Here is a 43,783-nt window from a genome sequence, read left to right as displayed (position 1 = left end):
TTTTTTCATCCGTGACCAATGGCTTCGGCATCGTCGCAGGCGTGGCTGGCGCATTCCATCTCGAGGGTGACATGGCCGATGCCAAACCGCTCGCCCAGCGCGCGCTTGATGCGCGCCTTGATGCCGTCGGCCTCGGACCAGCGCCCTTCGATCACCGCCACATGCGCATCAAGCGCGGCCGCGTTCTCCTGCATCTGCCACAGATGCACATGGTGGACCGAGGCCACGCCCTCGATACCGCGCAGGTGATCGAGCACGGCCGCCGTGTCGAGATCGGGCGGCGCGCCAAGCATCAGAATGCGGATGACGCCGCCGATCTGCGCCAGCGACATCCACAGGATGTAGCCCGCGATCGCCAGCGTCACCACTGGATCGACCCATGCCCAGCCGAACACGAGCACCGCCACGCCCGCGACGATGACGGCGACCGAACCCAGCGCGTCGGCAAGGTTGTGCAAGAACGCGGCGCGGATGTTCACGCTGTCCTTCGACATGGAATAAGTGAGCGCCGCCGTGACCAGATCGACGACGAGGGCGAGGCCCGCGACCCAGATCATGATCCAGCCCGCCACCGGCTCGGGCGAGACGAACCGCGCGATCGCCTCGTAGCCGAGATAGAGCCCGATCAGGATCAGCGAGGTGTAGTTCACCAGCGCCGCCACCACCTCGGCCCGCCCGTAGCCGAAGGTCATCTCGGCATCCGCCGGACGCCGCGCGATCTTGCGCGCGGCAAAGGCGATGATCAGCGACACCGCGTCCGACAGGTTGTGCAGCGCGTCGGCGATAAGTGCGAGGCTGCCCGAGACGATGCCGCCGACGATCTGCGCCAGCGTCAGGGCGAGGTTGACCGCGATGGCCCCCGCCACGCGCCAATCACCGGCCTCGGGGTCGATGTGATGGTGATGGCCATGACCTCCGCCAGAACCGTGGCCATGATCGTGAGAATGTCCTGCCATGCAAGTCTCCTTTGCCTGCGATGAGAGGGCCGAATGGGCGAAGTTCAACCCCCTGAGACGACAACCTCGACCCGGCGATTGGCGGCGCGGCCCGCCTTCGTGGCGTTGGAGGCGCGCGGGGCCAGCCAACCGGCCCCTTGGGCGTCGATCCGGTCGCGGTTCAGCCCGTGATCGCGCAGCAACCGTTCGCGTACCGCCTCGGCGCGGCGGCGTGACAGGGCGATGTTGGCATCGAGAGCGCCTGTCATGTCGGTATGCCCCACCAGCACGACGCGTCGATCCGGGTTGGCCTCGAGCCACGCGGCCAATGCCGGAAGGGCCGGGCTGTCTCTTGGTCCGAGCGTCGCGGCGCCGGGGGCGAATTCCACACCCTCGAGCACGGCGTTGCCCTCGCGCGAGAGCGCTGTTGCAAGCTCCCCCTCGGACGGAGTGGCAACGAGGGAGGGCGCGGTAGGGGAGAGCGAGGCGGGGGCCGCGCCCTCTGGCATCACCGTGATCAGTTGCAGATGCCCGGTGCCGCCCGTGCGGCTCGCCAAGGCGCCGACCGCCTCGGGGCCCTGGGGCGTATCGCGCCGGGCCGAAAGAAACCGGAAGCTGCCGAGATCGACATGCATCGCCGGCGGCGGCAGAACCTCGGTCCCGAAGCGGAAGTCGAACCCGCCGCAGGCCCGGGCCGCGCAGTCGAGCAAAATCTCGAAACCCGCCGCTCCGAGCGCCGCGCGAATCGGCGCGATCAGTCCGGCGGCGGAGGGGGCGTCGGGGTCGATGCGCCAGGCTCGCGTTTCGACCCGGCCCATGATCGGCGCGACCGGTGGCGGGCCGCCCTGCGCCGGGCCGGTGGGCAGGGCGTAAACCTCCGCATCGCGCCGCGTCTCGGCGGTGAGCACGGCCCCCTCGGGCACCGGAAGCTCCAGCGTCGCGGCAATGCCGGGCCAGAGCGCCAGCAGCAGCGTGGCGCGGATCATGCCGGAGCCCGCCGGTAGTGGTAGGAGGTAACCTCCCCGTAACCCAGACCCGCATAGAGCGACCGGGCCGATCCGTTGGCGCGGGTCACGGCGAGGGCGAGGACACGCGCCCCTTCGGCCCGTGCCCAACCCGCTGCCATCGCCATCAATGCCCGCCCCACGCCACGGCGGCGCATCGGGACCAAGACCTCCAGCGCGTGCAGCATGGCGATCTCTCCATGGTTCGCCACGAAGGCGCAGCCGCCGGGATGGGACAGCACGGCCCGGGTGCCCGCGACCCGTGCCATCACCGCGTTCCGGGCGGGGCCGATGCCGCCATCGGCCCAGATCGCGATCTGGGCGGGGCTCGGCGGCCAGTTTGCATTGGGCGTGATCCCGTCAAGGGCGCTGAGCGGCGCCGCGAGGATCAGCGTCGGGTCCAGCACCGCGTAGCCCCGGGCCGCGAGCGCCGCGTCGAGCCGCGCCTCGCCTGCGCGGACCATGAACAGCGGCGCGCGTCCTTCGGCGCGCATGGCGGTCTCGGCGGCCTCGATCTCGGGCAGGCCGAACGGCCCCTCCAGCGTCGCCGCCGAGACCCGGCTGCCACCGCCCGCGCCGTCGCGCAGCCGCACCGGCCCAAGATCGCGCAGCGCATGGGCGGGCCACGTGGCGGCGAGAGCGGCAAAGCCCGCCTCGGGCGTCACGCCGGGAACTGCTCCGCAAGCGCGACCAGCGCCGCCTCGATCTCGGCCCCGTCGCCGCCGCGGATCACGATATTGGTGCCGGTGACGCCGTTTTCCGAGAAGGGATAGGAGCCGATGGCAAGCGTCGGATGCGCCTTGGCCAAATCCGAGAGCGGCTCGGCCACGTCGCCTTCGCCACGCTCGATGCGCAGGGATTGCGACAGCACCGGGCGACCGCCGGGGATCTTCGGCAAGAGCCCCGCCAGCATCGCCTCGAAGATGCGCGGCACGCCCGCCATGACATGCACGTTGCCGAGCGAAAACCCCGGTGCGGCGCTGACCGGGTTGTCGATGAGGGCGGCGCCCTCGGGAATGCGCGCCATGCGCAGCCGCGCGGCGTTCAGCTCCACGCCCCGCGCCTCGTAATGCGCGGCGAGGATCGCGCGGGCATCGTCGCGGATGCCGATGGGCGCGCCCATCGCGGCGGCGACGGCCTCGGCGGTGATGTCGTCATGCGTCGGGCCGATGCCGCCGGAGGTGAAGACGTGGTCATGCGCCCCCGACAGCGCGCGCACCGCCGCGACGATGATGTCGTGGTCGTCCGAGACGACGCGGCTTTCGCGCAGGTCGATGCCGCGCAGCGTCAGTTCGCGGGCGAGATGGTGCATGTTGCTGTCGCGGGTGCGGCCCGAGAGGATCTCGTCCCCGATCACGAGCATGGCGGCGGTCGGGTTGGTCATCGGCTCGGTCATCGGCTCGGTCGTCCATTCGGTCATGGGGGCGGGCTGCGCCTGTCTGCTTAAGGTATAGGCCGGGGCGGCATCCATTTCCACGCGGGCGGGTGGATTCCGCCCGCCATACGACCTATTTCAGGATGAAAGGGATAGAGGTGATGACTTTGGACGAGACCGCCGCCGACGAACGCAAGGGCCGCCTGACCCGTGATGGCATCCGCATCCACGATCTCGAGGATTTCGGGGGAATGAACCGCGCCGGTCGCCTTGCGGCCACGATCCTCGACGACATCGCCGAACATGTCGTGGTGGGTCAGCGCACTTCCGAGATCGACCGCGTGATCACCGATCTGATCGATCAGGCCAACGCCAAGAGCGCGACCATCGGTTACAAGGGCTACCAGCACGCGAGCTGCATTTCGGTCAACCATGTGGTCTGCCACGGGATTCCCGGCGACAAGAAGCTGAAGGACGGCGACATCCTCAATGTCGACGTCACCGTCATCGTCGATGGATTTTATGGCGACACCAGCCGGATGTACGTGGCCGGCAAGCTCGGCCGCAAGGCCGAGCGGCTGATCCAAGTGACGCATGACGCGCTGATGAAGGGGATCGAGGTCGCACGGCCGGGCAACACCTTCGGCGACATCGGCCATGCGATCCAGAGCTATGTCGAGGAGAATCGCATGTCGGTGGTGCGCGATTTCTGCGGCCATGGCATTGGAAGGGTATTCCATGCCCCGCCCAACGTGCTGCATTACGGCCGGCCCGGCACCGGGCCGGTGCTGGAGGAGGGGATGTTTTTCACCATCGAACCGATGGTGAATCTGGGCCGCCCCGAGACCAAGGTGCTGGGCGACGACTGGACCGCCGTGACACGTGACAAGTCGCTCTCGGCACAGTTCGAGCACACGATCGGGATCACTGCGCAGGGCAATGAGATCTTCACCATCTCGCCCGCCGAGCGATTTTATCCCACTTGGGATATCTGAGCCTTAGCCGTCGCGTTCCAGAAATGTGACATGGGTGTCGCCGTAGTGGCGCGTATCAAGGGGGGTGAACCCTTCGGGCGCGGGCTGCGGCGCGCTTTCCTCCCAGACGATCAGCGCGCCGGGCGCGATCCAGCCCCCCGCGACAGCCGAGGCGAGGGCCCGTGCACCGAGCCCCTTGCCATAGGGCGGGTCGAGAAAGACGAGGGCCGCGGGCGCCTCGCAGGCGGGCAGGCGGGTCGCGTCGCATTTGAGATGCGTCGTGCTGGCTTCGGCGCGCAACTTTACCACGTTCTCGCTGATCAGCCGTCCGGCCACCCGCCCATCATCGACGAAGATAACATGGGAGGCCCCGCGCGACAGCGCCTCCAGCCCCAGCGCGCCGGTCCCGGCAAAGAGATCGAGCACGCGCGCGCCATTGATCGGGTCGCCGTAGCGCCCGCCCGCCAGCGCGTTGAACAGGCTTTCGCGCACGCGGTCGGCGGTGGGGCGCAGATGCGCGCCCGCGTCGCCCTTTCCCACGGCGGCGAGGGCGAGGCCACGATGCGCGCCCGCGATGATCCTCATGCCAGCAGCGCCTTCAGCTCGGTGGTCGGGTCGCTGGCGCGCGCGGGATCGGGCGATTTTCCCGCTTCGATCAGCCGCTTGCCGATCATGTAGGCGCGGCTGTCGTTCATCGCGTCGACTGCGATCAGCTTGTCGCCCCGGTAGTACCAATGTGATTGCTGCTCCGGGCCAGTCCCGGGGCGGACATGCACCGCGTCCCAGCCCGCGTTGAGGCCCGCGATCTGAAGCTTGGTGTCGAACTGGTCCGACCAGAACCAAGGACGGGGGCGGTATTCGACGCCCCGCCCCAGCATGTTGAGCGCGGCATTCTCGGCCATGTCGATGGCGTTGCCGACGCTTTCGAGCCGGATGCGCATGTCGGTCCAGAGGAGCGAGGCACAGTCGCCCGCAGCCAGATGCTCTCGTCCGAGGTGCGGCAATGGATGTCGCAGCGGATGCCATTGTCGAGGGCGAGGCCCGCGGGTTCGGCAAGGCCCGTGCCTGGTGCGACGCCGACGCCGACGATGGCGAAGTCGCACGCGATCTCAGTGCCGTCCGACAGCCGCGCGCCTGTGACGCGGCTCTCGCCCAACAGCCGGTCCAACCCGACACCCTCACGGATCTCGACGCCGTGACGGCGGTGCAGGTCGCGAAAGAAAGCCGAGGTTTCGGGGGCGGCGACGCGCTGCAGGATGCGCTCGGCCTGTTCGACCACCGTGACCTGCAGTCCTCGCTTGGCGGCCACCGCCGCCGCCTCCAGCCCGATATAGCCGCCGCCGACCACCAGAAGGCGGCGCCCCTCGACCATTTCAGGGGCGAGTGTGTCGGCATCGGCGAGGTCGCGCATGGTGAACACGCCCGCAAGATCGCCACCGATCGCGGCGGGCAGGCGGCGCGGATGCGCCCCGGTGCACAGCGCGAGCCGGTCATAGGCCAGGGTCTCGCCATCCGAGAGCGTCACGGTCTTCGCCCCCTTGTCGAGCGCATCTGCCGTGACCCCGAGGCGCAGGTCGATGTCGTGCTCGCCGTACCATGCCTCGGGTCGCAGGAAGAGGCGCGCCTTCTCCATCTCGCCCAGAAGGTAGGCCTTGGACAGGGGCGGGCGCTGGTAGGGCGGGGCGGTTTCGGCCCCGATCAGGGTGATGCGCCCCTCGAACGCCTCGGCCCGCAGCTTGGCCACGAGCGACGATCCGGCCTGTCCGGCCCCGATCACGACGAAATGGGACATGTGCGTCTCCTTGGTTTCAGTGGCCCGGCTGCGCGCGGCAGACTATATCCCCTGCCATCGACCGCAATCGCGAAAGGGCCGCAAAGCATGACGATCACTGTTGGAGACAGGCTGCCGGAGGCGGATCTGCTGCGGATGGGGGCCGATGGCCCGGAAAAGGTGGCGCTGGGCGAGATGCTCAAGGGCCGCCGCGTGGTGATCTTCGGACTGCCCGGGGCCTATACGGGCACCTGTTCGACCGCGCATGTGCCGAGCTTCATCCGCGCGATGGACGACCTGAGGGCCAAAGGCGTGGACGAGGTGATCTGCCTGTCGGTCAACGACCCCTTCGTGATGAAGGCCTGGGGCGAGGCGACCGGTGCGACCGAGGCCGGGATCACCATGCTGGGCGACACCTCCAGCGTGTTCACCACGGCCATCGGCATGGAGTTCTCGAACCCCGATCGCGGCTTCATCCGGCGCTGCAAGCGCTTCGCGCTGATGGCCGAGGACGGGGTGGTGAAGGTCTGGCACCCCGAGGAAGGGACCGGGACCTGCGACATCTCGGGCGGGGCGAGCATTGTCGCAGCGCTCTGAGCGAGAGGGCGAAAGGGGGCGCATGTCCCTCTTCGCCCTGTCGACGGGCTCACTCGGCGGCGTGGCGCGTCTCGCGGTCTTCGTCCTCGCCGGCCAGCTTGTTGGCGTAGAGGGTCCGGGTCGGGAAGGGGATCTCGATCCCGGCTTCGTCCAGCGCCTCCTTGACCCGACGGGTGCAGTCGGTCTGAAAGCCCCATGCGTCCGAGTTTGCGCACCAGACGCGCACCGTGAAATCGACCGAGTAATCGCCCAGATTGCTCACCTGGATGAAGGGCTCGGGGTCCTTCATGGCGCGCGGGTCCGACATGATGGTGTCCATGATGACCTTCTCGGCCTGCGCGAGGTTCGATCCGTAGGAGACCCCGAACACCCATTGCACGCGCCGCGTCGGGTTGGCCGAGTAGCTGACGATGGTGTTGCCCCAGACCTGGCTGTTGGGGACGATGATCTGCAGGTTCTGCAGGTCGGCCAGCTCGATGTAGTTAAGCGAGATCGACTTCACCGTGCCCATCTGGCCGTTGATCACCACGAAATCGCCAAGCTTGAAGGGCCGGAACAACACGATCATCACGCCCGCCGCCACGTTCGACAGCGTGCCCTGAAGCGCGAGGCCGACGGCCAGACCGGCGGCACCGATGACCGCGACCACGGAGGTGGTCCGCACCCCGAGCGTGTTGAGCACGATCAGCACCGAGAAGGCGACGACGGCGTACCAGACGATGTTGGAGAGGAAGTCGAACAGCGTCTGGTCGAGCCGCGAGTGACGCGAGGCCAGCCCCTTGATCCGCCGCGAGAACCAGCCCGCGATGATGAAGCCCGCCGTCAGCACGAAGATCGCGCTGATCGTGCCGCCGAGGATCGCGGTCAGGAATTCGAGGGTCAGCAGGTCGCCGAGCGAGGTGCCCGACCAAAGCTCGGTATTGAGAACGTCTTGCATCAGGCCTCCGCCAGCTTGTCCATCTTCGACGCGAGCTTCGCGTCGAGTTCCGTCAGTCCGTCCGCGTCGTGGGTGGTGAGCGTGACGGTCACGGTCCGGTAGCTGTTGGACCATTCGGGGTGGTGATTCAACTTCTCGGCCCAAAACGCGCAGCGTGTCATGAAGCCGAAAGCATCAACAAAATTTGAAAATCGAAAGATTTTGGTCACTGCGTCGCGGTTGGCTTCGGTTTTCCATCCGGCGGCCTTGAGGGTCTTGCGCCCCGCCTCGTCGAGCGTCTCGGTCATTCCTGATCCTCCATGCGCGTGCGCCGGAACGGGCCATAGCCCGTCAGCACCTCGATTTCCTCGTCCACCGCCACGCGCTCGGCATCGAGATAGCGCGCCACCGCGTCGCGAAAGCCCGGCTCCGCGATCCAGTGCAACGAGTGCGTCGCCACCGGCAGGTAGCCGCGCGCCAGCTTGTGTTCACCCTGCGCGCCCGCCTCGACGCGGGGCAGCCCATGCGCTAGCGCCCAGTCGATTGCCTGATAGTAGCACAGCTCGAAATGCAGGAACGGATGATGCTCCAGCGCGCCCCAATAGCGGCCATAGAGCGTATCACGCCCGATCAGGTTCAGCGCGCCGGCCACGGGCCGATCGCCATCTGACGCGAGGATCAGCAACATGTCGTCGCGCAACGTCTCCTGCGCGATCTCGAAAAAAGCGCGGCTGAGATAGGGCGAGCCCCATTTGCGGCGTCCGGTGTCCTGATAGAAGGCCCAGACCGCGTCCCAGTGGTGCGGTTTCAGATCGTCGCCGGTCAGGTGCTCGATGCGCAGACCCGAAGCGCGCGCGCCCTCCCGCTCCTTTCGGATGGTCTTGCGCTTGCGCGAGGAGAGGGCCGCGAGAAAACCGTCGAAGTTTCCATAGCCCTCGTCGATCCAATGAAACTGCTGGCCAGTGCGGCGCATCAGCCCCATCTGCTCTCCGGCCACCGCCTCGTCCTGCGCGCAGAAGGTGGCGTGCAGCGACGACAGGCCGTTATTCGCCGCAAGCTGTACCGCGCCCTGCATCAGAGCCGCCATGCCCTCGGCCTCGTGGCCCGGCTTGGCGAGAAAGCGCCGCCCGGTGACCGGCGTGAAGGGCACGGCGATCTGCAGCTTGGGGTAATAGGCCCCGCCCGCGCGCTCATAGGCATCGGCCCAGGCGTGGTCGAAGACGTATTCGCCTTGGCTGTGGCCCTTGGCATAGAGCGGCGCGCAGGCGATCAGCGCGCCGTCACGCCGGGCGGCGAGGTAATGCGGCTGCCAGCCGGTGCCGGGTCCAACCGAGCCGCTGTCTTCCAGTGCCGAGAGGAAGCGATGCGTTGTGAAGGGGTCGCTCGGGCGGCCCTCGGCGGCCTCGGGGCAGGCGCAGCCATCCCACTCGGGGGCGGGGATGTCGCGCAGGTTGTCATGGGCGGTGATCTCGACCACCGCCGCGGGGTCCGTGTCTGTCTGGCTCATGGGCGCAGAGTTGGCCCCCCGCGGCGCGGGGTCAAGCGGGGGGCGGGCCGGGAAGGTAGCCTTCGAAGGTCACGTTGTCGGCAAGGCGCCGCGCTTCGGCCTCCTGCTCGGGGAGGTGATGGTCCAGCACATCACCTTGGCGCCGAGCGCCTTGAGATCCGCGACGCGGGTGCGGTCGAGATCGCGCGCCTCGTGGCTGATGAAGCTGGCGCCGAGATTGTCATAATCGGGGATCTCGCGCAGTCGGGCTGCGACGCGTGCGGAAAGGTCGGGCCAATCCTCGGGATCGAAGCCGCAGGTGACGAGGCCGCGCGGCAGATCGGGCGCGAGGCGGGCCATCTCGGAAACGGAATGCGGGTTGAACGACATCACCGCGACCGGCCCGTCATAGCCCTCGATCGCGCGCACCACCGCCGGCTCGACCACGCCGACATTGGGGCCGAGGGTGTAGTCGTGATCCTTGATCTCGATCAGCAACGGCGCGCGGCCCGCAACGAGATCGAGCACATCGCGCAAGGTCGGGATGGTGTCGGCGCTGCCGATCAGCGGGATCGCGCGCAGCGTCTCCGCGTCGCGGCTCGAGACGAGGCCGCGCTCCCGCGTCAGCCGCTCCAGCCCCGGATCATGGATCACCATGGCCTCGCCATCATGTGAGGCGCGCACGTCGATCTCGATGCCGAAGCCCGCCTCGACGGCGGCGCGCACCGCCGAGAGCGAGTTCTCGGGCCGACCCGCGCCGTGAAAGGCGCGGTGGGCGATGGGCCGGTCGAGGAAGGCGGCGGGCAGGGCAGGGGCGCTGCGGCTCATGCGATCGCGAAGATGGCTTCGATCTCGACCGCGACGCCCAGAGGCAGGGCCGCCACGCCCACGGCGGAACGCGCGTGCCGTCCCGCGTCGCCCAAAAGTTCGACCATCAGGTCAGAGGCGCCGTTGATGACCTTGGGCTGTTCGGTGAAGCCGGGCGTCGAGGCGACGAAACCCGTGAGCTTGACCAGCCGCGTGATGCGGCCAAGGTCGCCGTCACAGGCGGCACGGGCTTGCGCCAGCAGGCTCAGCGCGCAGGCGCGGGCGGCGTCCGCCCCGGCCTCGGTGGCCATGTCCTCGCCCAGACGGCCGGTGATGAGGCCATCCGGCCCGGCGGAGATCTGGCCCGAGACGTAGAGCAGCCCGTCATGGATCACGAAGGGCTCATAATTGGCGGCCGGCTTCGGCGCTTCGGGCAGCGACAGCCCCATGTCGGCCAGAGTGGTCTCGATGCGTGCGGCGTCGATCATGTCGTTGTTCCCCGTGAAAGTGTCCCGGCGCAAGCTAGCCCGCGCCGGGCAGGGGGACAACGCCCGGCTGACTCAACCCTCGCGGAAGGCGCGGGCGAAGTAGTCGGAGAGCGGCTTGACGAAATAGGCCAGCGGCGTGCGGTCGGTGGTGCGGATATAGGATTCGACCGGCATGCCGGGGATCAACGTCATGTCCTCCGGCAGCTTGTCGATCTCGCCCTCGCTCAGCCGGATTTCCACGCGATAGTAGGAGATCGGCTGGCGTTCGTCCTGAAAGGCGTCGGCCGAGATCTGCATCACCTCGCCGGTCAGCTCCGGCGTGCGCCGCTGATCGAAGGCGGGCAGGCGCAGGATCACTTCCTGACCCAGATGCAGCAGGTCGATATCCGTCGGCTGCACCTGCGTCGTGATCACCAGGGGCCGGTCCTGCGGCACGATGTAGAGCACCGGGTCCGCAGGGCGGATCACGGAGCGCGGGGTGAAGACCGTCAGCCCGTAGACGATGCCGCCGACCGGAGCACGGATGTCGAGCCGGTCGAGCTGGGTGAGCAGGGAGCGGCGACGGTTCGACAGCTCGATCTCGTTGAACTGCAGGTCGCGCAGCTGGCTGATTGCCTCCTGCCGCCGGGTCGAGGCGAGCTTGAGGATCTCGATCTCGATTTCGGAGATGCGGCCCCCCGCCTGCGCCTTGGAGGCCTTGAGTTCACCTTGACGACCCAGCAGATCGGCCTGCTCGCGCTGAAGGGTCAGCACCCGCGTCGCTTGGGCGAGGCCCCGGTCGAGCAGCGACTGCTGGCTTCCCAGCTCGCTCTCGATGAGTTCGAGCTGCCGGGCGGCGGCGGTCTCCTGCGATTCAATGCCGAGGATCTGATCGCTGATCTGCTCGCGCTGGCGGGTCAGCTGCTCGGCCTGCCGGTTCTCGCTTTCGATCCTGGCCTCCTGAAGGCGTCTTTGCCCCTCCATCAGTTCGGGCGCGATCGGATTTTCCGTCTCGAGCAGAAGGTCGTCGAACTCGAGGCGTTCCGAATCGTCGCGCTCGGCTTCGAGCCGGGCCCGGCGCGAGAGCACTTCGAGAAGCTGTCCTTCCACCACCGCGAGTTCGGATTGAAGCTGTTCGGCTTCAAGCCGGATCAACAGCTGGCCTGCCTCGACCTCATCGCCTTCGTCGACGAGAATCTCCGAGACGACGCCGCCGTCAGGGTGCTGGACGATCTGCCGGTTCTGGTCGACCTCGACCTGGCCCGAGGCAACAACGGCACCTGAGATCTGGCTCATCGTGGCCCAAGTACCGAAGCCGCCCAGCAGCACGGCCAGCGCCAGAAAGCCCAAGATCAAGGGCCGGGCGGCCGACCATGCGCTGGGTGCGTTTTCGGGAGAGATGGGGGCGCGCATCATGACACGCCCCCACCTTTATGGACCGAGGCGGCGATTTCGCGATGGTTCTGCACCGTTTCGCGCAAGACCTCGTCCTTGGGTCCAAAGGCACGGCGCCCACCATCCTCAATCATCAGGATATGGTCGCATTCCGCGATGGCGGCTGGGCGGTGGGCCATGATCAACACGCATTTCCCGCTGGCCTTGGCATCCCGAATCGCCTGGTTGAGGGCGGTGGAGCCGGCATTGTCGAGGTTTGAATTGGGCTCGTCGAGCACGAGGAACACCGGATCGCCATAGAGCGCGCGCGCGAGGCCGATCCGTTGGATCTGCCCACCGGAGAGCCGGCCGCCCTTGGAGGAGACCCGCGTATCGTAGCCCTCGGGCAGCTTGAGGATCATGTCATGGGCAGCGGCGGCCTGCGCGGCGCGCACCACCTCCGTATCGTCGGGAGAGAGCGACATCCGGGCGATGTTTTCCTTGATGGTGCCGTCGAACAGCGTGACCTGCTGCGGCAGGTAGCCGATATAGCTGCCCAGCACGTCGGGATCGTACTGGTCGAGGCTGGCGCCATCGAGACGGATCTTGCCCGCCGCGGGGCGCCACAACCCGGTCAGGGCGCGCGCCAGCGTCGATTTGCCGGCCCCCGAAGGGCCGATCACGCCGACCGCCTGACCTGGCTCGACCCGAAAGCTCATCATGCGCAGCGCGGCCTGATTCTCGCCCGGCGGCAGAACGGTGACCTGTTCGCACGACAGCCGCGCCTTGGGGCGGGGCAGGGTGGTGCGGGTTTCTTCTGGGCGGATTTCGCCCAGGAGTACCGCCAGCCGGCCCCAGCCCTCGCGGGCGCGCTGGAACGAAGGCCACTGGTTCACGATCATCTCGATCGGTGCCAGAGCGCGGCCCAGCAGGATCGAACCCGCGATCATCGCGCCGGGCGACATCACGCCCTGCAGCACGAGATAGGCGCCAAGACCCAGCATCGCCGATTGCAGCAACAGGCGGAACGCCTTGATGACGGCCGAGAACCCGCCGCCCGTGTCGGTGGCGCCGATCGACGCGGCCAGCGAGAGCGAACGCGCCTCGTTCCAGCGACCAAAGGCGGCGCCGCGCATGCCAAGCGCCTGCACCATGTCCGAATCCTGCCGGATCTGCGTGCCAAGCTGCTCGGAGCGGAAGGTGCTGGAGTTCGACTCCTCAAGCTGCTTGCGCGTCATCAGCTGGTTGGCCAGCGCAAGAATGACCAATATCAGCGCACCGGCCAGACCGAGAACGCCCAGCATCGGGTGGAACAGGAAGATGCCGAAGAAGAACAGCGGCGCGAAGGGCAGGTCGAAGCTTGCCATCAGGACCGGCGAGCCGATGAGCCGCTGAACGGATTCAAGGTCGCGCTGCGCGGTGGCGGCCTCGGCACGCGCCTTCTGGCCCGAGCTTGCGCGCAATGCCGCGGCAAAGACCCTTTTGTCGAGACGGGCCTGAAACCGGGCCGCGACCCGGTTCATCACCCGGCCGCGCACCATGTCCAGAAGGCCCATCATCGCATAGAGAAAGGCGACCAGCACCGATAGCGCCACCAGGGTCGCGATCGAGCGCGACCCCAGAACTCGGTCATAGACGTTCATCATGTAGAGCGGGCCGGTCAACATCAGGAGGTTGACCATCAGGCTGAAGAGGGCGACCGCCCAGAACAGCCATCTGCTCTGATTGCGGGCCTCGCGGAGTTCGGCCGCGCCAATGGTGGCCGCGTCACGTGTCATGTCATGTCCCATTCGTATCGAAGCGGGCCCAGAGATCGGTTACCCGGCATGGATACTGCTTAGAGCAAAGCCTGCCTTCTGTGTAGCGGCGTGCTTCGGTTGTTCCGTGAATGTGGCCTCGGAAATCTGGACCTGTCGTTGATTGCGCCTAGTCTCATACAGATGACTTTGCGAAACATGAATATCACCAGCCGGAGCGTGGGGGCTGCCGGCATCTTCCTGCTTGCGGGGAGCGTTGCGGCCGCGCCCTATGACGGTCTCTATCGCAGCAGCGGCGACGCCGATTGCGCGCGTGTCGGGGAAGAGGGCGGGGCTCTGCGGATCGAAGAAGGGTTGTTCCAGGGCGTGGGCAGCGAATGCCGGATGACGCGGCCCGTCGATGTCGTCGACATGGATGCCACGCTCTACACGATGGAATGCAGCGCCGGGGACACGCGCTGGACCGAGCGCGCCCTGCTGATGAAGGCGGCGCAGGATGATGGGCTGATCATGCTCTGGAACGGCTACGCATTTCGCTATGCCCGTTGCGAGGCGGGCGACGAAAGCGAGGTGCCGGACGAGGCCGGGGCGGGTGCCGCCTTGGAGCTTGAAGAAGATGCGACCGGGCTGCCGCCGTCCCGCGTCGTGCTGCCATGGGTCGAATTGCCCGTCGTCACGTTGCCCGGCATCACCCTCCCCGGCGTCCTGCCGCCCTTCGCGGTCGAGCCCGATGACGCTCCCGTCCCGAACCCGTCATCCGGTCCTCGAAAGAACGATGACCCGGGCGAGGCACGGGGCGGCACCGCCGCGCAGATCAGGGATGCAGGCGACGCGGGCTGATCTCGGAAGGAGCCCGGCGGACCGTACCAGATTCCGTGCGCGTCAGTTCGTGACACCGCCGAGAATATTGGTCAGCACGTCGAGGATAAGCCGCTCGCGGTCGTTGCCTGCGGGCGCCTGATCGGGCGCCGGCGCCGGCGCCGGTGCCGGTGCAGGGGCTTCGGCCGATTGCGCAGGCTGAGGCGCGCCCAGCATCTCGCGCAGGAGCCGGTCGGTCTCGGGGTCGCTCGCTTGCCCGCCGGAGGGCGATATGTCTTGGGAATCGGCTCCGGCGATGGCCTGCGGCTGGATCTGTTCGGGCACCCGCATGGGCAGCGGTTTGACCGGCTGACCCTCGAGCACGCGCACCATGGCCTCGCGCCAGATCGTGGCGGGGAGCCCGCCACCGGTGACGCCCGAAAGCGGCCGGTTGTCGTCATAGCCCATCCAGACGCCGGCGACGTAGTCGCCCGCAAATCCCACGAACCACGCGTCGCGCGCGCCCTGCGTGGTGCCGGTCTTGCCCGCCACCTCCCAGCCGTCGATCTGGGCGCGGCTGCCCGTGCCCTCGGCTACGACGCGGCTCATCATCCAGGTGAGTTTTTCGGCGGCGTCCTGGCTGATCACCCGTTCGCCGATGCCGCCCCCCGTGCCCATCAGCGGCGTGTCGTCGCCCTTGAGCTTGAGCTCCACGAGGCCATAGGGCGTCACCGAAGAACCGCCGTTGAGGATGCCCGCATAGGCGCCGGTCATCTCCAGAAGCGTGCTCTCAGATACGCCCAGCGCCAGCGCGGGCCCGGCGGCGAGGTCGCTGTCGATGCCGAACATCGCCGCCACGGTGCGCACGTTCTCGCGACCGACCTGCTCGGAGACCTTCACCGCCGGGATGTTGCGGCTTTCGGCCAGTGCCTCGGTCAGCGTGACCATGCCGTCATACTTGCGGTCGTAGTTCTCGGGCGACCACGCCCCCGAACCGGGGATGTTCATGGTCAGCGGGCTGTCATCGACGAAATCGAAAGGCTGCATCCCGAGATCGAGGGCCGCGGCGTAGATGAACGGCTTGAAGGACGAGCCGGTCTGGCGCAGCGCCTGGGTGGCGCGGTTGAAGGCACCGGAGGCGGAGACGTTGCGCCCGCCGACCATGGCGCGCACCGCGCCGTCCGCGCTCATCACCACGATCGCGGCCTGCGCCTCGGAACCCGGGGCGACCCGCTCTTCGAAGACCTGCAGAAGCGCCTTTTCCGTCGCCGTCTGGATGCGCGGGTCGAGCGTGGTGCGAATCACCACGTCCTCGGTAGTGTCGCGGGTGAAGAACTCGGGTCCGGTATCCATCACCCAATCAGCGAAATAACCGCCCTGATCCTGCTGCGCGGTGGGCGACAGAACGGCCGGGCTCGTGCGGGCGGCCTCGGCCTCCGCGTCGCTGAGATAGCCCTGTTCCCGCATCAGCCCGACGATGACCGAGGCCCGGTCCTGGCTGCGGCCGAGGTTGTTGGTCGGTGCATAGGTGGTGGGGGCTTTCAGAAGACCCGCCAGCATTGCCGCCTCCGCGGGGTTCACCTGCGCCGCAGGCTTGCCGAAATAGCGCTGCGACGCGGCTTCGAAGCCGCGCGTGCCGGCGCCGAGATAGGCGCGGTTGATATAGATGGTAAGGATCTCGTCCTTGGTGTAGCGCGCCTCCATCGCCATCGCGTAGACCGCTTCCTGCACCTTGCGCCACAGCGTGGTGCGGCGGCAGTCGGCCTCGTACTCGCTCTCGTTCTTCCAGGCCGATGCGTCGAAGGGCTTGCCGAGACACAGAAGCTTCGCGGTCTGCTGGGTGATGGTCGAGCCCCCGTTGCCCGACAGCGGCCCGCGCCCCTCGGAGAGGTTGATGCGCACAGCCGAGGCCACGCCCTGCGGGTCGACGCCCGGATGCCACCAGAAGCGGCGGTCCTCGGTGGCGACGACGGCGTTGCGCAGATAGGGCGAGATCGTGTCGGCGGTGATCATGCCGCCGAACTGGTCGCCGCGCCATGCGAAGGTCGCGCCGTCGCGGTCCAGAAGCGTCACCGAGCCACGCGCCCGTCCATCGACCAGATCGGCCACGGGCGGCAATTGCGCCGCGTAATAGGCGACGCCCAGTCCGACGACGAGCGCCAGCGCGAAGGCCATGCGCCAGCCGACGCCCCAGATCACCCGAACCACAAACCGTATCAGACCGCTCACCAGAGCCGCGAGATAGCCCACGGGGCCGCGCGGCGCGGCGCGCTTGGCAGGACGCGCGGCGCGGCGGCGGGACGTCGCGGGCTTGGCCGGTTTGCGTCCCTTGCCGGTGCCACCGTCGCCGGTGCCGCCCCCCTTGCCTGCCGCGGACTTGCCGGTGGCATAGCGCCGCTCTGCGGTTAGGGTCGGCTTTCTGCCATTGCTCGCGCTCATCTGCCGGTGCCTGTTCGTTATGGTTGGCGGCCACCATAGCCGCATCGCAGCGGGATGTTGAGCGGGGGGGATTTGCGCTGTCGGCTTTTTTATGCCGCATATTTTTTAGGCGCAGGCAGGCATCTGTGCAAAAATTGTGCATCATGCCCGGCTCAAGGCAGGTCGCATCCTGCCTGCCGCTTGCCCGCCCCGTCGGAACCCGCCTTTTTGAGGCCAGTCACGGCCCACCGGGGCCATGCGACACGGCGCCACCGAACGCCACCGCGAGACGCCACTAGAGACGCCACAAGGGGACCGACGTGAAACTCATCATCGCAACGATCAAGCCGTTCAAGCTCGAGGAGGTACGCGAAGCGCTCACCTCCCAAGGCGTGCGTGGCATGATGGTGACCGAGATCAAGGGCTTCGGCTCTCAGTCCGGCCACACCGAGATCTATCGCGGCGCGGAATATGCCGTGAACTTCGTGCCGAAGGTCAAACTCGAGATCGTGGTGCCCGAGGGCCTCGCGGAACAGGTGGTGGCGACGATCGCCAAGACTGCCCGCACCGACAAGATCGGCGATGGCAAGATCTTCGTGCTCGATGTCGAGAGCGCGCTGCGCGTGCGCACCGGCGAAACCGACGACGACGCGCTCTGAGCGTTCCTCCCCAGGAGACCTGATGACATGATAAACTGGAAAACCCCGTTTCGCGGGCTGCTGCCGCTCGCCTGCCTGATGGCCGGACCGGCCTTCGCACAGGAGGCGACCGAGGCCGCCGAGCTCGCTGCGATCGAGGCGGGCATCGCCGCGGCGACCGACACCGCCTTTATCTTCAACTCGCTGCTGTTCCTGATCGGCGGCTTTCTCGTGTTCTGGATGGCGGCGGGCTTCGCGATGCTCGAGGCGGGCCTCGTGCGTTCCAAGAACGTCGCCATGCAGTGCATGAAGAACGTGGCGCTCTTCTCCTTTGCCGCGATCATGTACTACCTGATCGGCTACAACCTGATGTACCCGCTGGGCAACTGGTCGATGGGCTCGGACGAAACGGGCGGCTATCTCGGCGCCTTCGGCGTTGCCGTGCTCGAAGCGGTCGGCATCGGCCGGGACGGGGCGGATGATTACGGCTATGCCTCGACCTCGGGCGATTTCTTCTTCCAGCTGATGTTCGCTGCGACCACCGCCTCGATCGTCTCGGGCGCTCTGGCCGAGCGGATCAAGCTCTGGCCCTTCTTGATCTTCACCATCCTGCTGACCGGCTTGATCTACCCGATCCAGGCGAGCTGGAAATGGGGCGGCGGCTTCCTCGACAGCCAGTGGGGCTTTCTCGACTTCGCCGGCTCGACGGTGGTGCATTCGGTCGGCGGCTGGGCCGCACTGGCAGGCGCGCTGGTGCTGGGCAGCCGGATCGGCAAATACAAGGATGGCCGCACCATCCGATGCCGGGCTCCAACCTGACGCTGGCCACCTTGGGCACTTTCATCCTGTGGATGGGTTGGTTCGGCTTCAATGGCGCCTCGCAGCTTGCCATGGGCACCGTGGGCGACGTGGCCGATATCGGTCGGATCTTCGCCAACACAAACGCCGCTGCGGCCGGTGGCGCGATCGGCGCACTGATCCTGACGCAGATTCTCTACAAGAAGCCCGATCTGACCATGGTGCTCAACGGTGCTCTGGCGGGCCTCGTCTCGATCACCGCCGAGCCGCTGACCCCGACCTTGGGCGGAGCGACCCTGATCGGCATGATCGGCGGCGTGATCGTGGTCTTCGCGGTGCCGATGCTCGACCGGATGAAGATCGACGACGTGGTCGGCGCGATCCCGGTGCACCTGTTCTGCGGCATCTGGGGCACCATCGCGGTGCTGTTCACCAACCCCGACGCGACCCTTGCGGGCCAGATCGTCCCGATCGTCATCGTCGGCCTCTTCACCTTCGTGGTGAGCTTCGTGGTCTGGCTGGTGCTCAAGGCGGTCATGGGCATCCGGGTCGATGAGGAAGCCGAAATTACCGGCCTCGACATGGCCGAGCTGGGCATGGAAGCCTATCCCGACTTCACCCCGAGCTGACCTCCCCCAGCAAGGGTGACAGCCCCGGACGCCACGGCGTCCGGGGCATGAAACAAGAAAAGGCGCCCCGAGGGGCGCCTTTTCGTTTTGGCAGGAGAGCCTGCGATCAGTGACCGCCGGCCTTCTGCTTGGCCTTGTCGGCCTCGTCCTGCGCGGTGGCCCCGAGGTCCTTCTTCTGGGCCTCGGACTTCGCGGTGTCGGCCACGTGCTCGGCGGCCTCGCGGGCCCGGCCCTGCACGTCGGTCGCGGCGTCCTTGAGGTCGTCCTGCACGGCACGGGCAAGGCCTTGGGCCTGCTCGCGGGCATCTTCGGCGGTGGCACGGGCGACGTCGGTCAGACGCGTACGCTCCTCCTCGTAGACGTGCCGTGCCTCGTCCATCAGGTCATCGCGATAGGCACCGAACGCTTCGTCCTCGCGCTGGGTGCGCGGCAGCATCGCGGCGACGGCGGCACCGGCTGCCATTGCCAGCAGGCCGCCCAGAAGCGGCTGCTGCTCATAGAGGCCGGCGGCGCTGTCACGACCCTTGCGAGCGTAGAACTCGGCTTTGACCTGCGCCTCGTAGGCGCGGGTGCGAGCGGAGATCACGCGCTTCTTGGCCTCGTCGGACATGCCATGCGTGCCGTCGGAAATACGGTCGCGCAGGCTGCGGGCGGAGGCCCCGGCGGCAGCGCCGCGGGTGCGGGCACGGTCGCGATACTCGCTGAACTTGCCCTTGGCACCACCCATGGCACCGCTCATGCGGTCACGCAGGGCACCGCCGCGGCTGCGGGTCTCGTTCCACGGCGAATCGCCGTGATCCTCGGGTGTGGCGACCGGGCCGCGCGGCTCGTCCATCTTGTCAGTGCCGTATTTGCGCGACAGGTAGGGATCGGCGCCAAGACGGCCCGAGCGGGCATAGTCGCGCTGGCCGCGGTAATCGACCTCACCGGCATAACGCTCGTCATCCTGGCCGCTCCGGGCGTTGGAGACGGCGAGCCATGCAAGGCCCGCGCCCACCAGCGCGATCGGCACGGGGTTGCGCTGCACGGTGTCCGAGATGGTGCGACCGATATCGGAGGCGTTGTCGCTCACGCTGTCGGTGACCGAACGCATGATCCCGTCGAATGACAGGCGTTCCTGCAGGTCGTCGATCGTGCGTTGCAGTTCCGAGCGCTCGGTCGCGATCTCGCGTTCGATCTCTTCGGGGGAACGGGTCTGGTCAGTCATTGATAGCTCCTTTGACGGCAGCGGCGTCCTTGCGGATGCTTTCGGCGCTGCGCTTTGGTGCGTTTGTCACGGCTTTGACGCGGTTGAGGCCGACCTTCACGAGGATCGCGGCAATCACGAGGATCACCAGACCGACGATGAGGGCGGACAGGCCCGGCCCAATGCCGGTTTCCGCGAGCCATGCGACGAAGGCGGTTGCGAGCACGTTGAGCGCGGTAAGGCTCAGGATCACCGCGGCGACGATGAGGCCGATGCCCATCCCGGCGCGGCTCACCGCGCGCGACATTTCTGCGCGGGCGAGGTCGACCTCCTTGCGCACGAGGCCGCTCACATGGTTGAGCGCCTCGGACAGCAGCGAACTCGTGCTCTTGCTCTCGACCCGGGTCGTGGTCCCGGGGGCGGGGTCATGATGCGGATCAGTATAGGTCATTTTTTCACGGCTCCCGTTGTGCCGGGCTGCGGTGCGCCGGGGATTTCGGGCTTTTCATCGGGCTTGTCGATGCCGCCGACCGAAGAGCTGGAGCCGGTCGAACCCATCGAGCTGGTCGAGCCTGCGGTGCCGGTCGAACTCGTCGAGCTGGTAGTGCCGGCCGAGCCCATCGAACCGGTGGAGCCCGCCGCCGTGCTGGTGCCGGTGGTCGCGCCGGTGGTGGCAGGGCGCGAGGTGGGCTGCGTCGTGGTCGTCGGAGCCGGACGCGGGGCCGCGCTGCTCGTGGGGGAGGACGTCGGCACGGGGCGCGACATGCGGTCTTCGTCGTCGTAATCGTTCGGCGTCACGTCGGGGGACGTGCGACCGGCCTGACCATAGGCGCCTTGGCCATAGCCACCCGTCCGCTTGTCATCATGACGGGCCGAAGCCTTCATGAAGCGCGCCGCGACAAAGCCGAGCAGCGCGGCACCGCCGAGGAAGGCGGCCGAATTGCGGCGGGCGAAATCGTTGACGGCATAGGCCATCTCGTCGAGTTCCATGTCCCGCATGCCGTCGGCGGTGTCGGCCACAGTGTCGGCGAGCTTGGCAAAGACCCGCTCTTGGGGCGAGCCGTCATGCAGATCGTCCGCCGCCTTGCGCAGGGCGTTCGCGATCTTCGAGGTCTCGTTCGCGGCATCGTCCTTGTAATCGCGACCATACTCGTAGGCGCGTGTCTTAGCCTCATCGGCCATTTCCCGGGCCCGTTCCCGGGCGGTTTCGGCGAATTCGGCCGCGCCGCTCTTGGCGTCTTCGGCAGCCCGTTTTGCCTTCTGGTCCATCGTCTCGCCAGTGCTGGCCATGTCGACCTCCTTGGTTTGCTGTCACGGGCTGCGTGACGCGGTGCGTCAGGCCCGTTTCGCTGGCAGAACCAACAGAGCCGAGCAAAAGTTTCGCGCAATCGTGACAAGCGTGCGATTCAGGCTCGAATCGGCTGTTCGGCGAGCCGGAACGCAAAACGCCGCCCCCTAGGGAGGGGCGGCGTTCGCAAGCTCGGGATCGGGAGGGGGTCAGACGCCCGCGTCGACGATCGCCTGCGCGAGGATCGGGATGGTGCGATCATTGAGACCGGCGATGTTCATGCGGCTGTCGCCGACCATGTAGATGCCGTTGTCGTCGCGCAGCTTGGCCACCTGTTCGGGCGAGGCGCCGAGGCGCGAGAACATGCCGCGATGTTGGGCAATGAAATCGAAGCGATCCGAGTTCGACAGCCGCTTGAGCTCGGCCGCGAGCGCCTCGCGCAGGCGCAGCATCCCGGTGCGGACCTCCTCCAGCTCGGCCTGCCAGTCGGCGCGCAGTTCCGCGTCGGTGAGGATGGTCGAGACGACGCGCGCGCCGTGGTCGGGCGGGAAGGAGTAGTTCTGCCGGTTCAGATAGGCCAGCGTGCTCTGCAGCGTGCGAGTCTGTGGCACGTCGCGGCCGATCGCCATGAGGATGCCGGTGCGCTCGCGGTAGATGCCGAAGTTCTTCGAGCAGCTCGCGGCGATGATCACCTCGTCGAGCGCGCCCGCGATCAGCCGGGTGGCCGCCGCGTCGGCGTCGAGACCGTCGCCGAAGCCTTGATAGGCGAGGTCGACCATCGGCACGAGGTGACGCGCCTTGAGCGTGGCGGCGATCTCGTCCCACTCCTCGGGGGTGGGGTTGGCGCCGGTCGGGTTGTGACAGCAGCCATGCAGAAGTACCACGTCGCCGGGCTGCGCCTCGGCGAGGTCGGCCATCATCCCGGCCATGTCGACCGAACGGGTCTCGCTGTCGAAATAGCGGTAGCTGCGGGTCTTCGCGTCGAGATGCTTGAGGATCGACAGGTGGTTCGGCCAGGTCGGGTCCGATACCCAGATCGTCGCCTCGGGCGCGGCCATGCCGATCATCTCGAAGGCTTGGCGCACCGCGCCGGTGCCGCCGGGTGTGGCGACGGCGGCGATGCGGTCGCGCGGCAGCGTGTCGGCCAGCACCAGATCGATCATCGCGTCGGCGAAGGCCGGATCACCGGCGAGCGCGGTGTAGCTCTTGGTGTCCTCGGTCTCGAGCAGCCGCCTCTCGGCGGCCTTGACCGCGCGCATGATGGGGGTGCGGCCGTTCGCGTCCTTGTAGACGCCGACGCCGAGGTCGATCTTGGTGTCGCGCGGATCGGCCTTGTAGGCGCTCATCAGCGCCAGGATCTTGTCGGCCGGCTGGTCGGTCAGATGCTCGAACATGTCTATCCTTCGAGGTTGTCTTTGGCGGGGCCGGTTTCCACCGGCAGGTCGGGGAACATGCCCCATTCGGACCAGGAGCCATCATAGAGCTGGTGGTCGGTCTTGCCGATGCGTTCGAGCGCAAGCGACAGCACCGCCGCCGTCACGCCCGAGCCGCAGGTGGTGATCACGGGACGGTCCAGATCGACGCCTGCGCCTGCGAAGGCGGCGCGGATGCCCGCCTCGTCCCGCATCGTGCCGTCGGGGCGCAGCAGGTCGCGAAAGAACAGGTTGCGCGATCCGGGGACATGCCCCGAGCGCAGCCCGGCGCGCGGCTCGGGCGCGCCGCCCTCGAAGCGGACGCTGGCGCGGGCATCGACGATCGCATGGGTGCCGAGCTTCACGGCGCGGGCCACCTCGGTGGCGTCCACCGCCATGTCGCGGCGCGGGGTCACGGTGAGGTGCCGGTCGCGCAGCGGCGTGGCCTCGGCGGTCAGGGGCCGCCCCTCGGCGCGCCATTTGGGCAGGCCGCCGTCGAGAACCGCGACCTCCTCCTTGCCCATCAGCCTGAACAGCCAGCGCACGCGGGCAGCCGAGAACAGCCCCGCGCCATCATAGATCACGATCCGGTGCCCGTCGCCCACGCCCATGGCCCGCAGCCGCGAGACGAATTTTTCCGGCGGCGGCGCCATGTGGGGCAGGCCGCTGCGGTGATCGGAAATGTCGTCGATGTCGAAGAAGCGGCGCCGGGGATATGCGCGGCCTCGTATTCGGCGCGCCCGTCGCGCCCGGTGTCGGGAAGGTACCACGAGGCATCGAGAATCCGCAGGTCGGGATCCTTGAGACGCTCGGCCAGCCAGCGGGTGGAGACGAGCGTGCAGGGATCGTCGGCGAACTCAGGCATGCGTGACCTCGGGTCGGTTCCGTCGCGCGGAGGAGTAGACCCGTGATGCGGCTTGTGCAAGCCGCCTAGATGCCCGCGCGCAGCAGCCGCTGCTTCTGACGGCCCCAGTCGCGCTTGGCCTCGGTGGCGCGTTTGTCGTGGTTCTTCTTGCCCTTGCCGGTGGCGATCTTGAGCTTCACCAGACCGCGGTCGTTGAAATACATCACCAGCGGCACGATGGTCATGCCCTCGCGCTGGGTAGCGTTCCACAGACGCACCAGCTCCTTTTGCTTGACCAGAAGCTTGCGGCGGCGCCGTTCCTCGTGGCCGAAGGTGCGGCCCGCGTCATAGGGCGCGATATAGGCGTTGGTGAGCCACAGCTCGCCCCCCTCGACCGAGGCGTAGCTCTCGGCGATGTTGGACTGACCGGTGCGCAGGCTCTTCACCTCCGACCCCATCAGAATGATCCCGCATTCGAGATCGTCCTCGATGGCATAGTCGTAGCGCGCCCGCCGGTTCTCGGCGATCACCTTGTAGTTCTTGTTCTGATCTTTCTTGGCCATGCGCCCGATCTAGGGATGCGGCACGCCCAAGTCCAGCGCGCCGCCCCCAATCACCTTTTCCAAATGCCACGAAGCGTCGCTTTCGCCCCCCGCGCGGGGGGCGAACGGTCAGTGCCCGATCATCCCGGCATGGCGCAGCGCGTCCTTGATCGCGAGCCGGGTGCCTTCGAGCGGCGTGGTGAGCGGTGAGCGCACCTCGTCGCGGCACAGGCCGAGCACCGACATCGCGTATTTCGCGCCCGCAACGCCCGGCTCGAGGAAGATCGCCTCGTGCAGCGGCATCAGCCGGTCCAGAAGATCGAGCGCGATGTCGTAGCGCCCGTCGAGCGTGGCCTGCTGGAACTCGGCGCAAAGCCGGGGCACGACGTTGGCGGTGACCGAGATGCAGCCCTTGCCGCCATGGGCGTTGAAGCCCAGCGCCGTGGCGTCCTCGCCCGAGAGCTGCTGGAAATCGGCGCCGCAATGCATGCGCTGCTTGGGCACGCGGCTGAGATCGCCGGTCGCGTCCTTGACGCCGACGATCATCGGGTGCTTAGCCAGTTCGCCCATGGTCTGCGGGCTCATGTCCACGACCGAGCGGCCGGGAATGTTGTAGATCACGATCGGCAGGCCGCATTCGGCGGCGGCCATGAAATGCGCCACGAGGCCACGCTGCGTCGGCTTGTTGTAATAAGGCGTCACCACGAGGGCCGCATCGGCCCCCGCCGCCTTGGCGGCCTCGACGAGGCGCACGGTTTCGACCGTGTTGTTCGAACCGGCCCCCGCGATCACGGGGATTCGCCCGGCCGCCGTCTTCACCACCGTCTCGACGACGAGGTCGTGCTCTTCATGGGTGAGGGTCGGGCTTTCGCCGGTGGTCCCCACCGGGACGAGGCCGTCGCTGCCCTCGGCGATGTGCCATTCGACCAGTTTCTTCAGCGTCTCGAGGTCCACCTGGCCATCTGCGAAGGGGGTGACGAGGGCCGGGAGCGATCCCTTGAACATGTGAGGCGTCCTGAGTCCGGGGGTAAAATCGGGCGGACCCTAGACGGGTTTCCACCGCTTGCCAAGTTTGTGAGTTGCGCCTCGGCCGCGTATACCTAGGGTGGCGTCCCATGCCGAGAGTCACGGAATCCCGGAGCAGCCAAGCATGACGAAACCCACCCGATTTTCCACCGCCCTCGCCACCGTCCTGGCGTTGTGCGCCCCGGCCATGCCGGCAATCGCCGGCATCGAGGACGCGCTCGGCGCGGCCGATCGCAAGGACTGGGACCGCGCGACGGCGCTTGCGGCCCCCTTGGGCGAAGTGGCGCTCGATCTCGTCACATGGGAAAAGCTGCTGGCCGGGCAGGGGGCTTGGGAGGAGTACGTCTCCTTCGTCGCGGGCCATCCCGACTGGCCGCGCCTCGACCAGCTGCGCGCCGAGGGAGAGCGCGACATGCCCAAGGGCCTCTCGCCCGAACAGGTCATCGCCTGGTTCGGTGACGGCAGCCCCGAGACCGGCGAGGGCGCGGTGCGTCTGGCCGAGGCGCTGATGGCGCAAGGCAGGATCGACGCCGCGCGCGAGATGCTGGTCGAATCGTGGCTGACGCTGGGCCTCGACGGCACCGGCCATGCCGCGATGGTCGACGCCTTCGGCGACATCCTCGCACCGCATCACGCAGGCCGCATCGACGCGATGCTCTGGCGCTGGCGCATCACCGATGCGGAGCGGCTGTTCGATACGCTTTCGGACGCCGACCGCCGCGTCGCCGAGGCCCGCGTCGCCCTCATTCGCGACCGGGGCGCCGCGGCGGCGCTGGGCCGGGTGCCCGAGCGGCTGCGCGACGATCCCGGCATTGCCAACGCCCGGTTCAACCGCTTTGCCGACAAGGGCGACTACACCGAGGCGCTGGAGATCATCGAGCGCCACACCGGCTCGGAAAAGGCGCTGGGCGATCCATTCCGCTGGGCCTCGTGGCGCGCGACGCTGTCGCGCTGGCTCATGCGCAATGGCGAGCCCCAGCGCGCCTATGCGCTGGCCAGCCGGCATTTCCTGACCGAAGGCACGTTCTACGCCGATCTCGAATGGCTCTCGGGCTACATCGCGCTGACCTATCTCGATCAGCCGCAAAAGGCGTTGGAGCATTTCCAGCACCTTGAAAGCGACGTCGAGAGCCCGATCTCGCTCGCTCGTGCCGGATACTGGCAGGGCCGGGCGCGTGAGGCGTCGGGCGCCTATGACACCGCAGCACTCGACTATGCCCGCGCGGCGCTGCACCAGACCGCCTTTTACGGGCTTCTCGCCGCCGAGAAGCTGGGGCTGTCGCTCGACCCGGCGCTTACCGGCCACGAGCCGGTGGCCGACTGGCGGCAGGGCGACTTCCTGAAGGATGACCGCACCCAAGCGGTGGCCTATCTGCTCGATGCGGGCCAGTACGGCGACGCGCTTCGCTTCGTGGTGGAGCTGGGCCGCAGCCTCGACCGCGAGGGCATCGCGCAGCTCGGCCGCATGCTGATGGAGCGCGACGAGACGCATCTGGCGCTGACACTGGGCAAGGCCGCGGCCTACCGGCAGATCGTGATCCCCGAGATCTATTTCCCGCTGCACGCGCTGGCCGAGACCGACCTGCCGGTCGCGCCGGAGCTTGCGATGTCGATCGCCCGCCGCGAGAGCGAGTTCAACATCGGCGTCGGCAGCCCGGTAGGCGCACTCGGCCTGATGCAGCTGATGCCCGCCACCGCCGAGGAGGTCTCGGGCTGGCTCGGGCTGCCCTATTCGCGCGCCAAGCTGACCTCGGACTGGCGCTACAACGCCAAGCTCGGTTCGCGCTACCTCGCCTATCTCGAAGAGACCTTCGGCCAGAGCCCGGTGATGATCTCGGCCGGCTACAACGCCGGGGCGTCGCGACCGCGCACATGGATGGCCGAGCGCGGCGATCCGCGGATCGGGCAGGCCGACGTGGTCGACTGGATCGAGCACATCCCCTTCACCGAGACCCGCAACTACGTGATGCGGGTGAGCGAATCGATCCCGGTCTACCGTGCGCGGCTCACCGGTGAGACCGGGCCGGTGAACTTCTCGGACATCCTCAACGGCAAGCCGCCCTTCGTGCGCCCGCAGGCGCGGGTCGGTTCGGCTCCGGTCGTGGCCGAGGCCGCCCCCGCGCCGGTGCCGCCCGCAGTCGAGGTCTCGCCACAGGGGCGCGCTTCGTCGATGTCGCTGTCGATCCTCGCGCCGATGTCGATCGGCGGCATGCGGCCGCCGCAGCGCCCGGTCGAGTGACCTAACCCGATCTGCGGTGGGTGCGGATCAGCGTGAAGACGCCCGCGCCCACCACGATCACAGCCCCCAGCGCCACGTTGGGCGCGAGGCTCTCGCCGAAAACCGCGATCCCGAGGCTTGCCGCAAAAACCAGCTGCAGATAGGCGAAGGGCTGCACCGCCCCGGCCTCGGCCACCTCATAGGTCTTGATCAGCAGGAAATGCCCGCCCGCGCCGGTGACGCATAAGAGCGCCATCACGGCCCAGTCCCAGCCGATCAGCGGCTCCCAGTTCGGCAGGCCGATCACCGTCATCAGCACGGCGCCGCTGACGCCGGTCCAGAAGAAGCTGGTGGCGGCCGAATCGCGCCGTGCGGCATAGCGCGTCAGCAGCCCGTAGAGCGCGAACATCACCGCCGCCATCAACGGAAACAGCGCCGCGGGCGCAAACACGCCGATGCCGGGGCGCAGGATCACCAGAACCCCCGTAAAGCCGATGCCGATGGCGACCCAGCGCCGCCAGCCGACGCTTTCGCCCAGCACCGGGCCCGACAGGGCGGCGATGAGCAGCGGATAAACCGCGAAGATCGCATGGCTCTCGACGAGGCCGAGATGCACGAAGCCGACCACCATGACACAGATCTCGCCCGCCAGTAGCAGGCCCCGGACCCCTTGCAGCAGAGGCTGCGAGGTGCGTGCGGCGGCGCGGATCGACCCTTTCTGCCGCCGCGCGATGGCGACGACGAAGGCGGCGAAGAACCAGTAGCGGATCATCACCACCATGAGGACGCTGTAGGTTTCCGCCAGATAGCGCGAGATGCCGTCCTGCATGGCGAAGACGAAGGTGGTGATCACCATCAGCAGGACGCCGAGCCGGTTGTCGTTGCGCATCAGCCGGGTCTCCGCGCCACGGTCATGTGGCGCTTGCGCCCGTATCCCGGCGCGCGCGTGACCTTCAGCCCCGCCGCCGCCAGCGCGCGGCGTACATGGCCCGCCGCGGTATAGCTCGCCAGCGTGCCGCCCGGGGCCATGTGCGCCGCCACCTGCGCCATCAGCGTATCGCCCCACAATTCGGGGTTCTTCGCGGGGGCGAAACCGTCGAGGAACCACGCGTCGGCGAGGTCTCGATGCATGGGCAGCGTCTCACGCGCGTCGCCGAGCACGATCTCCAGCGTCACCGCGCCATCGAAGACATGCGGGCCGGGGCCGCTCTGCAACGCCGCGACCAGCCGGCCAGCATGGCCCCCCAACTCGTGAAAGGCCGAAAGCGCGCGGGCCGTGTCGTCGGGCGACATAGGGTAGGCCTCGAAGCTGGTGAAGCGCAGCGTGCCGCGCCCGCCCGCCGCCTCCCATGCCTGCCACGCGGTGAGGAAATTGAGCCCGGGGCCGAAACCTGTCTCCATGATCCGGAACTTCGCACCGAACCGGTCCGGCAAACCGTTGCCCGCCAGAAAGACATGGCGCGTTTCGGCCAGCCCGTCATGGATCGAGAAATAGGGATCGTCGAACCGGGTCGAAACCGGCACGCGGTCGTCCCGCCAGTCGATGTCCGCCTGCTGGTCGTTCATGGGAGCCTGCCTTAGGTTGCGCCTTCGTGATGGCGAGGGGGCGAGGCGATGGCAAGCGTGGATCTGACGGTGATGGGGGCGGGGGTCTGGGGCCTTTCGGTCGCCGTGGCCTGCGCCCGGCGCGGCGCGCATGTGGCCGTGATCGACCCGCATGGGCCCGCGGCCGGGGCCTCGGGGGGCATCGTCGGCGCTCTGGCCCCGCATGTGCCCGAGCAGTGGAACGAGAAGAAGGCGTTCCAGCTCGAGGCGCTCTTGATGGCCGAGGCGTTCTGGGCCGATATCGCGCGGCTGTCGGGCGAAGATCCGGGCTATGCCCGCACCGGACGTCTGCAACCGCTCCTCGACGCGGCGGCGGTGACGCGGGCCGAGGCGCGGGCCGAAGGCGCGGCGGCGCTGTGGCAGGGGCGGGCCGCGTGGCACGTGATCGAGGCCGAAGGCGGCGACTGGTCCCCCGCGGGCCCGGGCGGAATGCTTGTCCATGACACGCTGACCGCGCGGCTGCACCCGCGCCTCGCCACGCGGGCTCTGGCGCGGGCGCTGGAGACGCTCGGGGGAAGGATCGTGAAGGAGGGGCTGCCGCAGGGCCCGGTGATCTGGGCCACCGGCGTTGCGGGACTCGAGGAGATCTCGGCCATGGCGGGCCGGATGGCGGGAACGGGCGTGAAAGGGCAGGCGGCATTGCTGCGTCCGCGCGGCTTCGATGCGCGCGACGCGCCGCAGCTTTTCGCCGACGGGCTGCACGCGGTGCCGCATGCCGATGGCACGGTGGGAATCGGCTCGACCTCGGAGCGCGACTATGACGACAGCAGCGCCACCGACGCGCAGCTCGACGCGCTGATCGAACAGGCGCGCGGGCTTTGTCCCGCGCTCAAGGGGGCCGAAGTGGTCGAGCGCTGGGCCGGGGTGCGGCCGCGCGCGCGTAGCCGCGCGCCGATGCTCGGGGCGCATCCGTTCCGCGACAACGCCTTCATCGCCAATGGCGGTTTCAAGATCGGCTTTGGCCTCGCGCCATTGGTCGGCGAGGTGATGGCCGATCTGGTGCTGGAGGCGCGCGACCGTATCCCCGAGGGGTTCCGCCCCGAGGTCAGCCTTTAGGCCGCTTGCGGGGCGGTCGCGCTCCGGCCATGCTCCGGCCTCGGCAGGGACGGAGGAAAACCATGCGGCACGGCGGACGGATATTGGTGGACCAGCTGGCCCGGCTCGGGGTCGAGCGGGTGTTCTCGGTGCCGGGCGAAAGCTTTCTCGCGGTGCTCGACGGGCTGCATGACAGCGATATCGCCAACGTGGTCTGCCGCCACGAGGGCGGGGCCGCGATGATGGCCGAGGCGCAGGGCAAGCTCACGGGGCGGCCCGGCGTCGCCTTCGTCACACGCGGGCCGGGGGCCACCAATGCCTCCGCGGGCGTGCATGTGGCGCGGCAGGACAGCACGCCGATGGTGCTCTTCGTAGGGCAGATCGCGCGCGGCGACCGTGACCGCGAAGCGTTTCAGGAGGTGGATTACCGCGCCATGTTCGGCCCCCTCGCCAAATGGGTGGCCGAGATCGACGACACCGCGCGCATCCCCGAATATGTCGGCCGCGCCTTCGAGGTGGCGATGTCGGGCCGCCCCGGCCCAGTGGTTCTGGCGCTCCCCGAGGACGTGCTGTCGGGGTTGGCAGAGGCGCGGGATCTCGCGCCCGCGCCTGAACGGCTCCTGCCCGATCTGTCGCAGGCCGCGGCGCGGATCATGGAGCGGCTGGGCCAAGCCGAGCGTCCGCTGGTGGTGGTGGGCGGGCCGCACTGGTCGACGCGGGCCGCCGCCGATCTCGCCCGCTTTGCCGAGGCACAGGGCCTGCCGGTGGCGGCGGGGTTCCGGCGGCAGGATTACATCGACAACCGGCATCCGAACTATGCGGGCGACCTCAATGTCGGCGTGAACCCCAAGCTCGCCGAGCGGGTGCGCGCCGCCGACGCGCTTTTGGTGATCGGCTCGCGGCTGGGCGATATCGAGACGCAGGGCTACACGCTTCTCGACCCTGCCGGCCATGACGCTTTGCTGATCCATGTGCATGGCGACGCGGACGAGATCGGCCGGGTCTGGCGACCCGGGATGGCGGTGGTGAGCGAAGCCCCCGCGATGCTCGCGGCGCTGGCCGATCTCGCCCCCTGCGGCGCCGACTGGTCTGGTTGGACCCGTGCGGCGCGCGATGATTACGAAGGCTGGCTTGCGCCTAAGGAGACGCCCGGCGCGGTCAAGCTGGAGCAGGTGATCGGCTGGCTCTCTGAGAACCTGCCGGAGGACGCGATTCTGACCAACGGGGCCGGCAATTACGCGGGCTGGCTGCATCGCTACTTCTGCTTCAAGGGCTATCGCAGCCAGCTTGCACCGACCTCGGGTTCGATGGGTTACGGTTTTCCGGCAGCAATCTCGGCCTCGCTCGCGCATCCGGGCCGGATGGTGGTCTGCCTCGCCGGGGATGGCTGTTTCCAGATGACCCTCAACGAAATGTCGACCGCGGCCCAGCATGGGGCCACGCCGATCGTGATCGTCGTCAACAATGGCCGCTATGGCACGATCCGCATGCATCAGGAGAAGCACTATCCGGGCCGGGTTTCCGGCACGGCGCTGGCCAATCCCGACTTTGCCGCGCTGGCGCGCGCCTATGGCGGTCATGGCGAGGTGGTCGAGGAGGGGGGCGGCTTCGCGGCAGCCTTCGCGCGGGCGCGCGAAAGCGGTCGGGTCGCGGTGATCGAGCTTCGCGTCGATCCCGCGGCGCTGTCGACCGGGCAGGTTCTGGGTTGAAGCTCGGTACGTTGACGTACTCAGGTCGCGCGATCCCGGCCTTGCGGTTCAAACGTCGGGGGGGAAGATATAGCTGCGGAGGCATGCGGCTACGGATACGTAAATGGAAGACCTGACGGAACTCGAGCACGGCGTGGATCACCTCAGGCTCGTTCTGGCCGTGGGGGAGATCGGTGTCTGGGATCTGGATGCTGCCACCGGCGAAGCTTGGCGCAGCCTGCGCCATGACCAGATCTTCGGTTACGACACGCCGAGAGAGTCGTGGAGCTATGACGATTTCCTCGCCCATGTGGTCGAGGAGGATCGGCCTCGTGTCGACGCGGCCTATGGGGCCGCACTCGCGGCCAAGCAGAGCTGGTCCTTCGACTGCCGCATCCTGCGCGCTGACGGCAAGTTGTGCTGGATCTCGGCGCATGGCCGCCATCTGCAAGACCCGCAGACCGGTCATGAGCGGCTCATTGGCCATGTCCTCGACATCACCGACCGCAAGGAGGCCGAGGAGCGCCTGCGCCTCGTGACCTCGGAGCTGAACCACCGGACCCGCAACATGCTCTCGGTGCTGCAGGGCATGGTGCGCATGTCGGCCCGCCGCGCCGACACGGTGGCCGAGCTGGAGCACAGCCTGCTGGGCCGGATGGAAGCGCTGTCGCGCAGCCATGCCCTCACCGTGCAGCTCTCCGAGGGCGCGCTCAGGGTCTCCGACGTGATCGACAGCGCCCTCTCCCCCTTTCAGCCCGAGCCGGGCCGCATCGTGGTCAGTGGCGCCACCGGGGCCACCTTGCTGCCCAAGATATCCGAGAGCCTGTCGCTGGCGCTCTACGAGCTGACCACGAATGCAATCAAGTACGGCGCGCTGAGCAACGATGCGGGCCGGGTGTTGATCGAGGTGAACCGGCTCGCGCCGGGTCGCGCGCGTGTCGTCTGGCGCGAGAGTGGCGGGCCTCGGGTCGCTCCGCCCGAGCGCATGGGCTTCGGCTCGACACTGCTGCGTTCGATCCTGCGCGCCGACGAGGGCGAGGTGCGCATGGACTACGCCGAGGCGGGGGTGGTCTGCACCATCGAGATGCCGGTGGGCCACGACGCCGCCGAGAGCGAGCGTGCCACGCGCGGCGAGGCGCGGCTCGAGGGGCGCCGGGTGATGGTGGTCGAGGACGAGTTCCTGATCGCGATCTCGCTGGAAATGGCGCTGGGCGAGCAGGGCGCGCTGGTCGAGGGACCCTATACCCGTCTTGCCGAAGCGCGGGAGGCGGTCTCGACCCGGCCCGACGCCGCCGTGCTTGACGTGCGGCTCGGCTCGGAATCGAGCCTGCCGCTCGCGCGCGATCTCGCAAGCTTGGGCGTGCCGCTGCTGTTCGTCACCGGCAATGTCGATGGCGAGGAGCTCAAGCAGGAGTTCCCCGACGCCCAGGTGCTGTCCAAGCCGGTGAGCGAGGACCGGGTGGTGGCCGAGCTGAAGCGGCTGATCGAGAGCCGCCCTGCTGGGCGTTAGAAGCCGGACGCTAGAACTCGACGCCGATCTGTGCCTTGATGCCGGATCGGAACGGGTGCTTGACCAGCTCCATCTCGGTCACGAGATCCGCCGCCTCGATCAGGTCATCATGCGCGTTGCGCCCGGTGAGCACCACATGGGTCATGCGCGGCTTTTCCTCGCGCAGGAAGGTCACGACCTCGCGGATGTCGAGATACTCGTAGCGTAGCGCGATGTTGATCTCGTCGAGCAGCACCATGCGGTTCTCGGGATCGCGGATCAGCTCCTTGGCCTTTTCCCACGCGGCCTGCGCCATCTCGGTGTCGCGGGTACGGTCCTGCGTCTCCCAGGTAAAGCCCTCGCCCATGGTGTGGAACTGACAGACATCCGAGAACCGCTCGAGGATCAGGTCGCGTTCGCCGGTCGACATGCCGCCCTTGATGAACTGCACCACGGCGCATTGCATCTCATGCGCGATGCAGCGGAAGATCATGCCGAAGGCGGCCGAGGACTTGCCCTTGCCCTTGCCGGTATGGACGATGATCAGCCTTTCTCGTCGGTCTTGGTGGCCATGATCTTGTCGCGGGCGGCCTTTTTCTTGGCCATCTTCATCGCGTGGCGGTCTGTGTCTTCGGTCATGATGGCCTCCTCGTTCGGGGCGACAGACTGCGCCGGACGGCGCGCGCGCGCAACCCGTCTTACCCCGCGAGCAGCGCCACCAGCCACGGAGCGAGCAGCGGCGCGATCAGCGCCGTCAGCAGCGCGTTGAGCCCCATGCCGATGCCCGCGAAGGCCCCTGCCGTCTCGTTGACCTGAACGCCCGCGCCGTGCCGATGCCATGGGCGGCCACGCCGACGGCGAGGCGCGCGCGCGCCAGTCGCGGATGCGCATGAGGTTCAAAAGCGGCGTCGCGACGATCGCCCCGGTGATTCCGGTGATGATCACCAACACAGCCGTCAGGTTCGGCGCGCCGCCGATCGTCTCGGACACGCCGAGCGCCACCGGCGCGGTCACCGATTTCGGCGCGAGCGACAGCAGCGTCTCGCCTCTCAGCCCGAAAGCCGCGCCGATGGCGACCGCCGTGACCAGCGCGGTGACGGAGCCGGCGACCAGCGCGGCCAGCATCGGCCAAAAGGCCGAGCGGATCAGCCGCAGGTTGGCATAGAGCGGCGCGGCCAGCGCCACGGTGGCGGGTCCGAGCATGAAATGCACGAATTGCGCGCCCTCGAAGTAGCTCTCATAGGGGGTGCCGGTGACGCGCAGGAGGACAGCCAGCAGTGCCACCGCCACCAGCACCGGGTTCACCAACGGTCGGCGGCCCGCCCGGCGAAAGGCCAGATCGCCCAAGGCATAGGCCACCAGCGTCGCGGTAAGCCACAAGAGCGGGTCCTGACGCAGATAGGTCCAGATCTCGGCGGGATCGGCCGGGCTCATTCCGAGGCCCCGGTGAGACGCGCGACGGCGAGGAACACGTAGACGCCCGCGAGGATCGCCGCGACGGTCGACAAAAGCAGCGCGGCCATCAGTGCCACCCCGTCGCGGCCCAGCGTGTCGAGATGGCCGACCACGCCGACGCCTGCCGGCACGAACAGCAGCGACAGATGCGCAAGCAGCGCCGAGGTGGTGGCGGCGATGCGCTGCGCCAGCCGGGGTTGCAGGATGAACGCGGCGAAGAGCAGCGCCATGCCGATCACCGGGCCGGGGATGGGCAGACCGAGACCCCTTGCTGCGACCTCGCCCGCCAGCTGGCAGGCGAGCAGGACGACGAGATTGACGATCATGGGGCCTCCGGGCGGCTTGGGTGGCTCTCGGTTTGAAGGGGAGACGCGGGGCGTCGAGCCTGCGGTGTTTCCGGCCACGGCTCGATCGTCAGTTCGGGCCAGCATGTCTTGTGCCGTGCCGCCTTGGCCTCGTGAGTGGTGCGGTTCGGCAGGATCGGGTTCGGCACGATCCGCATCGCGAAGATGTCTTCGAGGCCATGAGGCGCATAGATATCGAAGCCGTCATCGGGACGCAGCCGCATGCCGACACAATGCGTGCGCGAAGCGAAGTGATCAATGCCGTCGCGGCTGGAGGCGTAATCCGGGCAGGCATGCCCGAAGCGGTCACGATACCACAAAGGCACCCGCGCCTGATTGCGGATCTCGACCGGCGGGGCGGGGGCGAAGAGCGGCGCGGCACGGCGGATCACGCGGTCCTCGGCCTCCCAGCTCGTGTCGGGGTCGAAATAGAACAGGTCGATATCCTTGACCCCGTGCAACGCGGCTCGTCCGGTGAGTGCGTTCCACACCGCGCCGTAGAGCGCGCCCGAAACGATCCACCAGTCGGGCAGGTCGAGCGCGCGGGCCGCGCGCAAGGCGGCCATCAGTTCCGGCATGGCCTGGACGATCCCGAGCAGCCGCGCTTCCAGCGACTCGCTCACCTGAGCGCCTCGATCCGGGCGCGGGCCGAGTTCGAGCGCGGCTGCCACAGCCCGCGATCGATCGCCTCCTGCAGCCGCTCGGCAATCTCCTTGAGCGCGGGCGGGTTATGCTCGGCGATGAAGTCGCGCGTGTCCTCGTCGCCCAGAACCGCCTCCTCGACGAGGTCGAAATGGTGGTTCTTCACCGCCCGCGTGGTCGCCGCGAACGCAAAGAGATAGTCCACGGTGGCGGCGATCTCGAAGGCACCCTTGTAACCGTGGCGCTTCACGCCATCGATCCATTTGGGGTTCACCACGCGGCTGCGCACCACGCGGGCGATCTCCTCGTCGAGGCTGCGGATGATGGGGCGTTCGGGGCGCGAGTGGTCGTTGTGGTAGATTGGCCGGTCGCGGCCCTGCAGGCTTGCCACCGCCGCCGCGGCGCCACCCTCGAACTGGTAGTAATCGTCCGAATCGAGGATGTCGTGCTCGCGGTTGTCCTGATTCTGGACGATCGCCTCGACCTGTCCGAGCCGTGCCGCAAAGCCGTCGCGATCGGCTTCACCCTCTTGTCCCGCGCCATAGGCATAGCCGCCCCAATCGAGATAGGCGGCACCGAGATCGGCGCGTTCGGTCCAGATCCGCTCGTCGATCAGCGCCTGCAGACCTGCGCCATAAGCGCCGGGCTTGGAGCCGTAGACCCGTGCTGCGCTTTCGCCCGCGCGGACCCGCGCGGCGGCGGGGTTGATCTCCTCGGCCTCGTCGAGCGCCTGCACGGCGCGCGCCGCGCTGTCGACCAGCGCCACGAGTTGCGGGAATGCGTCGCGGAAGAAGCCCGAGATGCGCAGGGTCACGTCGACGCGCGGGCGGCCCAACACGCCCTCGGGCAGCACCTCGAAGCCGGTGACGCGGCGGTTGGCGCTGTCCCAAGTCGGTTTCACACCCATCAGTGCCAGCGCCTGCGCGATGTCGTCGCCGCCAGTGCGCATGTTGGCGGTGCCCCATGCGGTGACCAGCATGGCGCGTGGCCAGTCGCCGTGATCCTGCAGGTGCTTTTCGATCAGGAGGTTTGCCGATTTCCAGCCCAGCGCCCAAGCGGTCGGCGTCGGCACGGCGCGCGCGTCGACGGAAAAGAAGTTGCGCCCCGTTGGCAGCACGTCGGGCCGCCCGCGCGTCGGCGCGCCGGAGGGGCCGGGGAGGACGGCGCGGCCATCGAGGCCGGTCAGCAGGCCCGCGCCTTCGGCCGGGCCGCAGGCGGCGATGGCGGGGCGAAGCTTCGTCTCGATCTCTTCCAGAACGGCGGCCGAGGCAGGGCCGGGGGGCGTCGCCTTGCCGTCGAGCAGGCGCTGGCACAGCTCCTCCAACCGCTCGACCGTGTCGCCCGCGCTGCGCCATTTGCCCTCGCCCGAAAGTGCGTCGGGGCGCGGGCCGGTCCAGCTTGTCGCCATGTCGCAGTCGAGAGGGTCGAAGCCCAGTGACAAGTCGTCGGCCAGCGCCCGCAGGATTGAGGCGGCCCCCGCGCCGCGCGGCACCCGCGCCAGGGCGATAGCAAGGTCACGCTCCTGCCGTCCTTCGGGGGATTGGCCGAAGACGTGCAGCCCGTCGCGGATCTGCGCCTCCTTCAGCTCGCACAGCCAAGCGTCGAGCTTGGCGAGATCGGTGTCGGCCTGACCGGAGAAGCCCGCGTCCGAGGCAAGGCCCGTGGTTTCGGCAAGGCTCAGGATCTCGCGGCGCAGATGGGTGATGCGGCGCGGATCGACGCCCGCCGCCTCGTAATACTCGTCCACCAGCGCCTCGAGATCGCGCAACGGGCCATAGCTCTCGGCGCGGGTGAGTGGCGGTGTCAGATGGTCGATCACCACCGCCTGCGCCCGGCGCTTGGCTTGGGTCCCCTCGCCCGGATCGTTGACGATGAAGGGGTAGAAATGGGGCATCGGCCCGAAGGCGATCTCGGGCCAGCACGTCTCGGACAAGGCAAGCGCCTTGCCCGGCAGCCATTCGAGGTTGCCATGCTTGCCCATATGCACCAGCGCGTCCGCGCCCCAATGATGCCGCAGCCAGAAGTAAAAGGCGAGGTAGTGGTGCGGCGGCACGAGGTCGGGGGAGTGGTAGGTGTCGGTCGGGTCGATGTTATAGCCGCGCGCGGGCTGCAGGCCGACCACGGCATTGCCGAAGCGGTGCAGCGACAGGGCGAAGCCCTCACCTGTGAGGAAGGGGTCGTCGCCCGGCGGACCCCAGCGGTCGAGGATCTGGCGCTTGGCCTCCCAGGGAAGATCGCCGAAATGCCGCTCGTACTCCCGAAGTGGTAGCACCTCGCCACCCTCGCGTGCGGCGCGGTCGGTAAGCCAGTTGGTCGGGCCGGCCATCAGCCGCTCCATCAGCGCTTGTGCGTCCTCGGGCATGTTCTCGACGGCGTGGCCCGCGCCCTGCATCAGCCGCAACGCGTGGACCGTGGCGGCGGGGGTGTCGAGGCCGACGCCGTTGGCGAGGCGACCGTCCTTGTTGGGGTAGTTGGCGAGGATCAGCGCCACCTTGCGCGCGGGGGCGGGCGTGGCGCGTAGCTGGGCCCAGCGCGCGGCCAGATCGGCCACGAAGGTGATCCGATCGGCGCGGGGCTGGTAGGTGGCGACGCGGCACTGCGTCGCCTCGTCGAAGAAGGCCTCGCCCTTGAAGCCGATGGCGCGGCTCAGAATGCGGCCGTCGACCTCCGGCAGTGCCACGTTCATCGCGATGTCGCGCGCCGAAAGGCCCGTCAGGCCCTCTTCCCAGACCTCTTCGCTGCTGGCCGAAAGCACGATCTGGAACACCGGGGCTTCGTTGGCCGCCGGGGCGGCCAGAGGGTTGGGCGAAGCCGCGTCGCCCGCCACCGCGCCCCCCGTCGCGAAAGCGGTGGCGTTGAGGATCACCGAAGGCGGGGCCTCGGCCATCAGCCCGATCAGCGTATCGCGCGACACCGGGTCCTTGAGCGAGGCCACGAAGACCGGCATCGGGTTCAGCCCGGCCCGCAGCAAGGCCCGCACCAGCCGGTCGATCGGCGCCAACTGTGCGCCCTGCAGCAGCGCGCGGTAGAACACGACCGGCACCACGGGGGCGCCTTCGGCCCATGCGTCACGGATGCCTTGCAGATCGGCGATGCCGAGACCGGGCCAGTAGAGACCGGCCCGCAAGAGCGGCCGCGCCGCCTGCGGCGGCTCGCTGCCGTCGATCATGTGGCGCGCATGGGCCAGGAAGTTTTCGGCGTTCTCCGGCCCGCCCTCGACGAGGTAGGACCAGAGCGCGTCGTAATCATCGGCCCCCACGGTCGACAACTCGCGCAACTCAGGGTCCGGCTTGTCGTCGCCGGGCAGGGCGGCAAAGGGCACGCCCGCCTCGGCCAGCCGCGCGGCGTATTGCACCAACCCGTATTTCCAGTAGCCCGCGCCGCCGAGCACGCGGGCGACGACGAGACGTGATTTCGTGGCGCAATCGTCGAGATGCAGGTCGACCGACATCGGGTGCTGAAGGTGCATCAGGCTCGCCAGCCGCAGATCGGGTGCGGCGTCCATCTGCGCCCGCGCGGCGCTCAGCGCAGCCAGTTCGGTATCGGCGGCGGAGATGACGACGAGATCTCCGGGCGTCTGGCCGAGATCGACGGCCTCGGTGCCGTCGGAGACGGTGCCCGGCGTGGCGGCGAGAAGATGCATGGCGGCCCTTTCGAGAACGCTTGCGCCGCGCCCTGCGTTGGGGCAGGGAACGGCACCCCCCAGTTAAAGGAGCGGATGATGGATTACAGCAAGTCGGGCGGGCCCCGTCAGGGCCGCAACGCGCCCAAGCACCGCGAGCACAACGAGCGCGGCACCGAGAAGACCCCCTATGACAAGCGCGACGACAAGGCCGAACTGCTCAAGCGCATGAAGGAGGCCGCTAAGAAGACCGCCGACAAGGCGCCCGAGCCCAAGGGCTGAGGTCACAGCCGCTTCTCCATGAAGACGCTCGACCCGTTTTCGACATAGTCGCCGAACGGGCCCCGCACGGCGAAACCGTGCCTTGCATAAAGACGATGGGCGGCGGTCAGCCTGTCGCCCGTCTCCAGCCGGATCAGCGGCAGCGCCTCGTCGCGCGCCGCCTGTTCCAGCCGGTTGAGTAGCAGGGCGCCCGCGCCGCGTCCCCGCGCGGCTTCGGCCACGAAGACCGATTTCAGCTCGCCATAACCCGGTTTCACGTGAAGCGCGCCGCAGCCCAGCGGCATGTCACCGTCATAAGCCGCGAAGAAACGGATATCGGCGGCATCAAGCGCCTCGATCGGCAGGAAGTGGTTCTCCTCCGGGGGGTAAAGCGAGCGCATCAGCGCTTGGCTCGCTTCGACCAGCGCGCGCGGACCGGGATCGGTTGCGCGCGCCCGCTTCACCTCGACGCTCATGCCGCCAGCGCGGCCTCGATCGCCGCACGGTCGAGACCTGCCTCGCCGATCACCACCAGCCGTGTCTCGCGCGGGTCGGCACCGAAGGGGCGGTCGAAATGCGTGTCGACGCGCGGGCCCACCGCCTGAAGCGTCAGCCGCATCGGTTTGCCCGCCACCGCGACGAAGCCCTTGAGCCGCAGGATGTCATGGGCGCGGATCACCTCCGAGACCTGCGCGGCAAAGGCCTTGGGGTCGGTCACCTCCGCGCGGGTGACGACAAAGCTTTCGAACTCGTCATGGCCGTGGTGATGCGCCGCGTCGTGATGATCGTCGTCCTCATCGTCATGGTCATGGTGATGATGCACCTCGTGGCGCGCTTCCATGTCGGCCTCGGCGGCGGCCCCTTGACCCAGCAGCACCTCGACGGGCAGCGCGCCCATCGTGGCGCGGGCAACCTGCACGCCGCCTCTGGCCTCCGACTTCAGCCTGGCGACCAGCGCCTCGGCCTCGGCGGGGTCCAGCAGGTCGGTCTTGTTGACGACGATCATGTCGGCGGCGGCGATCTGGTCCTCGAACAGCTCCGACAGCGGCGTCTCGTGGTCGAGGCCGTCATCGGCGGCACGCTGGGCGTCGATCGCGGCGATGTCATGGGCGAAACGGCCCTCGGCCACCGCCTTGCCATCGACCACGGTGACGACGCCGTCGACCGTCACGCGGGTCGAAATGCCCGGCCAGTTGAAGGCGCGAATGAGAGGCTGCGGCAGCGCGAGGCCCGAGGTCTCGATCACGATGTGATCGACCGGCTCGTCGCGGTCGAGAAGCTTTTCCATGGTGGGAATGAAATCGTCGGCGACGGTGCAGCAGATGCAGCCATTCGACAGCTCGACCACGTCTTCGTCGCGGCAGTTCTCGATGCCGCAGCCCTTGAGGATGCCGCCATCGACGCCGAGATCGCCGAACTCGTTGATGACGAGCGCGATGCGCTTGCCCTTGGCGTTCTCCAGGAGGTGGCGGATCAGCGTGGTCTTGCCGGCACCGAGAAAGCCGGTGACGACGGTGGCGGGGATCTTTGCAGGCATCGGGGTCATCCGTTACTGATCGGCGCGAAGGCACCGGAGGTGGAAATGGACTGCATCACGATCTGCGCGACCTGCGCGGCGCCGGGCGAGGCGCCCGAGGGGGCGGTTCTGGCCGAGGCGCTGCGCGAGGGTCTGAGCGATGGGGTCGTGGTGCGCCTCGTCGATTGTCTCAATGTCTGCCATTCGCCGGTGGCCCTGTCGATCCGGGGCGCGGGCAAGACGGCCTATCTCTTTGCGGGGGTGGACCCGGCCACGCAGGCGGCCGAAATCCGTAAGCTCGCGGACCTCTACGCCGAAGCGCCGGGCGGTGAGATCACCGATGCGCGACCCTTGGGACGGCTCAGGCACGGCCTGATCGGGCGCATCCCGGCGGGCTGAGGCGTCACGCCGCCTCTCGCGACCAGATCCCACCGGCCAGCAGGCCCAGAAGCGCCCAGGCCACCGCCGAGACGCCCAGCGCCCGCGTGGCGAAGAGCGCGCCCAATTCGGGCGCGGCGGTGCCGAAGTAGCGGTCGAGATGCGGCGCGCCGATCAGATGCGGCAGCGCGATCAGCGCCGCGCCCCCCGCAAGCCAGCCGGGTCCGCGCCCGAACGCCATAACGGCGAGACCAAGCGCCGTCGCCACCACCGTCACGCCCCACCAGAGCTGCCGTTCGGACACCTCGGCCGCGATGGTGCCGGGCAGCTCGGGCGGCAGCCCGAAGGCGGGGGCGAGCGCCAGTGCCGCGAAACCCGCGAGGCCCCACAGGAGGCCTGCGCGTGCGTCGATCCGCACGCCCCGCCGGGCCGCGAGCGCGAAGCCTGCCGCCAGCACGAAGCCGAAGCCGATCCAGCCGACAATGTTGAGCGCGATGGTGCCCAGATGGCGCCCGATCGCGTCGCCCAAGGGCGGTGCGCCCGCATCCGAGCCGATATAGCCGTCGGTGAAATGCGCCCGCGCGCCGGTCTCGTAAAGCTCGGCTTCCATGAGAAGGGGCACGACGAACCAAAGCTGCAGAAGTGCGGCGAGCACGCCCGCGGCCAGGCCAGCGAACAACGCGCTGGCCCCGATCTGTTTCAACATGTCCGGGCGATCAGTGGCAGGGAAAGCCGGTGGCGTGGCGCGAATCATGGGCCACGTCGTGCATCGCGCCCGCCTGGCTGAAGCCGGCGGCGAAGATCAGGCCGAGGCCGAGAATGGCGGCGAAGGCGATGGTGGCGATGTCGGTCGTGCTGTCGGAGGCGGCGATGGTCTTGGTCGTCATGTCTGTTCTCCTGTCCCGTCCACCCGACGGGGTATCGGTTACGTCACGCAGGGCCGGTCTCCTGGCTCGCGGGTCGTGGCATCCCTCCACCTTCCCGGGATCTCTCCCAGTGGTGCCGGAGGGGCGCTCACCGCTTACAGTCGCGGGGGCGGCTGCGGCTGGGGGCCTCCTGACTGGATCGGCCCCTTCCGCATTCCCGATTTCCTCCCCTCGGGCGCTTCGCGCCGCATCGGGGAACCTTGCCTTTTGTTTCTGCGCCGCGCCGCCGCCCCGCGTCAAGCGCCAAGGCCGGGGCGCGGGGCACGGCTCGGCCCAGCAAACGCGGCGGAACCCCGCGCGCAAAGGGCCGCGCGCGTTGACTTCGCGCCCCCCTTTCCCGCATAGGCGCGCGACCAAGAGCGCGAACGAGGGCAGCTTTCATGCGATTCTCCCGGCTGCGGCTGAACGGCTTCAAGAGCTTCGTCGACCCGACCGATCTGGTGATCGAGGACGGGCTCACCGGCGTGGTCGGCCCGAATGGCTGCGGCAAGTCGAACCTCTTGGAGGCGCTGCGCTGGGTGATGGGCGAGAACCGCCCCACCGCGATGCGCGGCGGCGGCATGGAGGACGTGATCTTCGCCGGGGCCGCGACCCGTCCCGCGCGCAACCACGCCGAGGTCATGCTGTCGATCGACAACGCCGAGCGTCTGGCGCCCGCCGCTTTCAACGATGCCGACACGCTGGAGATCGGGCGCCGCATCACCCGCGACCTCGGTTCGGCCTACCGCCTCAACGGCCGCGAGGTCCGCGCGCGTGATGTGCAGATGCTCTTCGCCGACGCCTCGACCGGTTCGCAATCGCCCGCCCTCGTGCGGCAGGGCCAGATCTCCGAGCTGATCAATGCCAAGCCCACCGCGCGGCGTCGTATCCTCGAAGAGGCGGCGGGCATCTCGGGTCTCTACCAGCGCCGCCACGAGGCCGAGCTGAAACTGCGGGGGGCCGAAGCGAACCTGTCCCGCGTCGACGACGTGGTCGAGAGCCAGGCGGCGCAGCTGGCGACGCTGGCGCGTCAGGCCCGGACGCGGCGCGCTACCGCGAGATCGGGGCCTCCCTGCGCACGGCCGAGGGGCTGCTGCTGTGGCTGCGCTGGAACGCCGCCGAGACGATGCGCCGCGCCGCCGAGGAAGAGCTGCGCGAGATGGCGCAGGCCGCCGCCCGGGCCGACGGGCTCGCCGCCCGCGCGGTCGAGACGCGCGCCGCCGCCGAAGCCGCGTTGCCGCCCCTGCGCGAGGAGGCGACCATCGCCTCTGCCGTGCTGAACCGCCACGAGGCCGAGCGCGACCGGCTGCTTGATCAGGAAAAGCGGGCGCGGGGGGCGATCCGGGCCTTGGGCGCACGGATCGAACAGCTCGACCGCGACATGGAACGCGAAAGCGTGCTCGACCGCGACGCGGGCGAGACGATGCGCGCGCTCGAGGTCGAAGCGGCGGAGCTGGCGCAAGCCGGGCAGGGGCACGAGGTGCGGCTGGCGCAGATCGAGGCGGTGGCACGCGAGGCGGGCGAGATCTTGTCGGAGGCCGAGCACGCCCAAGGCCAGCGCACCGAGGACACCGCCCGGCTCG

37 protein-coding genes, 7 pseudogenes and 1 riboswitch are annotated in these 43,783 nt (G+C 68.4%); of the genes and pseudogenes, 12 read left to right on the top strand and 32 right to left on the bottom strand.

The window, feature by feature from the left end; genetic code table 11:
- Nucleotides 1-5: 5 nt before the first annotated feature.
- The 4 genes from MBELCI_RS11175 to MBELCI_RS11160 are packed head-to-tail and all read right to left on the bottom strand — an operon-like array spanning nt 6 to nt 3,323.
- Nucleotides 6-956, bottom strand: a complete 951-nt coding sequence (locus MBELCI_RS11175) for a cation diffusion facilitator family transporter (protein ID WP_021694309.1) — start codon at nt 954-956, stop codon at nt 6-8.
- 44 nt (nt 957-1,000) lie between these two features.
- Nucleotides 1,001-1,921: an OmpA family protein gene (locus MBELCI_RS11170; RefSeq protein ID WP_021694308.1), complete on the bottom strand. Its 921-nt coding sequence runs from the start codon at nt 1,919-1,921 to the stop codon at nt 1,001-1,003.
- Complete coding sequence (locus MBELCI_RS11165) at nt 1,918-2,604, bottom strand: GNAT family N-acetyltransferase (RefSeq protein ID WP_021694307.1); 687 nt, start codon at nt 2,602-2,604, stop codon at nt 1,918-1,920. The genes MBELCI_RS11170 and MBELCI_RS11165 overlap by 4 nt, the downstream gene beginning before the upstream one ends.
- Entirely contained in the window at nt 2,601-3,323 is a 723-nt protein-coding gene (locus tag MBELCI_RS11160; protein ID WP_045320040.1) for a competence/damage-inducible protein A, read from the bottom strand. The genes MBELCI_RS11165 and MBELCI_RS11160 overlap by 4 nt, the downstream gene beginning before the upstream one ends.
- Before the next feature lie 152 nt (nt 3,324-3,475).
- Here MBELCI_RS11160 and map point away from each other — a divergent pair, with 152 nt between their 5' ends.
- Nucleotides 3,476-4,309 carry a type I methionyl aminopeptidase gene (gene map, locus MBELCI_RS11155; RefSeq protein WP_045320035.1) on the top strand — a complete coding sequence of 278 codons (834 nt, stop codon included), beginning with the start codon at nt 3,476-3,478 and terminating at the stop codon, nt 4,307-4,309.
- A gap of 3 nt (nt 4,310-4,312) precedes the next feature.
- Here map and rsmD read toward each other — a convergent pair whose 3' ends face one another.
- Both rsmD and MBELCI_RS11145 read right to left on the bottom strand, forming a co-directional pair.
- Nucleotides 4,313-4,873, bottom strand: coding sequence for a 16S rRNA (guanine(966)-N(2))-methyltransferase RsmD (gene rsmD, locus MBELCI_RS11150; RefSeq protein WP_021694304.1), 561 nt, complete (start codon nt 4,871-4,873; stop codon nt 4,313-4,315).
- Nucleotides 4,870-6,080 (bottom strand): annotated as a pseudogene (locus MBELCI_RS11145) (NAD(P)/FAD-dependent oxidoreductase). The gene rsmD and the pseudogene MBELCI_RS11145 overlap by 4 nt, the downstream one beginning before the upstream one ends.
- 87 nt (nt 6,081-6,167) lie before the next feature.
- Between MBELCI_RS11145 and MBELCI_RS11140 the strand changes: the two are divergent.
- Complete coding sequence (locus MBELCI_RS11140; protein ID WP_021694302.1) at nt 6,168-6,656, top strand: peroxiredoxin; 489 nt, start codon at nt 6,168-6,170, stop codon at nt 6,654-6,656.
- A gap of 49 nt (nt 6,657-6,705) precedes the next feature.
- Here the strand turns inward: MBELCI_RS11140 and MBELCI_RS11135 are convergent, their stop codons facing one another.
- The 7 genes and pseudogenes from MBELCI_RS11135 to MBELCI_RS11105 form a co-directional block, all read right to left on the bottom strand.
- The gene (locus MBELCI_RS11135; protein ID WP_021694301.1) at nt 6,706-7,593 is read right to left on the bottom strand and encodes a mechanosensitive ion channel family protein; all 888 of its coding nucleotides are present in this window, start codon (nt 7,591-7,593) and stop codon (nt 6,706-6,708) included.
- Complete coding sequence (locus MBELCI_RS11130; RefSeq protein ID WP_021694300.1) at nt 7,593-7,880, bottom strand: 4a-hydroxytetrahydrobiopterin dehydratase; 288 nt, start codon at nt 7,878-7,880, stop codon at nt 7,593-7,595. The genes MBELCI_RS11135 and MBELCI_RS11130 overlap by 1 nt, the downstream gene beginning before the upstream one ends.
- On the bottom strand, nt 7,877-9,079 hold the full coding sequence (locus tag MBELCI_RS11125; RefSeq protein WP_081698556.1) for a GNAT family N-acetyltransferase: 1,203 nt from the start codon (nt 9,077-9,079) through the stop codon (nt 7,877-7,879). The genes MBELCI_RS11130 and MBELCI_RS11125 overlap by 4 nt, the downstream gene beginning before the upstream one ends.
- A gap of 31 nt (nt 9,080-9,110) precedes the next feature.
- Nucleotides 9,111-9,886, bottom strand: a pseudogene (locus tag MBELCI_RS11120) (glycerophosphodiester phosphodiesterase family protein).
- Nucleotides 9,883-10,353 carry a RidA family protein gene (locus tag MBELCI_RS11115; protein WP_021694298.1) on the bottom strand — a complete coding sequence of 157 codons (471 nt, stop codon included), beginning with the start codon at nt 10,351-10,353 and terminating at the stop codon, nt 9,883-9,885. The pseudogene MBELCI_RS11120 and the gene MBELCI_RS11115 overlap by 4 nt, the downstream one beginning before the upstream one ends.
- A gap of 72 nt (nt 10,354-10,425) precedes the next feature.
- Nucleotides 10,426-11,748 (bottom strand): HlyD family type I secretion periplasmic adaptor subunit, encoded by a 1,323-nt coding sequence (locus tag MBELCI_RS11110; RefSeq protein ID WP_021694297.1) that lies wholly within the window; start codon nt 11,746-11,748, stop codon nt 10,426-10,428.
- Complete coding sequence (locus tag MBELCI_RS11105; RefSeq protein WP_045320034.1) at nt 11,745-13,484, bottom strand: type I secretion system permease/ATPase; 1,740 nt, start codon at nt 13,482-13,484, stop codon at nt 11,745-11,747. Before MBELCI_RS11105 ends, MBELCI_RS11110 begins: the two co-directional genes overlap by 4 nt.
- A 177-nt stretch (nt 13,485-13,661) precedes the next feature.
- Between MBELCI_RS11105 and MBELCI_RS21655 the strand changes: the two genes are divergently transcribed.
- Complete coding sequence (locus MBELCI_RS21655) at nt 13,662-14,303, top strand: hypothetical protein (RefSeq protein WP_235047619.1); 642 nt, start codon at nt 13,662-13,664, stop codon at nt 14,301-14,303.
- A 42-nt stretch (nt 14,304-14,345) separates the two neighbouring features.
- Here the strand turns inward: MBELCI_RS21655 and MBELCI_RS11095 are convergent, their stop codons facing one another.
- Complete coding sequence (locus tag MBELCI_RS11095) at nt 14,346-16,700, bottom strand: transglycosylase domain-containing protein (protein ID WP_021694294.1); 2,355 nt, start codon at nt 16,698-16,700, stop codon at nt 14,346-14,348.
- Nucleotides 16,701-16,999: 299 nt separating this feature from the next.
- On the opposite strand from MBELCI_RS11095, the gene MBELCI_RS11090 reads away from it, so the two are divergent.
- Both MBELCI_RS11090 and MBELCI_RS11085 read left to right on the top strand, forming a co-directional pair.
- Nucleotides 17,000-17,338, top strand: coding sequence for a P-II family nitrogen regulator (locus tag MBELCI_RS11090; protein WP_021694293.1), 339 nt, complete (start codon nt 17,000-17,002; stop codon nt 17,336-17,338).
- A gap of 78 nt (nt 17,339-17,416) precedes the next feature.
- Nucleotides 17,417-18,744: pseudogene (locus MBELCI_RS11085) on the top strand (ammonium transporter).
- Nucleotides 18,745-18,850: 106 nt separating this feature from the next.
- On the opposite strand, the gene MBELCI_RS11080 reads toward MBELCI_RS11085, so the two are convergent.
- The 7 genes and pseudogenes from MBELCI_RS11080 to dapA all read right to left on the bottom strand — a co-directional run bounded on the left by MBELCI_RS11080 (nt 18,851) and on the right by dapA (nt 25,021).
- On the bottom strand, nt 18,851-19,951 hold the full coding sequence (locus MBELCI_RS11080) for a DUF3618 domain-containing protein (RefSeq protein ID WP_021694291.1): 1,101 nt from the start codon (nt 19,949-19,951) through the stop codon (nt 18,851-18,853).
- On the bottom strand, nt 19,944-20,381 hold the full coding sequence (locus MBELCI_RS11075) for a phage holin family protein (protein WP_021694290.1): 438 nt from the start codon (nt 20,379-20,381) through the stop codon (nt 19,944-19,946). Before MBELCI_RS11075 ends, MBELCI_RS11080 begins: the two co-directional genes overlap by 8 nt.
- Nucleotides 20,378-21,220, bottom strand: a complete 843-nt coding sequence (locus MBELCI_RS19325; protein ID WP_021694289.1) for a hypothetical protein — start codon at nt 21,218-21,220, stop codon at nt 20,378-20,380. The genes MBELCI_RS11075 and MBELCI_RS19325 overlap by 4 nt, the downstream gene beginning before the upstream one ends.
- 207 nt (nt 21,221-21,427) lie before the next feature.
- On the bottom strand, nt 21,428-22,612 hold the full coding sequence (locus tag MBELCI_RS11065; protein ID WP_021694288.1) for an amino acid aminotransferase: 1,185 nt from the start codon (nt 22,610-22,612) through the stop codon (nt 21,428-21,430).
- Nucleotides 22,613-22,614: 2 nt separating this feature from the next.
- A pseudogene (gene sseA / locus MBELCI_RS11060) lies at nt 22,615-23,495 on the bottom strand (3-mercaptopyruvate sulfurtransferase).
- Nucleotides 23,496-23,560: 65 nt separating this feature from the next.
- A complete protein-coding gene (smpB, locus tag MBELCI_RS11055; protein ID WP_021694286.1) occupies nt 23,561-24,037 on the bottom strand; it encodes an SsrA-binding protein SmpB in 477 nt (158 codons plus the stop codon).
- Nucleotides 24,038-24,145: 108 nt separating this feature from the next.
- Nucleotides 24,146-25,021, bottom strand: coding sequence for a 4-hydroxy-tetrahydrodipicolinate synthase (gene dapA / locus MBELCI_RS11050; RefSeq protein WP_021694285.1), 876 nt, complete (start codon nt 25,019-25,021; stop codon nt 24,146-24,148).
- A gap of 145 nt (nt 25,022-25,166) precedes the next feature.
- Between dapA and MBELCI_RS11045 the strand changes: the two genes are divergently transcribed.
- Nucleotides 25,167-27,281, top strand: coding sequence for a lytic transglycosylase domain-containing protein (locus MBELCI_RS11045; protein ID WP_021694284.1), 2,115 nt, complete (start codon nt 25,167-25,169; stop codon nt 27,279-27,281).
- Nucleotide 27,282: 1 nt separating this feature from the next.
- Here MBELCI_RS11045 and MBELCI_RS11040 read toward each other — a convergent pair whose 3' ends face one another.
- Together MBELCI_RS11040 and mnmC2 are read right to left on the bottom strand one after the other, a co-directional pair.
- Nucleotides 27,283-28,149, bottom strand: coding sequence for a DMT family transporter (locus tag MBELCI_RS11040; protein ID WP_021694283.1), 867 nt, complete (start codon nt 28,147-28,149; stop codon nt 27,283-27,285).
- The gene (mnmC2, locus tag MBELCI_RS11035; RefSeq protein WP_021694282.1) at nt 28,149-28,826 is read right to left on the bottom strand and encodes a tRNA (5-methylaminomethyl-2-thiouridine)(34)-methyltransferase MnmC2; all 678 of its coding nucleotides are present in this window, start codon (nt 28,824-28,826) and stop codon (nt 28,149-28,151) included. Before mnmC2 ends, MBELCI_RS11040 begins: the two co-directional genes overlap by 1 nt.
- A 48-nt stretch (nt 28,827-28,874) precedes the next feature.
- On the opposite strand from mnmC2, the gene MBELCI_RS11030 reads away from it, so the two are divergent.
- From MBELCI_RS11030 to MBELCI_RS11020, 3 genes are all read left to right on the top strand, one after another.
- The gene (locus tag MBELCI_RS11030; protein ID WP_045320033.1) at nt 28,875-29,921 is read left to right on the top strand and encodes an NAD(P)/FAD-dependent oxidoreductase; all 1,047 of its coding nucleotides are present in this window, start codon (nt 28,875-28,877) and stop codon (nt 29,919-29,921) included.
- A 62-nt stretch (nt 29,922-29,983) separates the two neighbouring features.
- Nucleotides 29,984-31,609: a thiamine pyrophosphate-binding protein gene (locus MBELCI_RS11025; protein WP_021694280.1), complete on the top strand. Its 1,626-nt coding sequence runs from the start codon at nt 29,984-29,986 to the stop codon at nt 31,607-31,609.
- Between the two features lie 103 nt (nt 31,610-31,712).
- Nucleotides 31,713-33,098, top strand: coding sequence for an HWE histidine kinase domain-containing protein (locus MBELCI_RS11020; protein ID WP_021694279.1), 1,386 nt, complete (start codon nt 31,713-31,715; stop codon nt 33,096-33,098).
- Between the two features lie 10 nt (nt 33,099-33,108).
- Here MBELCI_RS11020 and cobO read toward each other — a convergent pair.
- The 5 genes and pseudogenes from cobO to cobN form a co-directional block, all read right to left on the bottom strand.
- Nucleotides 33,109-33,716 (bottom strand): annotated as a pseudogene (gene cobO / locus MBELCI_RS11015) (cob(I)yrinic acid a,c-diamide adenosyltransferase).
- 59 nt (nt 33,717-33,775) lie between these two features.
- Nucleotides 33,776-34,511, bottom strand: a pseudogene (locus MBELCI_RS11010) (LrgB family protein).
- Entirely contained in the window at nt 34,508-34,858 is a 351-nt protein-coding gene (locus tag MBELCI_RS11005; protein ID WP_021694276.1) for a CidA/LrgA family protein, read from the bottom strand. Before MBELCI_RS11005 ends, MBELCI_RS11010 begins: the two are co-directional and overlap by 4 nt.
- Nucleotides 34,855-35,499 (bottom strand): nucleotidyltransferase family protein, encoded by a 645-nt coding sequence (locus MBELCI_RS11000; RefSeq protein WP_021694275.1) that lies wholly within the window; start codon nt 35,497-35,499, stop codon nt 34,855-34,857. Before MBELCI_RS11000 ends, MBELCI_RS11005 begins: the two co-directional genes overlap by 4 nt.
- Entirely contained in the window at nt 35,496-39,161 is a 3,666-nt protein-coding gene (cobN, locus tag MBELCI_RS10995) for a cobaltochelatase subunit CobN (protein WP_021694274.1), read from the bottom strand. Before cobN ends, MBELCI_RS11000 begins: the two co-directional genes overlap by 4 nt.
- A gap of 78 nt (nt 39,162-39,239) precedes the next feature.
- On the opposite strand from cobN, the gene MBELCI_RS10990 reads away from it, so the two are divergent.
- On the top strand, nt 39,240-39,422 hold the full coding sequence (locus tag MBELCI_RS10990) for a hypothetical protein (protein WP_045320032.1): 183 nt from the start codon (nt 39,240-39,242) through the stop codon (nt 39,420-39,422).
- 2 nt (nt 39,423-39,424) lie between these two features.
- Here MBELCI_RS10990 and MBELCI_RS10985 read toward each other — a convergent pair whose 3' ends face one another.
- Together MBELCI_RS10985 and cobW are read right to left on the bottom strand one after the other, a co-directional pair.
- Complete coding sequence (locus tag MBELCI_RS10985) at nt 39,425-39,877, bottom strand: GNAT family N-acetyltransferase (protein WP_021694272.1); 453 nt, start codon at nt 39,875-39,877, stop codon at nt 39,425-39,427.
- Nucleotides 39,874-40,938, bottom strand: a complete 1,065-nt coding sequence (gene cobW, locus MBELCI_RS10980; RefSeq protein WP_021694271.1) for a cobalamin biosynthesis protein CobW — start codon at nt 40,936-40,938, stop codon at nt 39,874-39,876. The genes MBELCI_RS10985 and cobW overlap by 4 nt, the downstream gene beginning before the upstream one ends.
- A gap of 45 nt (nt 40,939-40,983) precedes the next feature.
- On the opposite strand from cobW, the gene MBELCI_RS10975 reads away from it, so the two are divergent.
- Nucleotides 40,984-41,316, top strand: coding sequence for a DUF1636 family protein (locus tag MBELCI_RS10975; RefSeq protein WP_021694270.1), 333 nt, complete (start codon nt 40,984-40,986; stop codon nt 41,314-41,316).
- Between the two features lie 4 nt (nt 41,317-41,320).
- On the opposite strand, the gene MBELCI_RS10970 is transcribed toward MBELCI_RS10975, so the two are convergent.
- Together MBELCI_RS10970 and MBELCI_RS10965 are read right to left on the bottom strand one after the other, a co-directional pair.
- Nucleotides 41,321-42,001, bottom strand: coding sequence for a CbtA family protein (locus MBELCI_RS10970; RefSeq protein ID WP_021694269.1), 681 nt, complete (start codon nt 41,999-42,001; stop codon nt 41,321-41,323).
- 10 nt (nt 42,002-42,011) lie between these two features.
- Complete coding sequence (locus MBELCI_RS10965; RefSeq protein ID WP_021694268.1) at nt 42,012-42,182, bottom strand: CbtB domain-containing protein; 171 nt, start codon at nt 42,180-42,182, stop codon at nt 42,012-42,014.
- 34 nt (nt 42,183-42,216) lie between these two features.
- A riboswitch (cobalamin riboswitch) is annotated at nt 42,217-42,439 on the bottom strand.
- A 162-nt stretch (nt 42,440-42,601) separates the two neighbouring features.
- Here MBELCI_RS10965 and MBELCI_RS10960 point away from each other — a divergent pair.
- A pseudogene (locus MBELCI_RS10960) lies at nt 42,602-43,783 on the top strand (AAA family ATPase); the annotation flags it as partial.

Origin of the sequence: Limimaricola cinnabarinus LL-001 (assembly GCF_000466965.1) — a bacterium.
GTDB lineage: Bacteria > Pseudomonadota > Alphaproteobacteria > Rhodobacterales > Rhodobacteraceae > Limimaricola > Limimaricola cinnabarinus.
The sequence above is the reverse complement of the archived record's forward strand: the minus strand, read 5'-3'. Positions and strand labels throughout refer to the sequence as shown.

Bases quoted from the DNA above. Each gene is read 5' to 3' on its own strand.
- MBELCI_RS11045 (WP_021694284.1), top strand. From the start codon at position 25,167: ATGACGAAACCCACCCGATTTTCCACCGCCCTCGCCACCGTCCTGGCG.
- MBELCI_RS11170 (WP_021694308.1), bottom strand. From the start codon at position 1,921: ATGATCCGCGCCACGCTGCTGCTGGCGCTCTGGCCCGGCATTGCCGCG.
- MBELCI_RS10965 (WP_021694268.1), bottom strand. From the start codon at position 42,182: ATGACGACCAAGACCATCGCCGCCTCCGACAGCACGACCGACATCGCC.
- MBELCI_RS11030 (WP_045320033.1), top strand. From the start codon at position 28,875: ATGGCAAGCGTGGATCTGACGGTGATGGGGGCGGGGGTCTGGGGCCTT.
- smpB (WP_021694286.1), bottom strand. From the start codon at position 24,037: ATGGCCAAGAAAGATCAGAACAAGAACTACAAGGTGATCGCCGAGAAC.
- MBELCI_RS11075 (WP_021694290.1), bottom strand. From the start codon at position 20,381: ATGACCTATACTGATCCGCATCATGACCCCGCCCCCGGGACCACGACC.
- MBELCI_RS10970 (WP_021694269.1), bottom strand. From the start codon at position 42,001: ATGTTGAAACAGATCGGGGCCAGCGCGTTGTTCGCTGGCCTGGCCGCG.
- MBELCI_RS11065 (WP_021694288.1), bottom strand. From the start codon at position 22,612: ATGTTCGAGCATCTGACCGACCAGCCGGCCGACAAGATCCTGGCGCTG.
- MBELCI_RS11020 (WP_021694279.1), top strand. From the start codon at position 31,713: ATGGAAGACCTGACGGAACTCGAGCACGGCGTGGATCACCTCAGGCTC.
- MBELCI_RS11135 (WP_021694301.1), bottom strand. From the start codon at position 7,593: ATGCAAGACGTTCTCAATACCGAGCTTTGGTCGGGCACCTCGCTCGGC.
- MBELCI_RS11175 (WP_021694309.1), bottom strand. From the start codon at position 956: ATGGCAGGACATTCTCACGATCATGGCCACGGTTCTGGCGGAGGTCAT.
- MBELCI_RS19325 (WP_021694289.1), bottom strand. From the start codon at position 21,220: ATGGCCAGCACTGGCGAGACGATGGACCAGAAGGCAAAACGGGCTGCC.
- MBELCI_RS11040 (WP_021694283.1), bottom strand. From the start codon at position 28,149: ATGCGCAACGACAACCGGCTCGGCGTCCTGCTGATGGTGATCACCACC.
- map (WP_045320035.1), top strand. From the start codon at position 3,476: ATGACTTTGGACGAGACCGCCGCCGACGAACGCAAGGGCCGCCTGACC.
- MBELCI_RS11130 (WP_021694300.1), bottom strand. From the start codon at position 7,880: ATGACCGAGACGCTCGACGAGGCGGGGCGCAAGACCCTCAAGGCCGCC.
- MBELCI_RS11095 (WP_021694294.1), bottom strand. From the start codon at position 16,700: ATGAGCGCGAGCAATGGCAGAAAGCCGACCCTAACCGCAGAGCGGCGC.
- MBELCI_RS10975 (WP_021694270.1), top strand. From the start codon at position 40,984: ATGGACTGCATCACGATCTGCGCGACCTGCGCGGCGCCGGGCGAGGCG.
- MBELCI_RS11080 (WP_021694291.1), bottom strand. From the start codon at position 19,951: ATGACTGACCAGACCCGTTCCCCCGAAGAGATCGAACGCGAGATCGCG.
- MBELCI_RS10985 (WP_021694272.1), bottom strand. From the start codon at position 39,877: ATGAGCGTCGAGGTGAAGCGGGCGCGCGCAACCGATCCCGGTCCGCGC.
- MBELCI_RS11125 (WP_081698556.1), bottom strand. From the start codon at position 9,079: ATGAGCCAGACAGACACGGACCCCGCGGCGGTGGTCGAGATCACCGCC.
- MBELCI_RS11025 (WP_021694280.1), top strand. From the start codon at position 29,984: ATGCGGCACGGCGGACGGATATTGGTGGACCAGCTGGCCCGGCTCGGG.
- cobW (WP_021694271.1), bottom strand. From the start codon at position 40,938: ATGCCTGCAAAGATCCCCGCCACCGTCGTCACCGGCTTTCTCGGTGCC.
- cobN (WP_021694274.1), bottom strand. From the start codon at position 39,161: ATGCATCTTCTCGCCGCCACGCCGGGCACCGTCTCCGACGGCACCGAG.
- dapA (WP_021694285.1), bottom strand. From the start codon at position 25,021: ATGTTCAAGGGATCGCTCCCGGCCCTCGTCACCCCCTTCGCAGATGGC.
- MBELCI_RS11115 (WP_021694298.1), bottom strand. From the start codon at position 10,353: ATGATCGACGCCGCACGCATCGAGACCACTCTGGCCGACATGGGGCTG.
- MBELCI_RS11005 (WP_021694276.1), bottom strand. From the start codon at position 34,858: ATGATCGTCAATCTCGTCGTCCTGCTCGCCTGCCAGCTGGCGGGCGAG.
- MBELCI_RS11105 (WP_045320034.1), bottom strand. From the start codon at position 13,484: ATGACACGTGACGCGGCCACCATTGGCGCGGCCGAACTCCGCGAGGCC.
- MBELCI_RS11110 (WP_021694297.1), bottom strand. From the start codon at position 11,748: ATGATGCGCGCCCCCATCTCTCCCGAAAACGCACCCAGCGCATGGTCG.
- MBELCI_RS11160 (WP_045320040.1), bottom strand. From the start codon at position 3,323: ATGACCAACCCGACCGCCGCCATGCTCGTGATCGGGGACGAGATCCTC.
- MBELCI_RS11140 (WP_021694302.1), top strand. From the start codon at position 6,168: ATGACGATCACTGTTGGAGACAGGCTGCCGGAGGCGGATCTGCTGCGG.
- rsmD (WP_021694304.1), bottom strand. From the start codon at position 4,873: ATGAGGATCATCGCGGGCGCGCATCGTGGCCTCGCCCTCGCCGCCGTG.
- mnmC2 (WP_021694282.1), bottom strand. From the start codon at position 28,826: ATGAACGACCAGCAGGCGGACATCGACTGGCGGGACGACCGCGTGCCG.
- MBELCI_RS21655 (WP_235047619.1), top strand. From the start codon at position 13,662: ATGAATATCACCAGCCGGAGCGTGGGGGCTGCCGGCATCTTCCTGCTT.
- MBELCI_RS10990 (WP_045320032.1), top strand. From the start codon at position 39,240: ATGGATTACAGCAAGTCGGGCGGGCCCCGTCAGGGCCGCAACGCGCCC.